The 56357-nt window shown below is 72.9% G+C and carries 48 protein-coding genes (1 of these 48 running past the window's edge); 23 read left to right on the top strand and 25 right to left on the bottom strand.

Going from position 1 to position 56357, the window contains the following annotated elements:
* From ABTW95_RS24970 to ABTW95_RS24980, 3 genes are all read left to right on the top strand, one after another.
* A partial coding sequence (locus tag ABTW95_RS24970; RefSeq protein ID WP_500227535.1) for a pectate lyase-like domain-containing protein occupies positions 1-1741 on the top strand: 1741 nt, incomplete at its 5' end.
* A gap of 88 nt (positions 1742-1829) precedes the next feature.
* Positions 1830-3146 carry a discoidin domain-containing protein gene (locus tag ABTW95_RS24975; RefSeq protein ID WP_396449157.1) on the top strand — a complete coding sequence of 439 codons (1317 nt, stop codon included), beginning with the start codon at positions 1830-1832 and terminating at the stop codon, positions 3144-3146.
* A gap of 12 nt (positions 3147-3158) precedes the next feature.
* Positions 3159-6212 (top strand): discoidin domain-containing protein, encoded by a 3054-nt coding sequence (locus ABTW95_RS24980; protein ID WP_500227536.1) that lies wholly within the window; start codon positions 3159-3161, stop codon positions 6210-6212.
* A gap of 110 nt (positions 6213-6322) precedes the next feature.
* Here the strand turns inward: ABTW95_RS24980 and ABTW95_RS24985 are convergent, their stop codons facing one another.
* Together ABTW95_RS24985 and ABTW95_RS24990 are read right to left on the bottom strand one after the other, a co-directional pair.
* Positions 6323-6811 carry a hypothetical protein gene (locus tag ABTW95_RS24985; protein WP_396449159.1) on the bottom strand — a complete coding sequence of 163 codons (489 nt, stop codon included), beginning with the start codon at positions 6809-6811 and terminating at the stop codon, positions 6323-6325.
* Between the two features lie 150 nt (positions 6812-6961).
* Positions 6962-7564: a dihydrofolate reductase family protein gene (locus ABTW95_RS24990; protein ID WP_396454868.1), complete on the bottom strand. Its 603-nt coding sequence runs from the start codon at positions 7562-7564 to the stop codon at positions 6962-6964.
* A gap of 199 nt (positions 7565-7763) precedes the next feature.
* On the opposite strand from ABTW95_RS24990, the gene ABTW95_RS24995 reads away from it, so the two are divergent.
* The 3 genes from ABTW95_RS24995 (at position 7764) to ABTW95_RS25005 (ending at position 12793) form a co-directional block, all read left to right on the top strand.
* The gene (locus ABTW95_RS24995; protein WP_500227537.1) at positions 7764-9320 is read left to right on the top strand and encodes a serine/threonine-protein kinase; all 1557 of its coding nucleotides are present in this window, start codon (positions 7764-7766) and stop codon (positions 9318-9320) included.
* A 126-nt stretch (positions 9321-9446) separates the two neighbouring features.
* Complete coding sequence (locus ABTW95_RS25000) at positions 9447-11093, top strand: alkaline phosphatase family protein (protein ID WP_500227538.1); 1647 nt, start codon at positions 9447-9449, stop codon at positions 11091-11093.
* Entirely contained in the window at positions 11093-12793 is a 1701-nt protein-coding gene (locus tag ABTW95_RS25005) for a phospholipid carrier-dependent glycosyltransferase (RefSeq protein WP_500227539.1), read from the top strand. The genes ABTW95_RS25000 and ABTW95_RS25005 overlap by 1 nt, the downstream gene beginning before the upstream one ends.
* 21 nt (positions 12794-12814) lie before the next feature.
* Here ABTW95_RS25005 and ABTW95_RS25010 read toward each other — a convergent pair whose 3' ends face one another.
* A complete protein-coding gene (locus ABTW95_RS25010; RefSeq protein ID WP_500227540.1) occupies positions 12815-13192 on the bottom strand; it encodes a hypothetical protein in 378 nt (125 codons plus the stop codon).
* Between the two features lie 278 nt (positions 13193-13470).
* Between ABTW95_RS25010 and ABTW95_RS25015 the strand changes: the two genes are divergently transcribed.
* Entirely contained in the window at positions 13471-13791 is a 321-nt protein-coding gene (locus ABTW95_RS25015; RefSeq protein WP_500227541.1) for a hypothetical protein, read from the top strand.
* 57 nt (positions 13792-13848) lie between these two features.
* On the opposite strand, the gene ABTW95_RS25020 is transcribed toward ABTW95_RS25015, so the two are convergent.
* The 3 genes from ABTW95_RS25020 to ABTW95_RS25030 form a co-directional block, all read right to left on the bottom strand.
* Positions 13849-14397, bottom strand: a complete 549-nt coding sequence (locus tag ABTW95_RS25020; protein WP_396449165.1) for a carboxymuconolactone decarboxylase family protein — start codon at positions 14395-14397, stop codon at positions 13849-13851.
* 56 nt (positions 14398-14453) lie between these two features.
* Positions 14454-15269: an SAM-dependent methyltransferase gene (locus ABTW95_RS25025; protein ID WP_396449166.1), complete on the bottom strand. Its 816-nt coding sequence runs from the start codon at positions 15267-15269 to the stop codon at positions 14454-14456.
* Between the two features lie 130 nt (positions 15270-15399).
* Complete coding sequence (locus ABTW95_RS25030) at positions 15400-15897, bottom strand: inorganic diphosphatase (RefSeq protein WP_500227542.1); 498 nt, start codon at positions 15895-15897, stop codon at positions 15400-15402.
* Between the two features lie 61 nt (positions 15898-15958).
* Here ABTW95_RS25030 and ABTW95_RS25035 point away from each other — a divergent pair, with 61 nt between their 5' ends.
* Positions 15959-17029, top strand: coding sequence for a maleylacetate reductase (locus tag ABTW95_RS25035; RefSeq protein ID WP_500227543.1), 1071 nt, complete (start codon positions 15959-15961; stop codon positions 17027-17029).
* A 12-nt stretch (positions 17030-17041) separates the two neighbouring features.
* Here ABTW95_RS25035 and polA read toward each other — a convergent pair whose 3' ends face one another.
* On the bottom strand, positions 17042-19675 hold the full coding sequence (gene polA / locus ABTW95_RS25040) for a DNA polymerase I (RefSeq protein WP_500227544.1): 2634 nt from the start codon (positions 19673-19675) through the stop codon (positions 17042-17044).
* Between the two features lie 63 nt (positions 19676-19738).
* Here polA and ABTW95_RS25045 point away from each other — a divergent pair, with 63 nt between their 5' ends.
* The gene (locus ABTW95_RS25045; protein ID WP_500227545.1) at positions 19739-20566 is read left to right on the top strand and encodes an LLM class F420-dependent oxidoreductase; all 828 of its coding nucleotides are present in this window, start codon (positions 19739-19741) and stop codon (positions 20564-20566) included.
* A 157-nt stretch (positions 20567-20723) separates the two neighbouring features.
* On the opposite strand, the gene ABTW95_RS25050 is transcribed toward ABTW95_RS25045, so the two are convergent.
* Positions 20724-22256 (bottom strand): M20/M25/M40 family metallo-hydrolase, encoded by a 1533-nt coding sequence (locus ABTW95_RS25050; RefSeq protein WP_500227546.1) that lies wholly within the window; start codon positions 22254-22256, stop codon positions 20724-20726.
* A 432-nt stretch (positions 22257-22688) separates the two neighbouring features.
* On the opposite strand from ABTW95_RS25050, the gene ABTW95_RS25055 reads away from it, so the two are divergent.
* The 4 genes from ABTW95_RS25055 to ABTW95_RS25070 are packed head-to-tail and all read left to right on the top strand — an operon-like array spanning position 22689 to position 26729.
* A complete protein-coding gene (locus ABTW95_RS25055) occupies positions 22689-25331 on the top strand; it encodes a sensor histidine kinase (RefSeq protein WP_500227547.1) in 2643 nt (880 codons plus the stop codon).
* On the top strand, positions 25328-25765 hold the full coding sequence (locus ABTW95_RS25060) for a roadblock/LC7 domain-containing protein (RefSeq protein WP_396449173.1): 438 nt from the start codon (positions 25328-25330) through the stop codon (positions 25763-25765). The genes ABTW95_RS25055 and ABTW95_RS25060 overlap by 4 nt, the downstream gene beginning before the upstream one ends.
* A 6-nt stretch (positions 25766-25771) precedes the next feature.
* Positions 25772-26149: a DUF742 domain-containing protein gene (locus tag ABTW95_RS25065; RefSeq protein WP_396449174.1), complete on the top strand. Its 378-nt coding sequence runs from the start codon at positions 25772-25774 to the stop codon at positions 26147-26149.
* A complete protein-coding gene (locus ABTW95_RS25070) occupies positions 26130-26729 on the top strand; it encodes a GTP-binding protein (protein WP_500227548.1) in 600 nt (199 codons plus the stop codon). Before ABTW95_RS25065 ends, ABTW95_RS25070 begins: the two co-directional genes overlap by 20 nt.
* Here ABTW95_RS25070 and ABTW95_RS25075 read toward each other — a convergent pair whose 3' ends face one another.
* Positions 26730-27320: a TetR/AcrR family transcriptional regulator gene (locus ABTW95_RS25075; RefSeq protein ID WP_396449176.1), complete on the bottom strand. Its 591-nt coding sequence runs from the start codon at positions 27318-27320 to the stop codon at positions 26730-26732. It lies immediately after the preceding gene.
* 72 nt (positions 27321-27392) lie between these two features.
* Here ABTW95_RS25075 and ABTW95_RS25080 point away from each other — a divergent pair, with 72 nt between their 5' ends.
* Positions 27393-28541, top strand: coding sequence for an acyl-CoA dehydrogenase family protein (locus ABTW95_RS25080; RefSeq protein WP_396449177.1), 1149 nt, complete (start codon positions 27393-27395; stop codon positions 28539-28541).
* 12 nt (positions 28542-28553) lie between these two features.
* Here the strand turns inward: ABTW95_RS25080 and boxB are convergent, their stop codons facing one another.
* From boxB to ABTW95_RS25095, 3 genes are all read right to left on the bottom strand, one after another.
* Positions 28554-29969 carry a benzoyl-CoA 2,3-epoxidase subunit BoxB gene (gene boxB / locus ABTW95_RS25085; protein WP_500227549.1) on the bottom strand — a complete coding sequence of 472 codons (1416 nt, stop codon included), beginning with the start codon at positions 29967-29969 and terminating at the stop codon, positions 28554-28556.
* A 4-nt stretch (positions 29970-29973) separates the two neighbouring features.
* Positions 29974-31614: a 2,3-epoxybenzoyl-CoA dihydrolase gene (boxC, locus tag ABTW95_RS25090; RefSeq protein ID WP_500227550.1), complete on the bottom strand. Its 1641-nt coding sequence runs from the start codon at positions 31612-31614 to the stop codon at positions 29974-29976.
* A 126-nt stretch (positions 31615-31740) separates the two neighbouring features.
* The gene (locus ABTW95_RS25095) at positions 31741-33405 is read right to left on the bottom strand and encodes a benzoate-CoA ligase family protein (RefSeq protein ID WP_500227551.1); all 1665 of its coding nucleotides are present in this window, start codon (positions 33403-33405) and stop codon (positions 31741-31743) included.
* Between the two features lie 163 nt (positions 33406-33568).
* On the opposite strand from ABTW95_RS25095, the gene ABTW95_RS25100 reads away from it, so the two are divergent.
* Positions 33569-34423: a PaaX family transcriptional regulator gene (locus ABTW95_RS25100; protein WP_396449181.1), complete on the top strand. Its 855-nt coding sequence runs from the start codon at positions 33569-33571 to the stop codon at positions 34421-34423.
* Between the two features lie 42 nt (positions 34424-34465).
* Here the strand turns inward: ABTW95_RS25100 and ABTW95_RS25105 are convergent, their stop codons facing one another.
* Positions 34466-34864, bottom strand: a complete 399-nt coding sequence (locus ABTW95_RS25105) for a PaaI family thioesterase (RefSeq protein WP_396449182.1) — start codon at positions 34862-34864, stop codon at positions 34466-34468.
* 198 nt (positions 34865-35062) lie between these two features.
* Here ABTW95_RS25105 and ABTW95_RS25110 point away from each other — a divergent pair, with 198 nt between their 5' ends.
* The 3 genes from ABTW95_RS25110 to ABTW95_RS25120 all read left to right on the top strand — a co-directional run bounded on the left by ABTW95_RS25110 (position 35063) and on the right by ABTW95_RS25120 (position 39086).
* The gene (locus ABTW95_RS25110) at positions 35063-35932 is read left to right on the top strand and encodes a 4Fe-4S dicluster domain-containing protein (protein WP_500227572.1); all 870 of its coding nucleotides are present in this window, start codon (positions 35063-35065) and stop codon (positions 35930-35932) included.
* A complete protein-coding gene (gene nrfD / locus ABTW95_RS25115; RefSeq protein ID WP_396449255.1) occupies positions 35929-37023 on the top strand; it encodes an NrfD/PsrC family molybdoenzyme membrane anchor subunit in 1095 nt (364 codons plus the stop codon). Before ABTW95_RS25110 ends, nrfD begins: the two co-directional genes overlap by 4 nt.
* A 200-nt stretch (positions 37024-37223) precedes the next feature.
* Positions 37224-39086 carry a carbohydrate-binding module family 20 domain-containing protein gene (locus ABTW95_RS25120; RefSeq protein WP_396449254.1) on the top strand — a complete coding sequence of 621 codons (1863 nt, stop codon included), beginning with the start codon at positions 37224-37226 and terminating at the stop codon, positions 39084-39086.
* A 126-nt stretch (positions 39087-39212) separates the two neighbouring features.
* Here the strand turns inward: ABTW95_RS25120 and ABTW95_RS25125 are convergent, their stop codons facing one another.
* Positions 39213-39743, bottom strand: coding sequence for a DoxX family protein (locus ABTW95_RS25125; RefSeq protein ID WP_500227552.1), 531 nt, complete (start codon positions 39741-39743; stop codon positions 39213-39215).
* A gap of 261 nt (positions 39744-40004) precedes the next feature.
* Between ABTW95_RS25125 and ABTW95_RS25130 the strand changes: the two genes are divergently transcribed.
* Positions 40005-40652 carry a hypothetical protein gene (locus ABTW95_RS25130; protein WP_500227553.1) on the top strand — a complete coding sequence of 216 codons (648 nt, stop codon included), beginning with the start codon at positions 40005-40007 and terminating at the stop codon, positions 40650-40652.
* A gap of 169 nt (positions 40653-40821) precedes the next feature.
* Positions 40822-42471: a cytochrome bc1 complex cytochrome b subunit gene (qcrB, locus tag ABTW95_RS25135; RefSeq protein ID WP_500227554.1), complete on the top strand. Its 1650-nt coding sequence runs from the start codon at positions 40822-40824 to the stop codon at positions 42469-42471.
* Here the strand turns inward: qcrB and ABTW95_RS25140 are convergent.
* Positions 42460-42936 (bottom strand): hypothetical protein, encoded by a 477-nt coding sequence (locus tag ABTW95_RS25140; protein WP_500227555.1) that lies wholly within the window; start codon positions 42934-42936, stop codon positions 42460-42462. The genes qcrB and ABTW95_RS25140 overlap by 12 nt on opposite strands.
* A gap of 240 nt (positions 42937-43176) precedes the next feature.
* A complete protein-coding gene (locus ABTW95_RS25145) occupies positions 43177-43749 on the bottom strand; it encodes a TetR/AcrR family transcriptional regulator (RefSeq protein WP_396449249.1) in 573 nt (190 codons plus the stop codon).
* A gap of 72 nt (positions 43750-43821) precedes the next feature.
* Here ABTW95_RS25145 and ABTW95_RS25150 point away from each other — a divergent pair, with 72 nt between their 5' ends.
* Positions 43822-44160, top strand: a complete 339-nt coding sequence (locus tag ABTW95_RS25150; RefSeq protein ID WP_396449248.1) for a YciI family protein — start codon at positions 43822-43824, stop codon at positions 44158-44160.
* A gap of 43 nt (positions 44161-44203) precedes the next feature.
* Here ABTW95_RS25150 and ABTW95_RS25155 read toward each other — a convergent pair whose 3' ends face one another.
* The 4 genes from ABTW95_RS25155 to ABTW95_RS25170 form a co-directional block, all read right to left on the bottom strand.
* Positions 44204-44908 carry a Crp/Fnr family transcriptional regulator gene (locus tag ABTW95_RS25155; RefSeq protein ID WP_396449247.1) on the bottom strand — a complete coding sequence of 235 codons (705 nt, stop codon included), beginning with the start codon at positions 44906-44908 and terminating at the stop codon, positions 44204-44206.
* 353 nt (positions 44909-45261) lie between these two features.
* Entirely contained in the window at positions 45262-46050 is a 789-nt protein-coding gene (locus ABTW95_RS25160) for a DUF427 domain-containing protein (RefSeq protein ID WP_500227556.1), read from the bottom strand.
* Positions 46051-46125: 75 nt separating this feature from the next.
* Positions 46126-47478 carry an erythromycin esterase family protein gene (locus ABTW95_RS25165; RefSeq protein ID WP_500227557.1) on the bottom strand — a complete coding sequence of 451 codons (1353 nt, stop codon included), beginning with the start codon at positions 47476-47478 and terminating at the stop codon, positions 46126-46128.
* Positions 47479-47765: 287 nt separating this feature from the next.
* A complete protein-coding gene (locus tag ABTW95_RS25170; protein ID WP_500227558.1) occupies positions 47766-48644 on the bottom strand; it encodes a helix-turn-helix domain-containing protein in 879 nt (292 codons plus the stop codon).
* Positions 48645-49331: 687 nt separating this feature from the next.
* Between ABTW95_RS25170 and ABTW95_RS25175 the strand changes: the two genes are divergently transcribed.
* Both ABTW95_RS25175 and ABTW95_RS25180 read left to right on the top strand, forming a co-directional pair.
* Positions 49332-50519 (top strand): DUF2637 domain-containing protein, encoded by a 1188-nt coding sequence (locus ABTW95_RS25175; protein ID WP_396449243.1) that lies wholly within the window; start codon positions 49332-49334, stop codon positions 50517-50519.
* Positions 50520-50915: 396 nt separating this feature from the next.
* Positions 50916-51929 carry a hypothetical protein gene (locus ABTW95_RS25180; RefSeq protein WP_500227559.1) on the top strand — a complete coding sequence of 338 codons (1014 nt, stop codon included), beginning with the start codon at positions 50916-50918 and terminating at the stop codon, positions 51927-51929.
* Here the strand turns inward: ABTW95_RS25180 and ABTW95_RS25185 are convergent.
* The 5 genes from ABTW95_RS25185 to ABTW95_RS25205 form a co-directional block, all read right to left on the bottom strand.
* A complete protein-coding gene (locus tag ABTW95_RS25185; RefSeq protein WP_396449241.1) occupies positions 51926-52681 on the bottom strand; it encodes an SDR family NAD(P)-dependent oxidoreductase in 756 nt (251 codons plus the stop codon). The genes ABTW95_RS25180 and ABTW95_RS25185 overlap by 4 nt on opposite strands.
* Before the next feature lie 64 nt (positions 52682-52745).
* Complete coding sequence (locus ABTW95_RS25190) at positions 52746-53618, bottom strand: ABC transporter permease (RefSeq protein WP_500227560.1); 873 nt, start codon at positions 53616-53618, stop codon at positions 52746-52748.
* A complete protein-coding gene (locus ABTW95_RS25195; RefSeq protein WP_500227561.1) occupies positions 53615-54541 on the bottom strand; it encodes an ABC transporter permease in 927 nt (308 codons plus the stop codon). The genes ABTW95_RS25190 and ABTW95_RS25195 overlap by 4 nt, the downstream gene beginning before the upstream one ends.
* Positions 54531-55748, bottom strand: coding sequence for an ABC transporter ATP-binding protein (locus ABTW95_RS25200; RefSeq protein ID WP_500227562.1), 1218 nt, complete (start codon positions 55746-55748; stop codon positions 54531-54533). Before ABTW95_RS25200 ends, ABTW95_RS25195 begins: the two co-directional genes overlap by 11 nt.
* 109 nt (positions 55749-55857) lie before the next feature.
* Positions 55858-56357, bottom strand: partial view of an extracellular solute-binding protein gene (locus tag ABTW95_RS25205; protein ID WP_396449237.1) — the 3' end only. The gene runs 721 nt beyond the window's last position; the window shows 500 of its 1221 coding nt (coding positions 722-1221); its start codon lies off the right edge, out of view; it ends in the stop codon at positions 55858-55860.

The following is a 56357-nucleotide window of genomic DNA, read 5'->3' on the forward strand; positions in this document are numbered from 1 at the left end:
CCGCTACATCCGCATGTACGGCACCGCCCGCGCCACCCAATGGGGCTACTCGCTGTGGACGTTCGGGGTGCACACGACAGGGTCGACCACGCCGCCCGGGGGCGGCGACCTCGGGCCGAACGTGATCGTGTTCGACCCGTCGATGAGCGCGTCCGACGTCCAGGCCCGGCTCGACGCGGTCTTCCGCGAGCAGGAGAGCAACCAGTTCGGGACGTCCCGGTACGCGCTGCTGTTCAAGCCCGGCAGCTACAACGTCAACGCGAACATCGGGTTCTACACCTCGATCGCCGGTCTCGGCCGCGACCCCGATGACGTCACCCTCAACGGCGTCACGGTGGACGCCGGATGGTTCGGCGGCAACGCCACGCAGAACTTCTGGCGGTCCGCGGAGAACCTGGCGGTCAGCCCGCCCGGCGGGACGAACCAGTGGGCGGTCTCCCAGGCCGCGCCGTTCCGCCGCATCCACGTCCGCGGCAACCTGAACCTCGCGCCCACCGGGTACGGCTGGGCGAGCGGCGGCTACATCGCCGACTCCAAGGTCGACGGCCAGGTGCAGCCATACTCGCAGCAGCAGTGGCTGACGCGGGACAGCCACATCGGCGGCAACCTCAACGGCGTGTGGAACATGGTGTTCTCCGGCGTCGAGGGCGCGCCCGCGCAGAGCTTCCCGAACCCGCCGTACACGACGCTCGACACCAGCCCGGTGACCCGGGAGAAGCCGTACCTGTACGTCGACTCGGGCGGCGCGTACCGGGTGTTCGTCCCGGCGCTGCGGCGGAACTCGCGCGGGACGACCTGGTCGGGCGGCTCGACGCCCGGGTCGTCGATCCCGCTGTCGCAGTTCTACGTGGCCAAGCCGGGCGACTCGGCCGCCACCATCAACGCCGCGCTGGGCCAGGGGCTCAACCTGCTGTTCACGCCCGGCGTCTACCACCTGGGCCAGACGATCAACGTGACGCGGCCGGACACCGTCGTGCTGGGCATCGGGTACCCGACGCTCATCCCCGACAACGGCGTCACCGCGATGGCGGTCGCCGACGTGAGCGGCGTCAAGCTGGCCGGGATCCTCTTCGACGCCGGGCCGGTGAACTCGCCCGTGCTGCTGCGGCTCGGGCCGGACGGCGCGGGCGCCGACCACGCGGGCGACCCGTCATCGGTGCAGGACGTCTTCTTCCGGATCGGCGGAGCCGGCGCGGGCAAGGCGTCCAAGAGCCTGGTCGTCAACAGCGACGACGTCCTGCTCGACCACATCTGGGCGTGGCGCGCCGACCACGGCTCCGGGGTCGGCTGGACGGTCAACACCGCCGACAACGGGGTGATCGTCAACGGCGACGACGTCACCGCGTACGGGCTGTTCGTCGAGCACTACCAGAAGTACCAGGTGGTGTGGAACGGCGACCGCGGCAAGACGATCTTCTTCCAGAACGAGATGCCGTACGACCCGCCGAACCAGTCGGCCTGGCGGAGCGACTCGCCGGACGGCTACGCCGCCTACAAGGTCGCCGACTCGGTCACCGCCCACGAGGGCTGGGGCCTCGGCAGCTACTGCTACTTCAACGTCGACCCGTCGATCGTGGCCGCGCGCGGCTTCGAGGTGCCGAACCGCTCCGGCGTCCGGTTCCACGACGTGCTGACGGTGTCGCTGGGCGGCAACGGCACGATCCGCCACGTCATCAACGACACCGGCCCGGAGGCGTCCGGCACGGACACCGTCCCGGCCAACGTGGTCAGCTTCCCCTGATCCGCGGCTGACCCGCCCTGCGGGCCCGCGGTCGGCGGGCCCGCGGGGCACCGTCTCCCGCCCCACCCCCTCGAACATGGAGATGTCCATGAAGCTCCCCTCGGCGATGGCCGCCCTGCTGCTCCTGCTCCCCGCGTCCCTGGCGCTGACGGCCCCGGCCGGCGCGGCGGAATGCGGTTCAGGGGACGCGGCGCTGAACCGGCCCGCGACCGCCTCCTCCACCGAGAACGGCTCCTTCCCCGCCTCCGCCGCCGTCGACGGCGACCCCGCCACCCGCTGGTCCAGCGCCTTCAGCGACCCCCAATGGCTCCAAATCGACCTCGGCTCCGACCAGGACATCTGCCAAGTCGTCCTCAACTGGGAAACCGCCTACGCCACCGCCTTCCAAATCCAGGTCTCCGACAACGCCGCCAACTGGACCACCATCTACTCCACCACCAACGCCACCGGCGGAAACCAGACCCTCAACATCACCGGCAACGGCCGCTACATCCGCATGTACGGCACCGCCCGCGCCACCCAATGGGGCTACTCGCTGTGGACGTTCGGGGTGCACACGACAGGGTCGACCACGCCGCCGACCGATGACGACTTCTGGGGCGACACGTCCGGCATCCCGCCGGCGCAGAACGTCCTCACGGTGAAGGTCCTCAACCGGACGAACGGGAAGTACCCCGACAGCCAGGTGTACTGGAGCTTCAACGGGCAGACCCACTCCATCGCCGAGCAGCCCTACCTGGACATGCCGGTCAACTCCGCGGGCCGCATGTACTTCTACCTCGGCTCGCCGAACAGCCGCTACCAGGACTTCATCGAGTTCACGGTCGGCGCCGACGCGTTCAACGGCAACACCACCAGGGTCGACGGGTTCGGCCTGAAGCTCGCCCTGCGGCTGCACGCCCACGACGGCTACGACGTGTCCGTCGGCGAGGACCGGGCCACGTTCGCCGAGGACCGCTCGGCCACCTTCCAGCGGTTCGCCGACGAGGTCCCGGCCGAGTTCGACTCCCTCGCCACCGTCGAGGCCCCGTACCGGATCCCGGCGCCCGGCAACGCGCCGGCGTTCCAGCCGGGCGGCGCGCACGCCGACTACTTCACCGGCTACGCCGCGTCCGTCGGCGTCCCGGCCACCACGCAGGAGGTCACCGGCTGCTCGGGGCCGCTCCGGGAGGACCCCGCCAGGTGCTCGGCGATCAACCGGCACGTGGCGCAGCTGCCGCAGTCGCAGTGGTCCGACCCGTCGCTGTTCTACCGGGCCGCGCCGGCGAACTACTACGCCAAGTTCTGGCACGACCACGGGATCGGGCACCGCGCCTACGGCTTCCCCTACGACGACTACGCCGACCAGTCCTCGTTCGTGTCCCACGGCGACCCGCAGTGGCTGCTCGTCGCCGTCGGCTGGTAGCCGGAGGTTCCGATGACCGCAGTGCAGCGGCTCACCAGCACCGTCGCGGTGTTAGCGGTGCTCGCCGCGCTCCTGGCCGTCCCCGCGCGGACGGCCCGCGCGGCGACGCTGCTCTCCCTGGGCCGTCCCGCGACGGCGTCGTCCACCGAGAGCGCCGCCTTCCCCGCGGCCGCGGCGGTGGACGGCGACACCGGCACCCGCTGGTCCAGCGCGTTCAGCGACCCGCAGTGGGTGCGGATCGACCTGGGCGAGAGCAAGAGCATCAGCCAGGTCGTGCTGAACTGGGAGACGGCCTACGCGACCGCCTTCCAGATCCAGGTCTCCGGCAACGGCTCGGACTGGACGACCGTCTACTCCACCACGGCCGGCACGGGCGGAACCCAGACGCTGGACGTCACCGGTAGCGGCCGCTACATCCGCATGTACGGGACGGCCCGCGCCACCGGCTACGGGTACTCCCTGTGGGAGTTCTCGGTGTACGGCGGCGACGGGACCGAGCCGCCGCCGCCCTGGGACACGCCCATCTCGGCGTTCAAGAAGGTGTCGGCCTCCTCCTGGGAGGGCGGCAACGCCCCGGCGGCGGCGCTGGACGGCCGCACCACCACCCGCTGGTCGAGCGAGTTCAGCGACGACCAATGGCTCCGGGTCGACCTCGGCGGCACCGCCGCGGTCACCGGCGTGACGCTCGTGTGGGAGGCGGCCTACGCGACCGGCTACCGCATCGAAATGTCCGACGACGGGACGTCCTGGACGACGATCTACTCCACGACCACCGGCAAGGGAGGCACGGAGAAACTCGGCATCACGGGCAGGGGACGCTACATCCGGTTCACCGGGACGAAGCGGGCGACCGGCTACGGGTACTCGATGTGGGAGTTCCAGGTCTTCGGCAGCGTCGACTCCTCGTCCAGCACTCCCCCGCTGCTGTCGCCGCCGACGAAGGCGCCGGGGACGACCGGCCAGTTCGCGCTGTCGGCGCCCGCCGACCACGCGATGGTGACGGACACGCGGCGTCCCGTGCTGTCCTGGGCGGGCGTCCCCGGCACCGCGCACTACGAGGTCTGGATCAACGTCAGCCGCACCGACTACGACTTCACCGCGCCGGGCCGGCTGCTCGACCTCTACACGAAGGTCGCCGAAACGTCCGGGACGAGCTACACGCCGTCCTGGGACATCGGCGACCGGTGGACCTACCGGTGGTTCGTCGTCGCGGTGAGCGGCTCCGGCGCGCGGACCACGTCGGACATCCGCACGTTCAGCGTCTACCTCCCCGAGATCGAGACCGTGGACGACGGCGTCAACGTGGTCGGCGGCGCCCGCGACCTCAACAAGAACGGCTCGATCGAGCCGTACGAGGACTGGCGGCGGCCCGTCGAGGACCGCGTGGCCGACCTCCTCGGCCGGATGACCACCGAGGAGAAGGCGTACCAGATGTTCTACAACGCGCAGGCGTACGCCAGGTCGGGCTGGCACTTCGGCCCGGCGCAGCCGGACGACCTGCACAACGTGCTGCGCAGCGCGGCGGGCACCCGGCTCGGGATCCCGCCGGTGTCGGCGGGCGACACGATCGCCGGATACGAGACGACCTACCCGCTGCAGAGCGCCCTGGCCGCGGCGAGGGACTATCCGCTCGACTACAAGCTGGGCGACATGCAGCGCCGCGAAGAGCTGGAGGTCGGGGCGCGCGGCGTCCTCGGGCCGCTCGCGGAGGTCGGCACCAAGGTGCTGTACCCGCGCATCCAGGAGGGCAACGGCGAGAACGCGCAGGTCGCCGCCGCTCAGGTGCGGGCGCTCGTCGCGGGGCTGCAGGGCGGGCCGGAGCTGAACCCCGGCTCGGTCCTCGCGACCGTCAAGCACTGGCCGGGTGAGGGCGCCGGCGGCGAGGCCGGCATCACCTTCGACGCCGTGACGATCAAGTACCACATGATCCCGTGGCGGGCGGCGCTCGACGCGGGCGCCGTGAACATCATGCCGGGCTACGCGGGCAGCTCGTACCTCGACCCGGGCGGGCCGGGCGCGGGCAACAGCGCGCCGATCCTGCGGTACCTGCGCGACGAGCTCGGGTACACCGGGCTGATCACGACCGACTGGCTGCCGTCGAGCGCGTGGGTGAGCGCGGCCAATGCCGGGTCGGACGTGATGGGCGGCGCCGATCCCGGCGCGGCCGGGTTCTCGATGGCCGACTTCATCGCCCAGGTGCCGATCGCGCGGATCGACGACGCGGTCACCCGCGTCCTGCGACTGAAGTTCAAGCTCGGGATCTTCGACCGGCCGTACGGCGACCCGGTGAATGGGCCGTACCGCTTCCACCAGCCGTCGTACGCGGCACTGGCGAACCAGGCGGCGCGCGAGTCGATCACCGTGCTGAAGAACGACGGCGTCCTGCCGGTTAAGCTGAAGGAGGGCGACGACATCGTGGTGGCGGGGCCGCGCGCCGCCGACGGCGCCGCGTGCTGCATCTGGACGAGCTATTTCCACGCGAACTACGGCTCGCTCACGCTGCTGGACGCGATCAAGGCGCGGGCCGCGAAGGCGGGCGTGACCGTCCACCAGGACAGCGCGCCCTCCCCCGACCTCGCCGTCGTCGCGGTCGGCGAACCGTCCTACACCCACCGGACGGCCTGGGTGAACGAGCAGCCCTACCTGCCGCCCGACCAGCTCGCGCTCATCAGGCAGTTCCATGACCAGGGCGTGCCCGTGGTCGTGGTGATGGACCTGCCGCGCCCGACCGTCATCACCGATTGGAACGGCCTCGCCGACGCCATCGTGATGACCTACCGGGGCGGCGAGGAGGTCGGCCCGGCGACGGCGAGCCTGCTGTTCGGCGACTACGCGCCGCGCGGGCGGCTGCCCTGGCAGCTTCCGCGCGGCGTCGAACAGATCCTCGAGCCGGGCGGCACCGACCGGCCCGAGGACGCCGTCGAGGACTGGAACATCCCCTACGACCTCGGCGCGACCGCCGCCGAACGCGCCGAGATCCGCGCCCGCATCGACGCGGGGCAGCCGCCGCCCACCGGCTACGGCGACCCGCTCTACCCGTACGGCGCCGGCCTGCAGGGCTGGTGAGCGGAAAGGCCCGCGCCGGCGCGTCCCGGCGCGGGCCGCCCGCGGCTCCGGCCGGCCGCCCGGGCGACTGCCCGGCCGAATGCGCGGGGCGGGCGCGCCGCCCGTCCCGCCTACGCGGGCGCCGCTGAGTCCGCCCGGCTCCGCGCGGTGCTCCGCGCGGCTTCGAGCAGCCGGGTCACCTCGTCCTCCGGGACGGGCGAGTCGTCGAGGTAGTAGTCGCCGATCGCGTCGAAATAGTGCGGGGTGAGGGGGCGCTCCACCTCGTCGGCGGCGTCGCGGAGCGCGTCGACGACCGCGGGCGCCCCGACCGGCACCGCCAGCACGACGCGCCGCGGCCCGCGTGCGCGCGCGGCCTCGCACGCCGCGCGGGCCGTCCGCCCGGTCGCCACGCCCTCGACGACGACGATGGCGGTGCGGCCGCCGAGCGGACCGGCAGGCGACCGGCCGGCCAGTTCCAGCGGCGCCTCCAGCGCCCGCGCCACCTCGTAGGCGATGGGGACGGCATCCGGCCGCGCCGCGATCACGACGACGTCCTGGACGCGGTACCGCCGCAGCCGCCGGCCGAGCCATCGTCCCGCCTCGCTCCTGTCGGAGTACATGCCGTCCTTCCTGGATGGGTCGCTCCTGCACTTCCCACCCAACGCCCCCGCCCGCCGCTCCGCTCCGGGCGACCGTCCCCGACCTGCGGGGACCTTGGTCCTGCCGCGGTGCCCGCCGCGGTCCCTGCCGGCGGTTCTCGGCGGCGGCCCCTACCGGCCGACCCGGTAGGTCACGTGCGTGACCAGGTCGGTGTGCGAGACCGCGACCGGTTCGAGCCCGGGGTCGCCGACGTCCGCGAACAGCCGCTCCCCCGCCCCGAGCACGACCGGCGCGATGTGCAGCCGGAGCTCGTCGATCAGCCCGGCCGCGAGGTACTGGTTCACGGTCTGCGCGCCGCCGGCGACCGCGACGTCCCGGTCGCCCGCCGCCTCCCGCGCCTTCGCCATCGCCGACTCGATGCCGTCCGTGACGAAGTTGAACGTGGTTCCGCCCTTCATCGGCACCGGTTCGCGCCCGTGATGGGTCAGGACGAAGACGGGCGCGTGGTAGGGCGGCTCCTCGCCCCACCAGCCCCTCCAGTCCGAGCCGCCCCAGCCGCCGCGGACCGGGCCGAACATGTTGCGGCCCATGATGAACGCGCCGGCGTCCGTGATCTTCTCGATGACCTCGGCGTTTGCGTCGGGCTGCTCGAACATCCACCGGTGCAGGCGCTCGGCCCCTTCGCCGAGCGGCTCCTCCAGCCGCTGGTTCGGCCCGGCGACGAACCCGTCCACGGAGATCCCGATGTCGCAGGTGACCTTGCCCATGTTCATACCTCTCTCCCCGGCGCCCCCTCGGCGCCGCTCACCAACAGGTCGGAGCCGCTCCCAGTTCCTCGACATCCCGGCGGGGGATTTCCCGGCGGAAAAGGTCCGATGCCACAGACTCCGGTCCGCTTAAGGACGGCGGCGGCTCTTGGACGCGCCGTCGGACGGGCTCACACTGGCCGTGAGACGGCGGGGGGTGGTTCCGGTGGACCCCACGGAACAGGCCGGCCAGCCGGCCCGGATCGGCCGGTACGAGCTGGTGAGCGAGCTCGGAAGCGGCGGGCAGGGCACCACCTACCTCGGGCGCGCCCCGGACGGCACGCAGGTCGCGGTGAAGGTGCTGCACCGGCAGTGGCTCAACGACCCCTACCAGCGGCGCAAGTTCGCCGCCGAGTTCGAGGCGGCCCGCAAGGTCGGCGACAGCCACACCGCCCAGGTGCTGGACGCCGACGTGTACGCCGACCCGCCCTACATCGTCAGCGAGTACATCGACGGCGGGACGCTGCACGCGTGGGTCCGCGACAAGGGGCCGCTGACGGCTGCCCAGCTCGAACGGCTCGCGGTTCAGCTGTCGTACGCGTTGCGGGCCATCCACCGGGAGGGGGTCGTGCACCGCGACCTCAAACCGGTGAACGTGCTGCTCGGCCGGGACGGCTGGCGGGTGATCGACTTCGGGGTGGCGCGGGCGATCGAGGAGTCGGGGCCGGAGGCGACGCGGTTCTTCCACTCGCCCGGCTACACCGCGCCGGAGCGGTACGCCGACGACCGCGGCGGCGGGCGCGCCGACATCTACAGCTGGGCCTGCACGATCGGGTACGCGGCGCTCGGCCGCTCGCCGGTCGTGCCGCCGCGGGCCACCGACGCGCAGCTGGCGGCCGCGATGGGGCCGCGGCTCGCCCGCATCGTCCGGGTGTGCCTGGCGGAGGCCCCGGAGGCGCGGCCGGACGCCGACGGGCTGGTCCGGATGGTGATGGACCTGCCGGCGCAGGGGCGGACGCCGGTCACCGTCCCGATGCCGCCCCGGCGGCCGCCCGCTCCGCCGCCCGGCCACCCGCCGCCCTCCGCCGCCCGGCCGCCCTCCGCCGGCCGGCGGCGTTCCCGCCGGGGGCTCCTCACGGGCTCGGCGGCCGTGCTGACCGCGGCCGCGGTCGTGGTGGCCGCCGCGGTGCTGCGGCCGGACCGGCCGGCCCGGACGTACGAGCCGCGGGGCCGCACGTCCACGCCGAGCACGCCGGCCGCCGCCCACCCGCCGGACCTGTCGGCATGGCCCCCGGAGAAGGTCTTCTCCCCGGACGAGGCCGTCGCCGCGGGCGCGGAGACGTTCACCAAGGCGGCGGACGGCGTGACGAACGGGGAGTGCGTCAACGCCGTCCACCGGTCGTCCGCCGCGAAGATCGGGGACGCCTGGTGCCTCAAGACGGTGCGGGCCCGCTACCTCGACGGGTTCTCCGTCCACCAGCTGACGCTCGGCATCATGGTCATGCACGACCCCGCGACCGCGGCCCGCTTCGCCGGCGGCCCGGCCGCGCCGCGGTTCGCGCCGCTCCCGTACAAGGGGGGCGGCTTCCCGCCGGCGGGCGACGCGGCGGACGCCGACGACTCCGGCGCCTCGGCCTTCCAGGTCGACGGCGCCTACATCGCGTTCGCCGTCGTCCGGTACGCCGACGGGCGCCCGTCCCCGGCCGGCGACCCGGAGCTGGCGGGGCTCGCGGACGCGGCGCTCCCGCATGTGGCGGGGCTGGTCCGGGAACACCGGCGGTGACGCTCCGCCGATCGGGACGCGGTTGAACCGGCGGGCGGCGGGCGGACGTGCTGTGGTTGTCGCGTTCGCGGCGGGGGGACCGAGCCCGGGGAGGACGAGCTGACTACCGATAGCCGCGCGGAGCGGGTGACAGACGAGGACGTGCAGGACGCCGGACCGGACGCGGGCGGCGGGCGGCGCAGGCGGATCGCGGCGCGGGCGCTGACCTGCGCGGCGTTCCTGTTCGTGCTGGCCGCGCTCATCACGCCGGACGAGTTCGCGCTGCTGACGCCGGGGGCGTTCGTCCGCATCCCGATCGAGGGCGTGCTCGGCGTCGGCCTGATCCTCGCGGTGCCGGCGAGGGCGCGGCGCTACACGGCGGGGGCGGCGGGCGCCGTCCTCGGGGTGCTGTTCGTGCTGAAGGTGATGGACATCGGGTTCGACGCGGTGCTCGTCCGGCCGTTCGACCTGGTGCTCGACTGGCCGCTGCTGCGGCCGGCCGTGGAGTTCGTGGAGGAGTCGGCCGGGGCGGCGGGGGCGATCGCCGCCGTCGTCCTCACCGCGGTGCTCGCGGTCGGGGTGATCGTGCTGATGTCGCTGTCGGCGCTGCGGCTCAGCCGCGCGGCCGTCCGGCACGACCGGGCGGCGGCGCGGGCGGCGGCGGTGCTCGGCGCGATCTGGCTCGTGTGCGCCCTGCTCGGCGCGCAGCTCGTCGACGGGGTGCCGGTCGCGTCCCGCAGCGCGGCGGCGCTCGCCTACGACCACGCGCTGGCGGTGCGGTCGAGCCTGAACGACCGGGCGGAGTTCGCGAAGGCCGCCGCGGTCGACAAGTTCCGCGACACGCCCGGCGACCGGCTGCTGACCGGGCTGCGCGGCAAGGACGTCGTACTCGCGTTCGTGGAGAGCTACGGCCGTTCCGCGGTGGAGAGCCCGCAGTTCGCGCCGCAGGTCGACGCCGTCCTCGACCGGGGGTCGCAGCGGCTGCGGGACGCCGGGTTCACCGCGCGCAGCGGATGGCTCACCTCGTCCACGGCGGGCGGCGGCAGCTGGCTCGCGCACGCGACGCTGCTGTCCGGGCTGTGGATCGACAACCAGCAGCGGTACCGGACGCTCGTGAACAGCGACCGGCTGACACTGAACGGGGCGTTCCACAAGGCGGAGTCGCGGACGGTGGCGCTCATGCCGGCGATCACGCGGGCCTGGCCGGAGGGGGAGTTCTACGGCTACGACAAGGTGTACGACGACCGTAACCTCGGGTACCGCGGGCCCCGCTTCAGCTTCGCGACCATGCCGGACCAGTACACGCTGTCGACGCTGCAGCGCACCGAGCTGGCGAAGAAGGACCGCCCGCCGGTGATGGCGGAGACGGCTCTGGTGTCCAGCCACGCGCCGTGGGCGTCCATCCCGCGGCTGGTGCCGTGGGACCAGGTCGGGGACGGCTCCATCTTCAACGGGATGGGCAAGGGCTACGACGCGCCGTGGCCGCCCGGCGGGCAGATCCGCACCGAGTACCGCAAGTCGATCGAGTACACCCTGAACACTCTCGTGTCGTACATGGAGACGTACGGGAACGACAAGACGGTGCTCATCTTCCTGGGCGACCACCAGCCCGCGCCGCTGATCACCGGCCCCGGGGCGAGCCGGGACGTGCCCATCACGATCGTCGCGAAGGACAAGGCCGTCATCGACAAGATCTCCGGCTGGAACTGGCAGGACGGGCTGCGGCCCGGGAAGGACGCACCGGTGTGGCCGATGAGCGCGTTCCGCGACCGGTTCCTCACCGCGTTCGGCTGATGACCGCGGTCGGGGAGCCCGCGGCGCCTCCGGCCGAGGCGGCGGCCGGCCGGTTCCGGGCGCTGCGCCGGCACCGGCGGTGGCTGCTCGCGGCCGTGGTCGCGGCGCTGCTGGCGCAGCCGGCGTTCGCTATGGCGTCCACGGCCGCGGCCCAGTCCCCCACCATCGACGAGCCCGTGTACATCGGCGCGGGCGTCACCTACCTGCGCGAGCACGACCTGCGGTACAACCCGGAGCACCCGCCGCTCACCAAGATCCTCATCGGGGCGGGCGCGGTGCTCGGGGGCGCCCGCCTGGACGCGTCCTACACCGGGAACCAGCAGGACGTCGGGCGGCACCTGCTGTACGAGTCGGGCAACGACGCGCAGCGGGTGCTGCTCGCCGCGCGGGTGCCGGTCATGGTCCTGACCTTGCTGTTCGGGCTGGTCGTCTTCGGGTTCGCCCGCGACCTGACCGGGGCCGCGGGAGGTGTGGCGGCGCTCGCCCTCTACGCGTTCTCCCCGGACGTGATCGCGCACGGGTCGCTGGCGACGCTCGACGTGCCCGCGGCCGGTTTCCTCCTGACGTCGGTGTGGCCGGCGTGGCGGGCCCGGCGGCGGCCGCGGCGATGCGTCCCGCTCGCGGGGGCGGCGCTGGGCGCGGCGGTGGCGACCAAGATGAGCGTGCTGCCCGCCGTGCCGGTGCTGCTGGCGCTCGTGGCGGTTTCGGTGTGGTGGTCGAGGCGCTCCCGGGGTGCCGGACGGCCCGCCGCGGCGGGGCTGCTGTCGGCGGCGGCCGCCGGCGCGGTGGCCGTCGCGGCGGTGTGGGCGGCGTACCTGGCCGTCGATCCGCGGCTGCGGTGGACGGCCCCGGACGGCGTCCCGGCGATCGGCGGGCTCCGGGGCCTCGCCACGGGACTGCTGCCGTTCCCGGAGCCGTTCCGGGACGGGCTGCGCGTCCAGTTCGGCTTCGAGGACATGCGGTGGACGGGTTTCCTGTTCGGCGACACCTACCTGGGCTCCCGCTGGTACTACCTGCCGGCGGCGCTGCTGGTGAAGACGCCGCTGGGGATGCTCGCCCTGTGGGTCGCGGGCGTCGCCGCGATGGCGGCGCTGCCCCGGCTGCGCCCGGCCGCGCCGTACGTCCTGGCGCCCCCTGCGGTTCTGCTGGCGGTGGCCATGACCGGGCACCGCGACCTCGGCGTCCGGTACGCGATCTTCGTTCCGGTGTTCCTGGCGGTGGCGGCGGCCGGGGTCACGGTCGTGCGGTGGCGGGGCGCGCGGTGGCGGGGCGTCCGGTGGCGGTGGGCGCCGGCGGCCGCCTGGGGGCTCGTGCTGTTCGTCGCGGTCAGCTCGCTGCGGGCCTACCCGTACTACCTGCCGTACTCCAACGAGGCGTTCGGCGGGCCGGCCGGGACGCACCTGTACCTGCACGACTCCAACGTCGACTGGGGCCAGGACCTCGGCCGGCTCGCCGACCGCCTCCGCGACCGCTACCCCGGCGAGGAGGTGTGGCTCGCCTACAAGGGCAGCGGCGTGCCGTCCTACTACGGCATCCGGGCGTCCGACCCGCTCGCCGTGCCGCCGGACCGGGTGCACGGCCTGCTGGTGGTGTCCGACAGCTGGATCGCCAAGGACGACCCGCGGCTGGCCCCGCTGATCGCCTCCAGCGAGCCGGTCGACGAGGTCGGCCACTCGATCACGATCTTCCGGCGGCGGTAGCTCCGCGCAGCGGACGGGCGGTCAGCGGCGGTGGGCGTGGGCGCGTGACCAGAGCCCCGGCCAGCCGCCGTGGGCGAGCCAGGACGCGGGAACGCGCAGGCCGTGCTCGGCGATCTCGTCCCAGAACACGGCGGTGTCGGCGCCGAGTTCGCGGGCGGCGGGCAGCGCCCGGGGCCAGGGGCCGTCCTCGTCGTGGAGCGTGGTGGCCGGGTAGCCGGGGACGGTGACGGTGCGCGGCGGCATCACCGCAGCGAGATCGGCGCCGGGTGCGCCGCACGCGGTGGCGACGGCGAGCGCGCAGAGCAGCGGCTCGGTCGACGGTTTCGCGAGGGCGCGCGCGATGACCGGGTCGTCGGTCAGGGCGAGCCGGCCGATCGCGCGGCGGATGCGGCGCGCCACCAGGTCGAGGGCGTACGCGTCGGCGATGGACGGGTCCTTGACGAGCCTGCGCAGCGTCTTCGGCAGCGGCGGCTCCCCGAGGAGCAGCGGGAGCCGGTCGAACCGCTCGCGCAGGGCGGGGTCGAGGGCGCCGAGCGCGGACGCGAGCGGGCGGTGCCCGGTCGCCTCCCACAGCCCGACCAGGTCGGCGGCGCCCTCGCCGAGCGCGCGGCGGACCGCCCCGGCCAGCTGCGCGGGGCCGAACAGCGCGACCAGGAAACCGGCGCGCTGCCCAGCCGGTGCGCGCCGCCGATGCCGACGACCCGCAGGGCCGCGAGGACGGCGTCGCGCTGGTCGCCGCGCGCGCCGTCCAGCCGCGCGGAGCGGAAGCCCGCGCCGAGGTCGACGCCCGCGCCGGCCGCGCCGGCCGCGGCGGCTCCGCCGGCCGCGACCAGCCGGGTCAGCTCGCGGACGGCCCGCGCGACGTCCGCGCCGGACGCGCTCGCAGGGCCGAGCGCGACGGGTGCGCCTGGCGGCGCGTCCGCCTGGTCGAGCGGCCGCACGGGCCCGGACGCCCCGGCGATCCAGGCGTGCCGCCCGGACGCCACCACGCCGCCTGAGAGCCGGATCTTCACCCGGCCATCCTCGCGGCCGGGGCGCGCCCCGGCCAACCGGTTTCAGCGCGGGCCCGCGGCGCTCCCGTAGCCGTGGGCGACGAGCCGCTCGGCCATCTGCGCGTACGCGGCGGGGTTCTCCGGTGCGCTGGTCGCCAGGCCGTCCACGTACCGGTTGTACATGCAGAACGCGGCGGCGATGAGCACGGCGTCGTGGATCTCGACGTCGGTGGCGCCGGCCTCGCGGGCGGCGGCGATGTGCGCGCCGCCGACCTCGTGGCCGCCGCGCTGTACGGCGGCGGCGATGGCGAGGAGCGCCCTGAGCTTGGCGGATACGGGCGCGGTGTCCGGATCGGCGTGCACCTGCTGGACGAGCGTCATCCCGCCGGGCAGCTGCGCGGCCGCGCACGCGCCGTGGGAGGACGCGCAGAACCGGCAGCCGTTCAGCTCCGAGACGTAGGAGGCGATCAGCTCCCGGTCCCCGCGGTCGAGCGGGCTCGGGCCGCGCAGCAGGGCCTCGGCGAGCGCGCTCAGCGGCCCCGCCGTCTCCGGCCGGAACCGCAGCAGGGACGGCAGCCCGGGGATGTTCTCGTCCAATTCGATATGCGCCAAGGACTGCCTCCGGAGGAAAGGTGCCGGTCAATGACCCGATCCTCTACCCAACGTCCTCACACTGGAAGTTTTCTCGCCACTCCACAAAAGGTCATGGTCTCCTGCGGCTCGCCCCACGGATTCGGTTCGGGACGCCACCGGGAGCACGACACGATTCCCGGCTCGACCAATTCCAGGCCGTCGAACAGCGCCTCGATCTCCGCGCTGGTCCTGGCCTTGAGCGGGTGCGGGGTGCCGCTCTCGTTCCACGCCTTGACGGCGGTGTGCGTCACGTCCACGTCCAGGCACGCGTGGGACAGGGCCACGAAACTGCCCGGCGCCAGCGCGCCCACGAGCCGGTCCAGGATGCCGCGCGCCTCGTCGTCGTCGGTGATGAGGTGCAGCAGCGCGAGCATCATCAGCCCGACCGGCCTGCTGAAGTCGAGCGTCGCCGACGCCTCTTGGAGGATGCGCTCGGGGTCGCGGACGTCGGCGTCGATGTAGCTGGTCGCGCCCTCCGGGGAGCTGGTCAGCAGCGCACGCGCGTGGGCGAGCACCAGGGGATCGTTGTCGACGTAGACGATGCGCGATTCCGGCGCCACGCGCTGGGCGATCTCGTGCGTGTTGTCGGCGGTGGGCAGCCCGGTCCCGATGTCGAGGAACTGCCGGATGCCCTCCTCGCCCGCCAGGTACCGGACGCACCGGCCGAGGAAGAGGCGGTCCGTGCGCGCGGCGGCGACGATGCCCGGGACCTGCTGCGCGACCGCCTCCCCCGCGATCCGGTCGACCTCGTAGTGGTCCTTGCCGCCGAGCCAGTAGTCCCAGACGCGCGCCGACACCGGGCGGTCGGCGCGGATCCCGTCGTCCGCGCTCCCCCTGCCGGCGGCGGTCATGCGTGCTCACCTCCGGATACCGAGCCGTATCCTCCCAGTGGATCTTGACGGTACACGCCCGGCCGCGGCCCCGGCGGGTGAGGTCCGTCACGTGGGACGCGCGCGGCGGCGCCCCGGCCGGCGCCGCCGGTCAGGCCGTCCCGGAGTGCGCCGCGCGGGCGCGCTCGGCGGCCTCGGCGATGGTCCGGTCGGCGACCTGCCGGTCCTGCCAGCCGCGGACGTCGGCCGACTTGCCCGGTTCGAGGGTCTTGTAGATGTCGAAGAAGTGCGCGATCTCGTCGAGGATGTGCTCCTGCACGTCGGCCAGGTCGTTGATCCCGGCATACCGGACGTCCCTCGACGGGACGGTCAGGATCTTGGCGTCGGGGCCCTTCTCGTCCAGCATCCAGAACACGCCGATGCTGCGGACGGTGATCTGGCAGCCGGGGAACGTGGGCTCGTCCAGCAGCACCATCGCGTCCAGAGGGTCGCCGTCCTCCGCGCAGGTGTCCGGGATGTAGCCGTAGTCGTGCGGGTACCGGGTCGCCGTGAACAGCATCCGGTCCAGCCGGATGCGGCCCAGCTTGTGGTCCATCTCGTACTTGTTGCGCGATCCGCCGGGGATCTCGACGATCATCTCGATCTCCATGAGCACCTCCCCTGCCGCGGACCCTACCCGCGCTGGGAGCGGCTGATCGTAAGGTCGGGTCATGGACGCGCTGCGATTCGCCTACAGGCCGCTTCCCGTCCGGGTCGTCTTCGGGGAGGGCGTGCTCGGGGACCTGCCCGCCGAGGTGGACGCCCTGGGCGTCTCGCGGGTGCTCGTCCTGTCGACGCCCGGGCGCCGCGCCGACGCGGAGCGCGCCGCGGCCGCGCTCGGCGCGCGGGTCGCGGGCGTGCACGCCGGGGCCGTGATGCACGTGCCGGTGGAGGCGGCGCAGGAGGCCCGCCGCGTCGCCGCGTCGGTGGGGGCGGACGCCCTGGTGCCGTTCGGCGGCGGGTCGGCGGTCGGCCTGGCCAAGGCGGTCGCCAAGGAGACGGGGCTGCCGATCGCGGCCGTCCCGACGACGTACTCCGGGTCGGAGATGACCCCGACGTGGGGCATGACGGAGGGCGGCGTCAAACGCACCGGCCGCGACGAGCGCGTCCTCGCCCGGACGGTGCTCTACGACCCGTCCCTGACGCTGGGGCTGCCGCCCGCGGTGTCGGCGGCGTCCGGGATGAACGCGATGGCGCACGCCGTCGAGGCGCTCTACGCCCCGGACGCGTCGCCGGTCGTCGCGCTGATGGCGGAGGAGGCGGTGCGGGCGCTGGCCGGGGCGCTGCCGGAGGTCGTCCGGAAGCCCGGCGGCCTGCCCGCGCGCACCCGCGCCCTGTACGGGGCGTGGCTGTGCGGGACGTGCTTGGGCGCCACCACGATGGGCCTGCACCACAAGCTGTGCCACATCCTCGGCGGGTCGCTGAACCTGCCGCACGCCGAGACGCACACCGTCCTGCTGCCGCACGCCCTCGCCTACAACGCCCCCGCCGCACCGGACGCCGCGGCGGCGCTCGGGCGGGCGCTCGGACGCGGCGACCCCGCCCGCGCCCTGTGGGACCTGGCCGGATCGCTGGGGCTGCCGCGGTCGCTCGGGGAGCTGGGCGCCGCCCCCGAGCACCTGGACGACGTCGTCGCGCGGGCCGCCGCCGGCGGCTTCGCCAACCCGCGGCCCCCGGAGGAGGCCGGTCTGCGGGCGCTGCTCCGCGACGCGTGGGAGGGGCGCCCGCCGGAGGGGCAGTGACCCGCCGGACCTTCAGTGAGCGGCGGCGTCCCAGTCGGCGCCGACGCCGATGGCGACCTCCAGGCCGACGGTGAGCGGGTAGGCGGTCGTCATCCGGTCATGGACGATCTTCTCCACCGCGTCCCGCTCGCCCGGCGCGACCTCCAGGACGATCTCGTCGTGCACCTGGAGCAGCAGCCGGCTGCGCAGCCCGGCGGCGGTGAGCGCCTCGTCCACCCGCAGCATCGCGATCTTGACGATGTCGGCGGCGGAGCCCTGGATCGGCGCGTTCAGCGCCATCCGCTCGGCGGTCTCGCGCCGCTGCCGGTTGTCGCTGGTCAGGTGGGGCAGGTAGCGGCGGCGGCCGAGGATCGTGCGGGTGTAGCCGGTGACGCGGGCCTCGGCGACCACGTGGTCCAGGTAGTCGCGGACGCCGCCGAGCCGCGCGAAGTAGGCGTCCATCAGCGGGCGGGCCTCCGCCATCGGGATGCCGAGCTGCCGGGCCAGCCCGAACGCCGACAGCCCGTAGGCGAGCCCGTACGACATCGCCTTGATCTTGCGCCGCATGTCGGGGGTGACGGCGTCCGGGGAGACCTGGAAGACCTGCGCGGCCATCGTGGCGTGCAGGTCCTCGCCCGACTCGAACGCGGCCAGCAGCGTCGGGTCCTGGGACAGGTGCGCCATGACGCGCAGTTCGAGCTGGCCGTAGTCGGCCGTCAGCAGCGACTCGTAGCCGTCGCCGGGCCGGAACGCGCGGCGGATGCGCCGCCCCTCCTCCGTCCGGACCGGGATGACCTGCAGGTTCGGCTCGGTCGAGGTGAGCCGGCCGGTCACCGCGACCGTCTGCTGGAACGTGGTGTGGATCCGGCCGTCCGCGCCGATCTCGCGGATCAGCCCCGCGACCGTGGTGCGCAGCCGCGCCTGGTCGCGGTGCCGCAGCAGCACCTGCGGGAGGCCGTTGTCGGTCTGGGCGGCGAGCCAGGTCAGCGCGTCCACGTCGGTGGAGTACCCGGATTTGATCTTCTTGGTCTTCGGCAGGTTCAGCTCGCCGAACAGCACCTCCTGGAGCTGCTTCGTCGAGCCGGGGTTGAAGCGGCGGCCGGCGATCTCGGCGGCCTCGGCGGCGGCGCGCTCCATCGCGTCGGCGAAGTGCCGCTCCAGCTCCTCCAGCAGGGCGGCGTCCACCTGGATCCCGGCGCGCTCGGCGCGGGCGAGCAGGTCCGACAGCGGCAGCTCGACGTCGCGGAGGACCTCGTCCATGCCGGTGGAGGCGAGGTCGTCCGCGAACTTCCCGGCGAGGTCGAGGACGGCGCGGGCGCTCAGCATCAGCCCCGCCGCGCCGCCGGCGGGCGGGCGGCGGCCCAGGTGGCGGCCCGCGAGATCGGCGATCCCGTAGGCGGCCAGGCCGGGAAGCAGCAGGTAGGCGGCCAGCGCCACGTCGGTCGCGACGCCGGCGAGCCGCCGGCCGCGCTCGCCGAGCACGCGCAGCAGCGACTTCACGTCGTGCAGCGCCTTCGGACGCCCGGGGTCGGCCAGCCAGCCCGCGAAGGCGCGCTCGTCGTCCGGGGCGAGGGCGGACGGGTCGAACGCGGCCGCGTGCCCGTCGCCGCCGGCCAGCGCGATCAGCGCGACGTCGCCTTCACCGCGCGCCCACGCGGCGTCGGCGGCGAGCCCGGTCGGGCCGGTCGCGTGCTCCCGGAGCCAGCCGGCGAGCTCGCCCGGCCCGAGCTCGCGGCCCCGCACCGGTTCGGGCCGTGCCGCGTCCGGGGCGCGGCCGCCGCCGGGGTCGGCGGCGAAGAGGCGCTGCCGGAGGCTGGCGTTGCGGAACTCCAGCTCGTCCAGCAGCGAAGTGAACGCGGGCAGGTCGTAGGGGCGGCGCCGCAGGTCGGCGGGCGCCACCGGCAGGTCCACGTCCCGGACGAGCTCGGTCAGCCGCCGGTTGAGCCGCACCGTGCCGAGCGCGCCGCGCAGCCTCTCCCCGGCCTTGCCCCGCACCTCCCCGGCGCGGGCGAGCAGCTCGTCGAGCGACCCGAACTCGCGCACCCACTTCGCGGCCGTCTTCTCCCCGATGCCGGGGATGCTCGGCAGGTTGTCGGACGGGTCGCCGCGCAGCGCCGCGAAGTCGGGGTACTGCGCGGGCGTCAGCCCGTACTTCTCGCGCACCGCCTCCGGCGTGTACCGGACCATCTCCGCGGCCGTCCGGTAGAAGTACAGGACGGTGACGTCGTCGCTGACGAGCTGGAGGGCGTCCCGGTCGCCGGTGACGATCAGCACGTCCATGCCGTCCGCCTCCGCCGCCGCCGCGAGGGTCGCGATCACGTCGTCGGCCTCGTAGCCGGGCGCCCGCAGCACCGGCACGCTCATCGCGGCGAGCAGCCGGTCCAGGACGGGGAGCTGCGCGCCGAACTCCGCCGGCGACCGCGACCGGTTCGCCTTGTACTCCGGGAACGCCTCGGCGCGGAACGTCCGCCGCCCCACGTCGAACGCGACGGCCGCGTGCGTCGGGCGCTCGTCCCGCAGCACGTTCGCCAGCATGTTCGCGAACCCGTACACGACGTTCGTCGGCTGCCCGGCCGTGGTGCTGAAGTTCTCCACCGGAAGGGCGTAGAACGCCCGGTAGGCCAGCGAGTGGCCGTCCAGGAGCAGCAGGCGCGGCCGGTCGGTCATGCCTCACATCCTGGCACCGGGGAAGGGGGCATGGAACGGCGGCACGAGGTGTTGGGAGACGACATGGACAAGATCGAACTGGGCCGGCTCGGCGTCTGGCGGCCGTGGAGCATGCTGGACGAGGACCTGGCGAAGGACATCGAGGACCTCGGCTACGGCGCCGTCTGGATAGGCGGGTCGCCGCGCGGCGACCTCAAGATCGCCGAGCGGCTGCTCGCGGCGACGGACCGGCTCGTGATCGCGACCGGCGTCGTGAACATGTGGGCGACGCCGGCCGAGGAGGTCGCCGCGTCCTACCACCGGCTCGGCGGCGCGTACGGCGGGCGGTTCCTGCTCGGCGCCGGGATCGGCCACCCGGAGGCGACCCGGGAGTACCGCAGCCCGTACGAGACGATCGTCCGGTACCTCGACGACCTGGACGCCGCCGGCGTCCCGGCGAGCGGGCGGGTGCTGGCGGCGCTCGGGCCGAAGGTGCTGCGGCTGGCGGCGGAGCGCACGGCGGGCGCGCACCCGTACTTCACGACGCCCGAGCACACCCGCGAGGCGCGGGAGACGCTGGGCGCGGGCCCGCTCCTGGTCCCCGAGCAGAAGGTGGTGCTCGACACCGACGCCGGCCGCGCCCGCGCGCTGGCCCGCGAGACCGCCCGCAGGTACCTCGGGCTCCGCAACTACGTGAACAACGTCAAGCGGCTCGGTTTCACCGACGAGGACGTGGCGGGCTCCGGCAGCGACGCGCTGGTGGACGCGCTGATCGCGCACGGCGACGCGGCGGCGCTGGCGGCGCGGGTGGCGGCGCACCTGGACGCGGGCGCCGACCAGGTGGCGGTCCAGGTGCTGGGCGAGGACGACCCGCGCCCGGCGCTGCGCGGGATCGCCGAGGCGCTCGCCTAGGCACTGTGCGAGGCACTGTGCCCGCTTGAGGCACTGTGCCCGCTGAAGGCGCTGCCCGCTTGAAAAGGTGAGGGACGCGCCCGGAGCGGACGCGTCCCTCTACGCGTGTGCCTCTACGCGTGTGCCTTACGCGAGTCCCTTCATGGTATGGCCGGTGTCACCGGGTCGCGTGGCCGCCGATCTCGGCCGGGGCGACGCGCTTCTTCGCCTGCGCCGGGGCGCGCCTGGCCAGCTCGTTGCCGTTGACCGTCAGCGTGCTGTGCGCGAACAGCTGGGTGACCGCGGCGGTGGCGTCGATCATCTGGTCGAAGCCCTTGAGGTTCACGTTGTCGTACCGGTCGCACACCGAGTGGTAGCAGGGGTCGTAGGCCACCCCGGCCGTGCCGCCGTAGGTCTTCGCCTGCTCGGGCGTCTTGATGCCCTCGGCGCCGGTGAACACGCCGCCGGCCGGGATGCCCGCGGTGATGAACGCGTTGTAGTCGGACCGCCCGTTGAACGGCGTCGGGTCGGTGGCGAGGCCCCGGCTCGCGAAGTAGTCGTTGAACGCCTTCTCGATCGCGCCGGACCCGGCGGGCGGCTCGACGTTGTTCTCGCCCGCGCTGTCGTCGCCGTCGTAGACGAAGTTGACGTAGTTCGGCGAGGCGAGCATGTCGAAGTCGAGCATCAGCGCGATCTTGTCGCGCCCGGCCTGCGGGAGGTTGTCGACGTAGTACTGGGAGCCGAGCAGGCCCTCCTCCTCGGCGCCCCAGAACGCGAACCGCACCTTGTTGCGGAGCTGCGGGCCGAGCTTGTTGATCTGCTTCGCCATCTCCAGCAGCGTCGCGGTGCCCGAGCCGTCGTCGTTGATGCCGGGACCCTCGGTGACGCTGTCGTTGTGGGCGCCGACCACCACGACGTTGTCGGCGCGGCCGCGCTTGGTGTCGGCGATGACGTTGGCGGTCCCGCGCTTCTCGTTGAGCGTCTCGGTCTTCACGCGCAGCGTCACGCCGCCGTTGTTCGCCTGGTCGACGAGCGCCTTCCCGATCGCGTTGGTCGGGCCGACGACCGGGATGCCGTACGGCTTGGTCAGCGTGCCCGCGACGGGGCCGGGCTGGTCGGGGAGCTGGTAGATGACCACGGCGGACGCGCCGGCGGCGATGGCGTTGTCGGTCTTCACGGAGAAGAAGCAGCCGCCGCGCTGGATCAGCGCGATGTGGCCCGCCGGGAAGCCGGTGAAGTCGTCGGCCTCGCAGCCGCTGCCGACCCCGGTGGCGTCCGTGTCGACGGGCGTGGCGGCGGCGGTGACGTCGCCGGTCCCGGAGTACTGGAAGGTCGCGAAGTCGGTGTCCGGGGCGAACGTCTTCTGCTCCGGCGCGGTCTCGGCGAAGACCGGCTCCGCGGTCTCCTGCCAGAAGTCGAACGTGAACCTCTGCACCGTGGGCTTGTAGCCGGCCCGCTTGAGCTGGTCGGCGATGTACTTGATGGTGATCTCGCTGCCGGGGAGCCCGGCGGCCCGGTTGCCGCCGTTGGCGTCCGCGATCTTCTGCAGGTTCAGCTGGTGATGGCGGACGTTCTTCAGCTTGACCAGCCGGGCCAGCTTGGAGTGGGCCGGCTTGGCGTGGGCCGGTCCGGCGGCCTGGGCCGGTACCGCGGCCACGGTCGTGGCGGCGAGCGACAGCCCGGTGAGGGCGGCGAGCGCGGCTCTGCGCATGACTAGGTCTCCGTTTGTGGGGGGACGAAGCAACCCGAAGCTTGACACGCGTCAATTCACACAACAAGACACGACTTAGCATCAAAACGGCCAATATTGGCCTCTTTTTCATCTCAGCTCACAAGATCGACATTTCGTATGCGGTCACCGTCCGTCCCGGAGCACCGCACCGCTCGTGTCGATCAACGACGGGACGGCTCGGGCGCGTTCTCCAAGGTCAACTGGGAATGGCGGCGGATTGCACCACATTGACCTGCGGAAACGCCCGCAACCGCGCGGCTGCCCCGCGGTGGCCCCCGGCCGCGCCCGCCGGCCCGCCCCGTGCTTCCCCGGATACGAGTTCCAGCAGGTGAAGCCGCTGGCAGCGGACAAAACGGCGTGAGTATGCTTCGTCACCCTTGCAGGTGGCCGCCGACGATCAGGAGTGGGCCGTTGTCGAGTCCCGAACAGGTGCGCAGATCCCACGGGCGTCCGCACACGCGTCCGATCGGGCGGAGGATCGTCCTGCTCCTGGCGGTCCCGCTCGTGTCGCTCGTGGCCCTGTGGACGTTCTCGGCCGTTCCGGCGCTGAACGAGGCGATCCAGCGGAACCAGTACGCCGGGAACCGGGAACGCGCCGGCGACCCGGCCACCCGCGCCATGCAGGCCGTCCAGGACGAGCGCGCCGCCGCGGTCACCGCGCTGGTGTCGCCGTCGCCCGCCACCACCCGGAAGTTCCGGGAGGCGACCCAGAAGACCGAGAGCGCGGTGGCCTCGTTCCGCAAGACGGCGCTCTCCCCCGAGGCCACGAAGCATCTGACCGAGAGCGAGATCCAGCGCACCCGGAACGTCGGCAACCAGCTCGACCAGCTGGCCAGCATCCGGTCGCAGATCACCGCGCAGAACGTCTCGCCGCTGGACGCCATCAACGCCTACAGCACCGCCTTCGACAACACGATCCGGCTGCTGACCACGCTGGTGACCCTCGACGACGTCAGCGTGGTCCAGCAGACCAACGGCCTGCTGTACATGTACTGGGCGCGCGACTTCATGCTGCGCGAGGACACGCTGCTGACCGCGCTCGGCGGCGGCCGCCTGAAGGCCGGAACCCGCGCCGCGTTCGCCCAGTGGGCGGGCACCCGCGCCCAGCTGGTCGACCTCGGCATGACCGGGCTCGCCGGGGACATGGCCAAGACGATGAGCCGGCTGGTGAACTCGCCCGCCTACGCCGACTTCGTCGAGCTGGAGTCCTCCGTCGTCCAGCGCGGCCGGACGCCCGACCCGCGGCGCTGGCGCGCCGTGACCGGGGCGGCCGGGCAGGTGTGGCTCGGCACCACCGCCAAGGCCGGCGAGCAGCTCCAGCACGACGAGGTCGAGCCCGCCGGCGACGCGATCATGCTGCGGGTGTACCTGGCGGGCGGGGTCGGGCTGCTCGCCGTCATCGCCTCCATCGTGCTGTCGCTGCTGTTCGCCCGCCGGCACGCCGACGAGCTGCGGCGGCTGCAGCGGTCGGCGCAGGAGCTGGCGAACGAGCGGCTGCCCCGCGTCGTCGCGCGGCTGCGGCGCGGTGAGCGGGTGGACCTGGAGGCCGAGACGCCCCGCCCCGCGGCCGGGAAGACCCGGGAGGTCGCACTGGTCAGCGAGGCGTTCGAGACCGTCCAGCGGCAGGCGATCCGCACCGCGATCGGCGAGGCGGAGCTGCGCGCCAGCATCAACCGGGTCTTCGTCAACCTTTCGTGGCGCAGCCAGTCGCTGCTGCACCGGCAGCTGCGGCTGCTGGACCAGATGGAGCGGCGCGCGTCCAGCTCCGAGGAGCTGGACGACCTGTTCCGCCTCGACCACCTCACGACCCGCATGCGGCGGCACGCCGAGGGCCTGGTCATCCTGTCCGGCTCGCCGACCGTCCGCGCGTGGGACCACCCGGTCGCCGCGGAGGACGTGGTGCGCGCCGCGATCGCCGAGGTCGAGGACTACACGCGCATCGAGGTGACCGGCGCGTCGTCGGCCGCGGTCACCGGCGACGTGGTCGCCGACGTCATCCACCTGCTCGCGGAGCTGATCGAGAACGCCACCGCCTTCTCGCCGCCGACCACCGAGGTCACCGTCAAGGTCGAGACCGTCGCCAACGGGCTCGCGGTGGAGGTCGTCGACCGCGGCATCGGCCTGCACCCCGACGAGATGAACGCGCTCAACCAGCGGCTCGCCAGCGCCGTGGAGTTCGACCTCGTCGACACCGAGCGGCTCGGCCTGTTCGTCGTCGCGCGGCTGGCGGCCCGGCACGACATCAAGGTCTCGCTGCAGCCGTCGGCGTACGGGGGGACGACCGCGATCGTGCTGATCCCGCACTCCCTCGTGGTCATGGACGACCAGTGGCAGGCGATCGGCGACGCCGGCGTGACGCAGCCCGTCGCGTCCGGTGCGGGCGCGCCGCGGCTCGGCCGCCCGATCCGCCCCGCGCTGCCCGGCCCGCCGGCGCGCCCGCCGCGGCACGGCCCGCCGGACGCGCCGCCACCGGTGTCCTTCAACGGCCCGCCCGACGCGTACGAGCCGCCGGGCTCCGCCCGCGAGGCTCCGGACGCCTACGACGCGCCCGCCTATGATGCGCCGGTCTACGATGCGCCCGCCTTCGACGCCTCCGGGTCCTTCGACGCCTTCACGGCGCCCGGCGCCTTCGAGGCGCCGGGTTCCCCCGACGCGTCCGGCTCCTTCGAACCGCCGGTCGCCTTCGACGCGTCGGGTTCCCGCGACGCACCCGCCTCGTACGATCCGCCGGTCTCGTTCGAGCCGTCCGGACGCGCCAATGGCCGGACCCGGCCGCCGGCGGCGGATCCGGAACCGGCCGAGGTGGAGGACAGCGAGGTCACCGGCCGCCTCCCGCGCCGGGTGCGGCAGCGCAACCTCGCCCCTCAGCTGCGCAAACGCCTGGCGGCCGCGCGGCCGGAGGAGGCCGACCGGGCGGAGGAGGACTTCGATGAGCCGAGTCCGGAGCTCAGCCGCGATCTGATGGCCTCGCTACAGTCTGGTTGGCTGCGCGGCAGGACCGCCGACGACGAACCGGGCGATCTCGATCCACGTGACGAATGGGGGGAATCATGACACGGCAGGGCCACGCCACCGGCGAGCTCGACTGGCTGCTCGAGGATCTGGTGCAACGGGTCGGCGAGGTCCGCCAGGCCGTCCTGCTGTCCCGCGACGGCCTGGTCATGGGGGCCTCGGGGGACGTCACCCGCAAGGACGCCGAGTTCCTCGCGGCGCTGTCGTCGGGCTTCCACAGCCTCGCCAACGGCGCCCGCGAGCACTTCCAGGCCAAGCAGGTCCGGCAGACCGTGGTGGAGCTGGACGACAAGCTGTTCTTCGTCATGCCGGCCGGCAACGGGAGCTGCCTGGCGGTGCTCAGCGACGCCGGCGGCAACGCCGGGCTCGTCGCCTACGAGACCACGATGCTGATCAAGCGGGTGCGGCGGGCGCTGTCGGCGGCGCCGCGCGCCGAGTCCGGGAGCGCGCCGCTGCAGCCGGGTGCCTCGGGCTGACCGACCGTGGAGATTCCGAGAGAGCGCTGGATCGGGCGGGACGCCGGCCCGGTCGTGCGGCCGTACGCGATGACCCGCGGGCGCACCCGCCCCCGCGGGCTCGTCGTCGACCTGGTGACGATCCTGGTCGCGACCGGCCGCACCCCGGGCGACCGGGTGTGGCTGTCGCGCGAGCAGCGGCGGCTGCTGGAGCTGTGCCGGCAGCCGTCGACCCCGGCCGACCTGGCCTCGGAGACCGACCTGCCGTTCCGGGTGGTGCAGATCCTGCTGGAGGACCTGCACCAGTACGGCCTGATCGAAGAGGTCCACCAGGCGGCCGAGCCGTCCGACCGTCCCGACCCCCGCATCCTGATGAGAGTGCTCGATGAACTTCGCCGCCTCTAACCCGTCCGTGACGTACGCGCCGGACGACGACGTCCCCCTGCACACGCTCAAGGTGCTGGTGGCCGGCGGATTCGGCGTGGGCAAGACGACCCTCGTCGGCGCGGTGAGCGAGATCCGCCCGCTGCGCACCGAGGAGACCCTCACCGACGCCTCCGTCGGGGTGGACGACCTCGGCGGCGTGGAGAACAAGACGACCACGACCGTCGCGATGGACTTCGGGCGGCTGACGTTCTCCGGCGGCGTCCGGCTGTACCTGTTCGGGACGCCCGGCCAGGAGCGGTTCTGGTTCATGTGGGACCAGATCGCCTACGGCGCGGTCGGCGCGATCGTGCTGGTCGACACCCGCCGGCTCAGCACGAGCTTCGCGTCCATCGACTTCTTCGAGCAGCGGGAGATCCCGTTCGTCGTCGCCGCGAACCAGTTCGACGGCGCCCGCCGCTACAGCATCGAGGAGATCCGCGACGCGCTCGACGTCGACCGGGACGTGCCCGTCCTGCTGTGCGACGTGCGGAGCCGGGAGATGGCGCGGGGCGTGCTGATCGCGCTGGTCGAGCACGCCCTCCAGGCGGCGCGGAGCTGACTACCCGGCGGCCATCCGGGCGACGATGAGGGAGGCCAGCGCGGCGTAGGCGGCCGAGTCGTCCATCCCCGTCTGCGCCTTGATCTCGCCGCGGTGGATGGACTCCATCACCTGCCCGGCGACCGCGCCGACGAACGCGGCGTCCGCGTCCTCGGCGGCCTCCCGGACCAGGCCCTGCACGCGCCGCACGGCGAACCGCGTGTTCTGCTTGTAGATCTCGCGGGCCGGGGCGAACGCGTCCAGGTCGGCGAAGAACGCGGGCGACGCCGGCGCCAGCTCCTCGGAGATCGCGCGCAGGTACACGCCCACCCGCTCGCGCGGATCGCCGCCGGCGTCGAGGGCGGCCTCGACGCGCTCGGCCGCCCGCCGGAAGAACGCGCGCACGACCGCCACGATGATCTGCTCCCGGCTCGCCGCGACCGAGTACAGCGTGCTCTTCGAGCAGCGCAGCAGCGCGGCCAGGTCGGCGACGCTCAGCTCGGCGAACCCGCGGTCGAGGAAGACGTCCATGAGCCGCCCGATCAGCGCCTCCCGGCGCCGCGCCGCCCGCGTGACGCGCTCGTCCGCGGCCCTCCCAACCACCGGGGTCATGCGCCGACAGTACCAAAGAAGGTTCTCCGGTACCGGCTTTGGTACCGTTGGAGGGCCGAAAGGAGCCCGCCCATGCCCGCCACCCGGCACCTGCCGACCCCGGAGTCCGAGGACCTGATCGCGCTCACCCGCGACATCGCGGCCAAGGAGCTGGCGCCGCGCGTCGCCGGCGACGAGCGCGCCGGCGCCTTCCCCCGCGACGTGTTCACGACGCTGGGCCGGGCCGGGCTGCTGACGCTCCCCTACCCGGAGGAGTTCGGCGGCGGCGACCAGCCGTACGAGGTCTACCTCCAGGTCCTGGAGGAGATCGGCGCCGTCTGGGCCAGCGTCGGCGTCGGCGTCAGCGTGCACGCGCTGTCCTGCTTCCCCCTGTTCGCCTACGGCACCGACGAGCAGCGCGCGGAGTGGCTCCCCGGCATGCTGTCCGGCGAGCAGCTGGGCGCGTACTGCCTCTCCGAGGCCCACGCGGGCTCCGACCCGGCTGCGATGCGGGCCAGGGCCGTCCGCGACGGCGACTCCTACGTCCTCAACGGCGCCAAGGCGTGGACGACCCACGGCGGCGAGGCCGACTTCTACACCGTCATGGCCCGCACGTCCGACGACGGGGCGCGCGGCATCTCCTGCTTCCACGTCCCCGCGGGCACCCCCGGCCTGGAGTTCGACCCGCCGGAGGACAAGATGGGCCTGATGGGCTCCACCACGGCCACCGTCCGCCTGGAGGACGCCCGCGTCCCCGCCGCCAACCTGATCGGCGCCGAGGGCCAGGGCCTGTCCATCGCCCTCGCCGGCCTCGACGCCGGCCGCCTCGGCATCGCGGCCGTCGCCACCGGCCTCGCCCAGGGCGCGCTCGACCACGCCGTCGCCTACGCCAAGCACCGCGAGGCGTTCGGCAAGGCGATCATCGACCACCAGGGCCTGGCGTTCGTCCTCGCCGACATGGCGGCCGCGATCGAGTCGTCCCGCGCGACCTACCTGTCCGCCGCCCGCCTGAAGGACGCGGGCCGCCCCTACGGCCGCGAGGCGTCCATCGCCAAGCTGATCGCCACCGACAACGCCATGAAGGTCACCACCGACGCCGTCCAGGTCCTCGGCGGGGCCGGGTACACCCGCGACTTCCCCGTGGAGCGCTTCATGCGCGAGGCGAAGGTCATGCAGATCTTCGAAGGCACCAACCAGATCCAGCGCCTGGTGATCTCCCGCCACCTCGCCCGGGCCCGTTGACCGCCGGCCCGGTCAGAGGCGGACGTACTCGTAGTCGAACGGCTTCCCGTTGATGCCGTTGCGGGGCGGGGCGATCCAGGCGGCGATCTTGCCGCGCTCGTGGACGGGGCGCATCAGCGAGCGGACGTGGGTCTTGTCGACCTCGGTCGGCAGCCAGGCGCCCTTGCGCTCCTCCCATTCGGCGGCGGAGAGGATCTCGCCGTCCGGGGTGGCCTCGACGCCGGCGAACGCGCCGACCTTGCGGTTGAAGGCGACGCTCGGCAGGTAGAGGCGCTGCGGGAGGCCCGCGTCGGCGAGGATCCGGTTCCACCGGTTGACGCCGCTCTGGCAGTCGGAGATGTACTCGCGGCGCAGGTCGGTGTTCAGGCCGGTGAGCGCGGCGACCTCCTTCTGGCCGACGGCGCCGTCGACGAGGGCGTCCACCATGATGGCGTCGTCGGTGAGGCGGTGGTCGTCCTTGCGGCGGCCCTCCATCCAGCGGCCCTTGAGCCCGGCCGTGTAGTAGTTGGCGACGTTGCTGGACGTCTCGGAGCCGAACAGGTCGAGCGACACCGAGTAGTGGAAGTTCAGGTACTTCTGGATGACGTCCAGGGAGATGCCGCCGTGCGGGGCGACGTCGTCGGTGTCGTGCTGCTTCATCAGCTCGACGGTCCGCTCCACGACCCGGTCGATGCCCGTGGTGCCGACCATCATGTGGTGGGCCTCTTCCTTGAGCATGAACTCGCAGGTCCGGGACAGCGGGTCGAAGCCGGACTCCTTCAGCGTGCCGAGCTGGTACTTGCCGTCCCGGTCGGTGAAGTAGGTGAACATGAAGAACGACAGCCAGTCGGGCGTCTCCTCGTTGAAGGCGCCCAGGATGCGGGGCGACTCCTCGCTGCCGGAGTTGCGGTGCAGGAGCTCTTCGGCCTCTTCGCGGCCCTCGCGTCCGAAGTAGGCGTGCAGGAGGTAGACCATCGCCCACAGGTGGCGTCCTTCTTCCACGTTCACCTGGAAGAGGTTGCGCAGGTCGTAGAGGCTGGGCGCGGTCGCGCCGAGGTTGCGCTGCTGCTCGACGGACGCCGGCTCGGTGTCGCCCTGGATGACGATGAGGCGCTGCAGGTCGGCGCGGTACTCGCCCGGCACCTTCTGCCAGGCGGGCTCGCCCTTGTGCTCGCCGAAGCCGATGCGCCGGTCGCCGTCGCGTTCGGCGAGGAAGATGCCCCACCGGTAGTCCTTCATCGCGACGTGCCCGAAGTGCGCCCAGCCCTCGCGGCCGACGTTGACGGCGGTGCGCAGGTAGACGTCCCTGGTGGGCAGGGACGGGCCCATCGACTCCCACCAGTTCAGGAAGTTCGGCTGCCAGGACTCCAGCGCCCGCTGGAGGCGCCTGTCCTCGTGCAGGTCGACGTTGTTCGGGATCTTCTCCGTGTAGTCGGCCGTGGTGGGCATGGGGTCAGACTCGCTTTCGGTCGAAGTCGGGGCGCTGGCCGGTGCCGTAGCGGCGCAGCGCGCCGTCGGGGCCGGACGCGTTCGGGCGGGTGAAGATCCAGTTCTGCCAGGCGGTGAGCCGTCCGAAGATCTTGGTCTCCATGGTCTCCGGGCCGGGGAAGCGGTAGTTGGCCTCCAGCCCGGTCAGCGCGTCGGGGCTGAAGCTGGCCCGCTCCTCGATCGCGATGCGGACCTCCTCGTCCCAGTCGATGTCGTCGGGCGCGAAGGTGATCAGGCCGAGGCGCTCGGCGTCCGCGGCCTCCAGCGGCTTGCCGGCCGCGTCGCGGACGGCGGCGAGGGCCTCGTCGTCGCCGAGGAAGCGGGTCGCGAGGCGGGTGAGGCCGTTGCCCATCGGGAGCGGGCCGAGGTTCATGGCGTCCACGGTGATCGTCGCGGGGTCGGCGTCCGGGTCGACGTCCTCGAAGACGCCGTCGAGCTGGTAGGTGCGGTCGGCGGCGAGCGCGACCTCCAGGAGGGAGCCGGCGAAGCAGGAGCCCGGTTCGATCAGGGCGATGAGGCTGCGGCTGGTCACGTCCAGGCGCTTCAGGGTCCGCTTCAGGTAGTGAATGATCTCGTTGGCGAGCCAGTCGCCCGCGTTGTCGAGCAGCAGCCGGTCATGGGCGAGGACGTGCTCGGCCCTGCCGGTGGTGCGGAACACCCAGGTGCCGAGCTCCAGCTCGTTGGTGCGCAGGTCGAGGATCAGGTCGTCCAGCTCCCGCGTCATGGCCAGCGTCCAGAACTCCTCGCGGTGGAAGTCCTCCGGGGGCGCGTCCGGGCCGGCGATCGTGATCTCGGCGGCGCCCGCGTCGCGGTCCAGCCGGGCCGACACGTGCCGGTAGGCGATGGACTCGCCGGTGCGCTCCTTGGCGAGCGGGGTCAGCGGGACGCCCTCGGCGCCGGCCGGGCGGGACGAGCGGGCCGCCAGCTCCCTGGCGCGTTCCGCGACGGTCGCGTCCCAGGCCGTGCGGGGCACCGCCTCGTCGACCAGCCGCCACGCGACGGCCTTCTTGCCGCCGAGCCCCTCCGCCTTGGTGGAGAAGTAGTCGGCGCGGTCGCGGCGGACGCGCCGCTTGTCCGACACGCGGGTGAGGCCGCCGGTGCCGGGCAGGACGCCGAGCAGCGGCAGCTCCGGCAGCGACACCGCCGACGACCGGTCGTCCACGAGCATGATGTGCTCGCAGGCGAGGGCCAGCTCGTAGCCGCCGCCGGACGCGGTGCCGTTGACGGCCGCCAGGTACGTCTGGCCCGAGTTCGCCGTCGCGTCCTCGATGCCGTTGCGGGTCTCGTTGGTGAACTTGCAGAAGTTCACCTTCCAGGCGTGCGGGGACGCGGCGAGCATCCGGATGTTGGCGCCCGCGCAGAAGATCTTCTCCTTGCCGCTGGTGATCACGACCGTGCGGACGCCGGGATGCTCGAAGCGGAGCCGCTGGACGGCGTCGTACAGCTCGATGTCCACGCCGAGGTCGTAGGAGTTGAGCTTCAGCTCGTAGCCGGGGACCAGGCCGCCCTGCTCGTCCACGGCCATCGTGAGGGTGGCGACGGGCCCGTCGACGTCCAGGCGCCAGTGCCGGTAGCGGGCCGGGTCCGTCCGGAACTCGACGTGCATGGGTGCTCCTCCGCTCTGTCCGTACCCTCATGCTCCACAGAACTCAGTCACCACGTCAAGAGTTTGTAGCATGTTGACCCGCGAGCCGCCCCTGGCGGGAGCGGCCGGGCGCCGCCGGATGCCCGCTCAGCGCGCGTTCAGCAAGGTCGCGGCCATCTCGCGGACGGCGAAGCGGCGCAGCTTGCCGGTGGGCGTCGTCGGGAGCTTGTCCACGATCAGCACCTCGCGGGGCCGCTTGAACGACGCGAGCCCGGCCCGGCAGAAGTCGATCAGCTCCGCCGGCTCGGCGGCGGCGCCCTCCTTGAGGACGACGGCGGCGACCGGCTTGTCCAGCCCGTCGGCGTCCGGCAGCCCGACCACCGCGACCATCGCGACCGCCGGATGCTCCAGCAGCCGCCCCTCCACCTCGGCCGGCGACACCCAGATCCCGCCGGCCTTGAGCATGTCGCCGGTCCGGCCGAGGCAGGTGTAGTAGCCGTCCGCGTCCCGCACGTAGGTGTCGCCGGTGCGCAGCCACTCCCCCTGGAACACCTTCCGGGTGGTGTCGGTGCGGCACCAGTAGCCCGTCGCGATCGACTCGCCCTTCACCAGCAGCGAGCCCGGCGTGCCCGGCGCGACCTCGTTCCCGTCGGCGTCCACGATCCGCAGCTCGTAGCCGGGGACCGCGGTGCCCGTCGTCCCCGGGCGGACCTCGCCCGGGCGGTTCGACAGGAAGATGTGCAGGCACTCCGTCGAGCCGATCCCGTCGATGATCTCCACGCCGTACCGCTCGGTGAAGCGGCGGCACAGCTCGGCGGGCAGCGGCTCGCCCGCCGACACCGCCAGCCGGACGGACGCGAACGCCTCGACCGGCACGCCGGCGTTCAGGATCGCCGCGTAGAAGGTGGGGACGGCGAAGAACAGCGTCGGGCGGTACTCGGCCAGCCGCTCCGCCACCGACGCGGGCGTCGGCGGGCCGGGGTCCAGGATCGAGGTCGCGCCCGCGGAGAGCGGGAAGAACAGCGAGTTGCCGATCCCGTAGGCGAAGAACAGCTTGGCCACCGAGTAGCAGCGGTCGTCGGGCCTGATGCCGAGGACCTGGCGGCCGTAGGTCTCCACGACGTGCCGGATGTTGGCGTGCCGGTGCATCGCGCCCTTCGGCTTGCCGGTCGTCCCGGACGTGTAGAGCCACAGCGCGCTGGAGTCGTCCGAGGTCAGGTAGGGGTCGGCCAGTTCCCCGCCGCGCTCGCGGCCCGCAGCGACCAGGTCCTCGAAGGGGCTCACCTCCACGCCGGACGGCGCCTGCAGACCCGTGCCCCCCTCACCCGCGCCCCCCTCACCCGTGCCCCCCTCGCCCGCGCCGGCCTCGACCGCGACGCGCCGGACGCCCGGCGCGTGCGCGAGCGCCGCCTCGGCCGCGACCGCGAACCGGTCGCTGACCAGCAGCACCCTGGCCCGCGCGTCGTTGAGCAGCGCGGCCAGCTCGGTGCCGGTCAGCATCGTCGACACCGGCACCGGGACGGCGCCGAGCCGCATCGCGCCGAGGATCGCGGCGGCCATGTACGGCCCGTCGGCCATGAACAGGACCACCCGCTCCTCGGCCCGCATGCCCCACGCCTCCAGGCCCGCCGCGACCTGCCCGGCGAGCTCCGCGAGCTCGGCGTAACTGAGGTCGCCGCCCGGCCCGGTGAGGGCCGTCCGGCCGGCGCCGCCGGGCCGGGAGGCCGCCTGGAGCAGGTACTCGGAAGCGTTGAACGTGGCGGGCGCGGCCGGGGCGGTCGCGGTTTCGGCGGGCGCCGTTTCAGCGGTCATCGGGGGTCTCCAGTCGCCGGGAACCGTGGCACTTATGCTCTACATGGACGAAACGCCAGTCAATAGACTTGTCGAATGATGGTCTGCGGAAAGGGGACGGGCGCGATACTGGACAGCGTTCCATGGACGGCCGCGCCCCTGAAGGGCTGAGAAGGAGAAGCAGATGGCCCGATCCGGCGGGGACGCGGCGCGGCCCCAGTTCCGGCGCCGCCGCGAGCTGGGCGCGGCGAGCGCCAGGTCGCTGCTGCTGACCGTGCTCGGCGAGTTCGTCCTGCCCGGCGGCGAACCGGTGTGGACGGCGGCGTTCCTGCGGGCGCTGGGGCTGCTCGGCGTGGAGGAGAAGGCCGTCCGGCAGGCGCTCGCGCGCAGCGCCGCCGAGGGCTGGCTCGCCGGGGAGCGGCGCGGCCGGCGCACCGCCTGGCGGCTCACCCCGGCCGGCGAGCGGCTGCTCACCGACGGCACCGAGCGGATCTACGGCTTCGGCGAGCCGGTCGGCGAGTGGGACGGGCGGTGGCTGCTGGTCCTCGCGACCGTCCCGGAGACCAGCCGCAGGCTCCGCCACCTGCTGCGGACGCGGCTCGCGTGGAGCGGGCTCGGCAACCTCTCCCCCGGCGTGTGGGTGAGCCCGCATCCCGAACGCGAGCCCGAGGTGCGGGACGTGCTGGCGGAGATCGGCGTCGCCGACACCTCCACGCTGTTCACCGGGCGGCTCGGCGACCTGGCGGAGGCGCGGCGCGTGGCCCGGCAGGCGTGGGACCTGGACGAGATCGAGCTCGCCTACGAGGACTTCCTGGACGCCGTCCGCAGCCTGCGCCCCGCCGACGATCCGGGCACGTTCGCGGCGCACACGCGGCTCGTGCAGGAATGGCGCCGGTTCCCGTTCCTCGACCCCGGCCTGCCGGCGGAGCTGCTGCCGGACGACTGGAGCGGCTCGCAGGCGTACACGCTGTTCCACGAGCGCCACGACACCTGGCGGCCCGTCGCCGACCGCCAGTGGAAGGCGATGAGCGGCGACTGACCCCTGCCCGGTCCCCGAGCGGGGCCGGACCTGCGGCGGGAACTAGACCTGCGGGGAGAGTCTCAGCAGGTTGACGGTGCCCTCGGCGACGACGCGGTCCTTCTCATCGGTGATCGTCGACTGCCAGGTCACGTGGTCGTCCACCCGGTCGACCGGGCGGGCGCGGGCCACCAGGCGGCCGCCGCGCACGGCGCGGATGAACCGCGTGTGGTTGCTGATCCCGACGACCTGGTTGTCGAGGCCGACGGTGAGGGCCGCGCCCATGCTGCACACCGTCTCGGTGATCGCGCAGTACACGCCGCCGTGCACGATCCCGTACGCCTGCATGAGCTTGTCGGTGACCTCCAGCTCGGCCACGACCTCCTGGTCGGACGCCTCGGTCACGACCAGGCCGAGCGTCTGGTCCAGGGGGCCCGCGTAACCGGTGCGATCAACCGTCATCCCCCGAAGCTAACCGGCCCGCGAAATCCGCGTCAACGGAGGAGGGAACGTGTAGGAGCCGCGTCGCAGGGAAGTCGGAGGGCGTCGGCGCGGCGCATTGGAGGTCCTGGGATGAGCAGCTTGGTCGGACGGAACCTGCTCGCCGGAGCCGAAACGGACGTCGCCGCCGACGCCGGCTATACCGACCATCCGCCCAGGATGGGGTTCTTCACCGACACGTCGGTGTGCATCGGCTGCAAGGCGTGCGAGGTGGCGTGCAAGGAGTGGAACGCCATCCCCGAGGACGGCCTGAACTTCACCGGCATGTCCTACGACAACACGCAGGGCCTCGGCGCCGACACCTGGCGGCACGTCGCGTTCATCGAGCAGAACAAGCCGATGGGGCGCGCGGAGCCCGGCGTCGACCACGGCGGCTCCCCCGGCGCGGCGCCCGGCGGCGCTCCCCCCGGCGCTCCCGACGGCGCTTCCGGAGAGGGCGGCGGGACGGACTTCCGCTGGCTGATGGCGTCCGACGTCTGCAAGCACTGCACGCACGCCGCCTGCCTGGACGTCTGCCCGACCGGCTCGCTGTTCCGCACCGAGTTCGGCACGGTCGTCGTCCAGGAGGACATCTGCAACGGCTGCGGCTACTGCGTGCCCGCCTGCCCGTACGGGGTCATCGACCAGCGCAAGGAGGACGGCCGGGTCTGGAAGTGCACGCTGTGCTACGACCGGCTCGGGGAGGGCCTGGAACCGGCCTGCGCGAAGGCGTGCCCGACCGACTCGATCCAGTACGGGCCGCTGGACGAGCTGCGGGAGCGGGCCGCGGCCCGCGTCGAGCAGCTCCACGGCATCGGCGTCGAGGACGCCCGCCTCTACGGCCACGACCCGGAGGACGGCGTCGGCGGCGACGGCGCGTTCTTCCTGCTGCTGGACGAACCCGAGGTCTACGGCCTGCCGCCGGACCCGGTCGTCACCACGCGCGACCTGCCGTCGATGTGGAAGCACGCGGGCGTGGCCGCGGCCGCCCTGGTCGGCGGGCTCGCGGCCGTCTTCGCCGTCCACGGCCGCACGGGAGGGGCACGATGAAGGACTCGGGCGTCAGCAAGGAGCGCGTGTACGGCGCGCGGCCCGGCCGGGAGGCGGAGGTCGGCGGGGGCCTGCGGCCCCGCGACGGCGGGCGGCGCGGGGACCGGCGCGATGGCCGGCACGGTGGCCGGCAGGGTGGCCGGCAGGGGCGCCGGCGCGGTGGGCGCGGTGAGAAGGCGATGGTGCCGGAGGCCGAGTTCACCTCCTACTACGGCCTGCCCGTCCTGAACCCGCCGGTCTGGAAGGCCGCCGACGTCGCCGCGTACCTCTTCCTCGGCGGCCTGGCCGGCGCCGGGTCGACGATGGCCGCGGGCGCGCAGCTCACCGGGCGGCCCGCCGCCGCGCGGGCGCTGAAGATCTCCTCGCTGGCCGCCATCGCCGGATCGACGGCCGCGCTGATCCACGACCTCGGACGTCCCGCGCGGTTCTACAACATGCTGCGGGTGATGAAGCCGACCTCGCCGATGAGCATGGGATCGTGGATCCTGGCCGCCTACGGGCCGGCCGCGGGCGGCGCCGCCGTCCTGGACGCCGCGGGCCGCTTCCCGCACCTGGGCGGGGCCGCGACCGCCGTCGCCGCCGCGCTCGGCCCCGCCGTCACCGTCTACACCGCCGTGCTGATCGCCGACACCGCGGTGCCCGCCTGGCATGAGGGGCGGGGCGAGCTGCCGTTCGTCTTCGCCGGTTCGGCGACGGCCGCCGCGGCCGGGATGGCGCTGGTCGCCGCGCCCGTCCGCGAGACGGGCCCGATGCGCACCGCGGCCGTGTCCGGCGCCGCCCTGGAGCTGGCGGCGGCCCGGCTGCTGGAGCGCCGAGCCGGCCTGGCCGCCGAGCCGTACAAGAAGGGGAAGGCCGGCCGGTTCATGCGCGCGGGCGAGATCCTGTCGGCCGCGGGCACCGCCGGGAGCGTGCTGCTCGCGGGGCGCGGCCGCGCGGCGGCGGCGCTCAGCGGAGCGGCGCTCCTGGCGGGCTCGGCCTGCACGCGTTTCGGCATCTTCTACGCCGGGATCCAGTCGGCCGAGGACCCCAAGTACACCGTCGTCCCCCAGCGGGAACGCGTCGACGCGGGCGGCGCCAGGGCCACGACCTGAGCCCGCTCGCCGCCTCCGCCCCTCTTTCCTCGGCTTTCCGCTGTCACCATTCCGCAAGTCACCTTTCTGCAAGTTGATTGAAATCTTGCGCAAGCTCTTGACGGAACTGCAAGAAGAGAGCATTCTCACGGTGCTCGCGGACGGCCGTCCCCCACCCCCTCCAGGCGCCCGCCAAGCGCCTCGTGTCAGGAGTTCGCCGCATGCAACGCGTTAGAAAGCCCCGCGCAAGGGTCCTCCGCCGCCGGTCCGTGCTCGCCGCCGCCGCGCTCGTCCTCGTCGGGCCGGCGCCCGCCGCCGCCCTGCTCCCCGACTCCTCCGCCCGCGCCGCCGTTTCCCTCAACGCCGGCGACGTCACCGCCAACCTGTGGGAATGGAACTGGCCGTCGGTCGCGGCGGCCTGCACCGACCACCTCGGGCCCGCGGGGTACGGGGCCGTCCAGGTCGCGCCGCCCGCCGAGTCGGTCAGCCTCGCCTCGACGAGCGACGGCGCGCACCCGTGGTGGGAGGTGTACCAGCCCGTCTCCTACGGCCTGACCAGCCGGCTCGGCACCCGCGCCCAGTTCGCCTCCATGGTCGCCGCCTGCCACGAGGCCGGGGTCCGCGTCTACGTGGACGCTGTCATCAACCACATGGCGGGCCACAACAACACGCTCAACACCACCTACGGCGGGTCGGCGTTCGATCCCGCCGGGTTCTCCTACCCCGCCGTCCCGTACGGCTACGGCGACTTCCACCACGCCGGCGACGGGTACTGCAACGACGACGACGCGGCCATTGACGACTGGAACAACACCTCCGAGGTGCAGAACTGCGAACTGGTGTCGCTGTCCGACCTCAAGACCCAGTCGAGCTACGTCCGAGGGAAGATCGCCGGATACCTCAACGACCTGCTCGGGCTCGGCGTGGACGGCTTCCGGATCGACGCCGCCAAGCACATCGCGCAAAGCGACTTCGCCGCCATCAAGGGCATGCTCCGCACCACGACCGCCGAAGGGAAGGCCCCCTACATCGCGCAGGAGGTCGTCCCGGGGGCGAGCACCGCCGAACTGAAGCCGTCGGCGTTCACCGGGAACGGCGACGTGCTCGGCTTCTCCTACGCGCAGGGCCTGAAGACGCAGTTCCAGAACGGCACGCTGTCGAACCTGTCGGGGATCCCGTCGTGGTCGCTGGACGCGGACGGCGCCCACACCTTCGCCATGATCACCAACCACGACACCGAGCGCGACGGGTCGACGCTCAGCTACAAGAACGGCGCCGACTACGTGCTGGCCAATTACTTCATGCTGGCCTACCCGTACGGCAGGCCGTCGGTGTTCGACGGCTTCACGTGGTCGTCCGCCGGGCAGTCGCCGCCCGCCGGCTCCGGCGGCCTCGTCACGGACGCGAACTGCTCGGCCGGCTGGCAGTGCGTCACCCAGTCGACCGGGATGAAGGGCATGGTCGGCTGGCACAACGCCACCGCGTCCGCCACGACGGTGTCCGACTTCACCGCCACGGCGAGCGGCGTCATCGGGTTCCACCGGGGCTCGAAGGGCTGGATCGGGCTCAACGACTCGTCCAGCGCGTCGACCGCGACCTACCGGACGGGACTCTCGGACGGCGTCTACTGCGACGTCATCACCGGCGGCCTCGGGGCGAGCGGATGCGCGGGCACCTCGGTGTCGGTGTCCGGCGGCAACGCGACCGTGACGATCCCCGCGCACGGCGCGGTCGCGATCCACGTGAACGCCCGGTCGGGCGCGACACCGACCTCGACGCCCACCTCGACCCCCACCACCGTCTCCGACACGTTCAACGTCTACGCCACCACGACCTGGGGGACGAGCGTCTACATCGTCGGCGACATCCCGGCGCTCGGCTCTTGGGATACGTCCAAGGCGATCAAGCTCTCCCCCGACCGCTACCCGACCTGGAGCGGGACGGTGACGCTGCCGGCCGGAACCAGGATCGAGTACAAGTACATCAAGAAGACCGACGCGGGTGCCGTGACATGGGAGAACGGCGCCAACCGCACCTACACCACGGGGACGTCCGGCCACACCGCGAACGACACCTGGAGATAGCCGCTCCCGATGAAGCAGGGCCGGCCTCACCGTGTGCGGAGGCCGGCCCTGCCATCAGCCCCTGCCATCAGGCCCTGCCATCAGGCCCTGCCATCAGGCCCTGCCATCAGGCCCTGCCCGCTCGCGCTACTCGTCGGCGGTCTGCTTCGCCGGGCGCCAGAACACCGCCAGCAGCAGAGCGGCGCCGAGACCGCCGGCCGGCGCGGTGATCGCGAGGCCCGCCCAGCCGGACAGCTCGTCGGAGATCCCGAGCGCGCGGTCGAGCGACACGGCCCCGCCGCCCAGGGCGCCGAGCGCGCACGCCACCATGATGATCATCAGGACGTACTCGTAGCCCTGCCCCGGCCGGAAGATGAAGAAGCCGTTGCGCAGGTGCGCGGTGACGAACGCGACCGCCATCGTGCCGACCGCGCCGGCGGCGGCCAGCGGGGTGACCAGGCCGAGCAGCAGCAGGACGCCGGCGCCCAGTTCGGTGCCGGTCGCCATCAGCGCGTGCAGGCGGCCGGGCCGCAGCCCCATCGACTCGAACCAGGCCGCGGTCCCCGGGATCCGGCCGCCGCCCCACGCGTGGTTCCAGCCGTGCGCGAGCAGCGTGCCGCCGACCGACAACCGCAGCACCAGTGACGCGATATCGACGCCCACCGCCTCAACAGCCATTCACGCACCCTTTTCTGACGGACGTCCCGTTCCTGACGGGCGTCCCGCCAACGTACAAGGAAGGCCCGCCCGGGATCTCCAGCCGATCCGGTTTGCACCGACCTGACGGCTCCCTGGCCCACCGCCCCCGCCAGCCCGCCATCGCATGAATCGTCCGGCGTGGGGCACGTCACAGTCGTCAGGCTCCAGATCGCGTCACGCTGAGAGGCGCCCTGAGCGTCTACTTCATGGCGGCACCGGCGCGGAGGTCGAGGAGGCGGCATGGAAAGCGTGGCCAGACAGTACAACCTGACGATGCTGCACGCCGCGTACCAGGCGTTCCGCCGCGACGCGGCCCGGCTGGAGGCCGCGACCGGGCCCGAGGGGGCGGCGGTCGCGAACACCTGGTCCCTCTTCACCTCCTACTGGCGTATCCAGGACAACGCCGAGAAGCGCGCCCTGTGGACGGTGATGTACGCCAAGGACGCCGACGAGCAGGCGCCCGACCGCGATCTCGGCCGCGTCGGCGTCGTCCTCGACGCCCTCGCGGTGCGGACGCTGCGGGTCATCCCGCTGATCGACGGCGTGGACGCCGCCCTGGAGCATCGCGACCGCCGCTTGTTCTCCCGGTACGCGCGTGAGCTGCGCGCATCGCTGAACGCCCTCCTGGACTTCAAGGAGTCGAACGTCCTGCCGCTGATCCAGGAGACCCTGACGCCCTTCGAATGGGGCACCTTCGACGTGGAGTTCCGCCGCGAGCTGGGGTTCCGGGGGCTCGGCACCTTCCTGCCCTGGCTGCTCGACGGCGCCTCCGACTCCATCCGCCGCGCGGTGCTGCGGCTGATGCCGCCGCCGATCCGGCTCTGCTACCGGGTCACCTGGCGGCCGCGCTACCAGCGCCGCAGCCGCCTGGCCGCATCCGCCTGCTGAGCCCGGAGCACGGCCCGTCCGTGTGAGAGGCCCGTGCGACAGGCCCGTGTGACAGGCCGTGCGACAGGCCCGCGCGTCAGGCCGTGTGACAGGGCGCACATCTCCAAGTGTCACATTCGCCCGTCCTTTGCCGTCTTATGCGCAGAAGTACGACGGAGGGATGGTGACGATGGCGGGGACGATGCCGCGGACGCGAGGCGGGGCGGTCGACGCCACGGCGCGGGCGCTGGACGATCGGTTCGGCACCGCCGGTTTCGCCCGCAAGGCGCTGCGCAAGGCATTCCCGGACCAGTGGACCTTCCTGCTCGGCGAGATCGCGATGTACTCGTTCGTGATCATCCTGCTGACCGGGGTGTACCTGACGCTGTTCTTCAAGCCGAGCATGCAGGAGGTCGTCTACAACGGCTCCTACACGAAGCTGAAGGGCGTCGAGATGAGCGAGGCGTACGCCTCCACGCTCAAGATCAGCTTCGATGTGCGGGGCGGGCTGCTGATCCGGCAGATGCACCACTGGGCGACGCTGATCTTCATGGCGGCGATCCTCGTGCACATGCTGCGGAACTTCTTCAGCGGGGCGTTCCGCAAGCCGCGCGAGCTGAACTGGCTGATCGGCGTCGCAATGCTCGTGCTCGTCATGCTGAACGGGCTGTTCGGCTACTCGCTGCCGGACGACCTGCTGTCGGGCACGGGCATCCGCATCCTGGAGGGCGCCCTCGCGGCGATCCCGCTGGTCGGCTCGTACGCGGTGATGTTCCTGTTCGGCGGGGAGTATCCGGGGACCGACATCATTCCGCGCCTGTACGTCATCCACGTGCTGCTGATCCCCGGGATCCTCGCGGCGCTCATCCCGCTGCACGCGATCGTGCTGACCTGGCGGCAGACGCACACCCAGTTCCCCGGCAAGGGCAGCACCAACACGACGGTCCGCGGCTACCCGTTCTTCCCGGTGTTCATCGCCAAGACCACGGCGTTCTTCCTGTGGCTGCTGGGCGTCACCACGCTGCTGGCCGCGTTCGTCCAGATCAACCCGGTGTGGCTGTTCGGCCCCTACGACCCGGGCGCGATCAGCTCCGGCTCGCAGCCCGACTGGTACATGGGCTGGCTGGAGGGCGCGCTGCGGATCATGCCCGCCTGGGAGATCAACGCGTGGGGCCACACGGTGGCGCTCAGCGTGCTCATCCCGGCGCTCGTGGTGCCCGGCCTGCTGTTCACCGGCCTCGCCGCCTACCCGTTCCTGGAACGCTGGGTGACCGGCGACGACCGCGTCCACCACCTGCTGGACCGGCCCCGCGACGTGCCCGCGCGGACCGGCATCGGCTTCGCCGGCATCGTCTTCTACGGGACGCTGTGGCTCGCGGGCGGCAACGACGTCCTCGCCGACCGGTTCCACATCTCGCTGTTCTGGACGACCTGGTTCTTCCGCTTCCTGATCATCCTCGGGCCGGTGATCGCCTACAGCGTCGCCTACCGGATCTGCGTCGGCCTGCAGCGCCGCGACCTGGGCCTTGCCACGCACGGGCTGGAGACCGGCATCATCCGGCAGTCGCCGGACGGCGGTTTCAGCGAAGTCGAGCGGCCGCTGCCGGACGAGGCGATCGCCGCGATCACCGATCCGCGCCCGGCGCCGGCCGTCGACCTGGACGTCCCGCCGCCCATCGACGGCATCGAGAGCCCGCGCGCCCGCAGCGCGTCCGGCCGGCTGCGCGCCGCGCTCAACCGCCGCTTCCGGGCCGACCTGGCCGTCGTCCCCGAGCGGCCGCCGCTGGACGCCGGCGGCGACCGCCCAGCCCTTGAGGAGAAGTCCTCATCATCCGGCTGACCCCGGAAGCAGGGTGGCGCGCATGACGCCGGCCAGCCAGTCGCGGAACTCGGGCTCGGGCCATCCGGACTCGTGGACGAGCGCGCCGTAGTGGGCGGGGTCGTTGAACGTCCACAGGACGTCGGCGGCCCGCTCCACGCCGAGGCCGGGGCGCAGCGGGCCGAGCGCCACCAGGTGGTCGACGACCATCCGGGCGCCGGCCCGCCGGTTGGCGCGGACCGTCCGCCACAGCTCGGCCGTCTCCGGCGCGGCGTCCGCCGCACCGTCTCGAAGATCCGCGCCGCGCGCGCCGATCAGCATGCAGACGTCCGCGTAGGCGTCGAGCGTCGCGGCGGGCGTCGCGGCGTCCCAGACCGGTCGGAACCACGGGCGGTCGGCGACCGGCACGGGCTCGTCGTCCCCGGCGAGAGCCTGGTCGAGGACCTGCTTGAGCAGCGCGGGCTTGGAGCCGGACGCGGCGGTCACCGTGGGCCGGGCGACTCCGGCTGACGACCCCCGGCGGGTTCGAGCACTTCGCCGCCGAGGCGGGCGAGCCGGCGGCGGAGCGGCGCCTGCCCGACCCGGGGCCGAGCGATCCCGGCGCGCTGGGCCATGTCGCGGCGCGGCACGGGATCGAACTGCTCGGGCCGCCGCCGACCGCGTGAGGGGCGGCGGTCAGGGCTTGGAGGTCGGGCAGGTCGGGGCTGGCAGGTCAGGGCTGGCAGGTCAGGGCTTGAAGAGGTGCCCGATCACGGGGGCGGCGGCGGCCACGGGGTCGTCGCCCAGGTCGGGCGGCAGCGCGCCGCTCAGCCACAGGTGCGCGAAGCCGTGCACGATCGACCAGGCGGCGAGACCGCGCGTGCGGGCGTCCTCCGGGCGGCCCGGTGACACGTCCCGGACGCCCTCGGCGAGGACGCGGCCGGCGCGGGCGCGGGCGGCCACCAGCCCGGGGTCGTCCGCGCGGTAGAGGCCGGGGCTGAACATCACCTCGAAGTGCGCCCGGTGCTCCACGGCGAACCGGACGTAGGCGAGGCCGACCGCGTGCAGGTCGTCGCCCGCGGCTTCGAGGGCGTCCGCGAACAGGCCGTACCCCTCGGCGGCGACGGCGGTCAGCAGGCCCGCCTTGTCGCCGAAGTGGTGCGCGGGCGCGGCGTGCGACACGCCCGCGCGGCGGGCCAGCTCGCGCAGGCTCCACCCGGCCGGGCCCGACTCGGCGATCGCCGCGACCGCGGCCGCCATGATGGTCCGCCGCAGGTCGCCGTGGTGGTAGCCGTCGCCGCTCGTTCCCGCACCGCTCACCCGGGAAATCCTATGTGCGGGGTGTCGGATCCGCCGCGCCGCCGTTCGTCTTCAGGGCAGGAGGTGAGGCGCATGAGGTATGTGCTGATGTTCGTCGACAACGCGCGCTACGCGGAGGACTGGGAGGCGAGGTCCGAGGACGAGAAGCAGGACCTGTACGCCAGGGTCGAGAAGTGGCTGGACGAGCACGCCGACCGGATCGTCCACAAGACCCGGCTGCAGGGCGGCGAGACGGCGACCACCGTCCGGCTCGGCGGGGGCGAACCGCTCGTGACCGACGGGCCGTTCGTGGAGGGCAAGGAGGTCGTCAGCGGCTACGTGGAGGTCGAGGTCGGCGGCCTGGACGAGGCGGTCGCGATGGCGAAGACCTGGCCGTCGTGCCCGACGGTCGAGATCCGCCCCGTGATGTAGCCGCGCGGCCGCGCCATGCGGCCGCGCCATAGGGGCGGGCCCGTCAGTCGTTCTCCTTGGAGAACTCGCGGAGCCGGGGCAGGTCCATCACGATGATCTTGCGCCAGCCGGTGCGGATCAGCCCTTCGCGGCGCAGGCCGTTGAGGGCGCGCGCGACGGTCTCCCGGGACGCGTCCATCCAGCTGCCCAGCTCCTCCTGGGACAGCGGCGGGCCGATCTCGATCGACCCGTCGGGCGCGGGCGGCGCGTGCTGGGCGGACAGCTCGGCGAGGTCCGCCAGCAGCTGCGCGAGGCGCTGCGGGCCGCGGCTCGTCACGTTCGCGGTGACCCGGCGGCCGGATTCGTCCATGCGCTCGACGAACGTGCCGGTGACGAGCATCCACACGTCCTGATGCGCGTCCAGGAACCCGGTGAAGCGGGCCGCGGGCACGACGAGCGCGCGGATCGGCGACAGCGCGGTGACGGTCGCGGCGCGCGGCCGCCCGCCGAGCACCGCGCTCTCGGCGATCAGGTCGCCGGGGCCGCGGACGGCCAGGACCACGTCGTGGCCGTCCGCGGTGGACGAGGTGACCTTCGCCCAGCCGCGCTCGATGATGATCACGTGGTCGGACTCGTCGCCCTGGTAGACGAGGGGCGCCTTCACCGGGAACTGCCGGGGGCGCGCCACGTCGCGCAGCGCGGACTGCTGCGCGGGGTCGAGCGCGGCCCAGAACGCCGGCCGCGGGGAGGACGCCGCGTACGCTGCCAACAGCCCGTCTCCTTCGCCCCGCCGTCGCGCTTCCCACGGTCACCGCCGACGGCCCTGCTCGCCCGTTACTGCCTGCTGTTACTGCCTGCCGTTACTGCTCGCGGTCCCTGCTTACCGCTCTGGCTACTGCTCTGCCTACCGCTCTGCTCGCCGCCTCCGCGTATCGCCTCTGATTGGCGCCTCTGCTCGCCCTCCGTGCTCGCCCTCCGTGCTCACCGTCAATTGAACTGTAAACCGGAGAGCCTCTCCTTGGGCACCGCGAGAACCCCGTGGCGGGGGTCACACGTAGGCGCCCGGCGGAGGTCCGCCGGGTAGAGGGCGGGACTGGCCGGCCTTCCCTTATGCGCCGGCCCCTATGCACTGGGCGGCCGCTGCGACTCGATGGTCAGCGCCTCGTGGTCGAAGCACAGGTAGCCCGCGATCTTGGTCGCGTCCTCCAGCGGCTCCTCGTAGGACCAGGCGGCGTCCTCGGCGCCCTCCAGCGACCAGTACGACGCCTCCCCCTTGTACGGGCAGAACGTGCGCTTCCGGCTCCGGGTCAGCAGCTCGCGGCGGACGTCCTCGGCCGGGATGTAGTACCGGTTGGGCAGCCCGGTCTCCGACAGCACGAGCGGATGCTCGGTCTCCGCGACGACCTCCCCGTCCCGCAGCACCCGGACGTGCCGGCGGGCGCGGCGCGCGTCGACGCGGTGGAACGGGTCGCGCAGGTGCCCGTGGACCTCCTCGTCCTCGTCGTACCAGGCGTCCAGCGGCTTCCAGTAGAACGCCATGTAGCCGCGCAGCCACGCCGCCTCGGGCTTCGGCTCCGGATACGCCCACACCGCGTTCTCCGCCTCGCGGTCGCCGACCCGGATCGTCCAGTAGGCGGCGTCGCCCTTGAAGGGGCAGTGCGTCGTGTGGTCGGTCCTCACCAGCAGGTCGGTCCGCACGTCCTCCTCCGGGACGTACAGGACGGGCAGCAGGCCCGTCTCATGCAGGAGCTGCCCGCGCTCGGTGTCGAAGACGATCTCCTCCGCGAACCAGGCGTGCACCCGCCGCGGGAACTCGTGCATGAACAGCCGGTGCTTCGGCCCGTCGATCGTGAAGTTGACCTGGTCGCCGGGCGAGCCCGCGAGCGGCCCCGGCCGCATGGTCAAGGACATGGGGACTCCTCACACTCGGGTCATCGCGCCCGGAGGGCCGTCGCACGCCGGACGACCCGCGATCCCGGACGGCCCTCAGACTCCAGACGGCATCGTCTCAAGTTCACCACGGCGGGCCGCCTCCAGGTGGAGCGGAATGAGCGCGGATGTGGCCCGGAACCAGCACAGCGCGTCGTACCGGTCGGCGAGCCTGGTCGGCACGTAGTGGCGCGGGTCCCGGTCCGGGTCGTAGACGACGCCGATCGCGCGGTGCCCGAGCGTCCGGGTGAAGAACCCGGGCTTGTCCGGTTCGGGCGGCACGATGAACATCCCGCGGTCGAGCTCCGACTCCGCCAGCACCGCCTCCAGCGACCCGTGGGCCGGCGGCGGGACCTGCATGATCTCCATCTGGCCGCCCCAGCGCGGCGCGGCGACGACCTCGCCGGGTCCGCCCGCGAACCCGACCACGACGACCCGGTCGCGGCCGTGCCGCTCCCGCGCCAGCTGACCGAGGTTGATCATGCCGGCGGCGGCCATGTCGGTCGCCCGCGCGTCGCCGACGTGGGTGTTGTGCGCCCAGACCACCGCGCGGCCCTCTCCCCGGCCGTCTCCCCGGCTCTCGCTCCGCTGCTCCCGGTGGAACTCCATGAGCCGGTCGAGGGTGTCGGCCATGTGGACGTCCCGGACGTTCCACGACTCCGGCCCGCCGCCGATCATGGCGCGGTAGTACCGCTCGGCGTTCGCCGCCACCTCGGCGTTCTGCCGAGCGTCGAACTCCTCCGCCGGGTCGCGGGGCTCCGCCGGCGGGACGGGCCGGCGCAGCCTGGTCAGCAGCGCCAGCACCTCATCGGCGCACCCGTCCGGGACCAGCGCGGCGTTCCACCCGTAAGCCTGCGGGTCCTCGCCGTGGGGTTCGAAGCAGCGGTATGCCTCCAGCGCCGTGTCCAGGTACTCGGGGCGGTGCTCCGCCAGATGGTCCACGACGGCGCGGAGCGACTCCCACAGGCTGTAGACGTCCAGGCCGTAGAAGCCGGCGCGCTCGGCGGGCGGCAGGCCGGCGTTGTGATCGCGCAGCCAGCGGCAGAACCGGACGGTCTCCTCGTTGGCCCACATCCACGTCGGCCAGCGCTCGTAGGCGTCCAGGACGTCCCCCGGGTCCGCGGGCGCTCCCGGCGCCAGCGTCACCGAGCGGCCGACCCGGCGGCAGTCCGGGTAGTCGCCCTCTACCGCGACGAACGCGAAGCCGCGCTCGGCGATCAGCCGGCGGGTCAGCGCGGCGCGCCACGCGTAGTACTCGTGCGTGCCGTGGCTGGCCTCGCCGATCAGCACGCAGCGGGCGTCCCCGATCCGGTCCATGAGCGGATCGAGGTCCGCCTCGTACTCGAGCGGCAGCGCCGCCCCCTGCACGTCGTCGGTATCGGGCCCGTCATGGCTCAGCCCATGGCTCATTGCGATCCCTCCGCTCCCCCTTCGGCCCCTCGGTGCGTCCCTGGGTGCGCCCCTGGGTGCGCCGGGGCCCGCGGTTCGTCCAGTTATGGATCTGCGTTCGCCCGCTCGCCGGCCTCCCCACCGCCGGCGACCACCTCGTCCCGCAGCCGCTTTCCGGTCCACGCGCGCTCGGTGTCGTACCTGCGGTTTCCCGGCCGTGGCATGGCGATGTCCCCCGTTTTCCTTGTCTTCTCCGCGTTCCCCCGATCCCAGCATCGATGCAGGGCAAACCCGGCATTTACCTCGGACTAGACGTCCCGGTGCGGGCCGGTCGCGCGGGCGCGGTAGGCGGTGGGGGTCTGCCCGTACGCGGCGCGGAAGGCCCGGCTGAACGCGGCGGCGTCCGGAAGGCCCCAGCGGGCGGCGATCGCGCCGATCCGCCGGGCGCCGAGGAACGGGTCGCCCAGCTCGCGGCGGCAGTTCTCCAGCCGCCGCGCGCGGACGTACCGGGCGACCGTCGTCCCGGCCGGCCGGAACACCCGGTACAGCTGCCGGACGGAGATGTGGTGCGCCGCGGCGATCGCGGCGGGGCTCAGCACCGGGTCGTGCAGCCGCTCCTCGATCCACTCCTGGATCGCGCGCAGCATCTCCGCGCTCTCCGCGGACGGGGCGGGCGGCTCGCCCGGCCTGTCGCCTGCCGCACCGGTCACCGGCTCGACCGCGCCGCCGAGGTTGCGCGCGTGGGATCCCTCGACCGCGCGGCCGCCGCCGGCCCTGGGATCGGACGCCGCCGTGCCGCCAACGGTGTTCTCTGTGACGTTCTCTGCGATGTTCTCCACCGGCGCGCGTAGAAGGAACGAGCCGTAGAACACCACGTTCCCGACCCCGGCCTCGGTGCGGCGGCCGTTCTGCCACAGCACGCACGAGCCGCGCAGAACGAGGGCGAGCCTGCGGCACTCGCGGGTGTCGCGGGCGATCCGCCGGGCGATGCGCCGCACCGCGTGCGCGGGCGCCCCCACGTCGCCGGCCTCGACCGGGCCGAGCCTGCGGGCGGACAACCGGGCGGCGGACCCGCCGGGCCGCCGCGGCCGAACATGGAGCGGCCCGAACGCCGAGGTGATCAGGTACCGCCGGTAGTCGGCCTGGTCCCGGGCAGGGTGGTCCGAGGTGTCAACGAGCGTGGGCATGACGCTCCTCAAGTCGGCGGGCGGGTCTCGGACGCCACCGCCAGGCTTCTACGGCCCGTCAAGAAGGTCAATGAGCGAGTCAGCACGACGGTCCGGGCGGGCTTTGGCACTCGCCGCCGAAGGCGCGGCGGGCAGGGGCAGGACCGCGCGGCCCCGCTGCCCCCGACACCGACACCGACACCGACACCGACACCGACACCGACACCGAGGATCGTCTACTCCCTGTCGCGTCACCCGGCGAGCCGCGCACGCTCGACTTCCGCCAGTCCGACTATTGCGGCAGATACGACAATTACGGATATACATTGCGCAGACCTCAATACATGGACACAGCAGGACGATTCAGTCTGACAACGGTCGCGCCCGGCCTCTACCCGGGCCGCACCCGAACGGCGGGAAAGCGGCGGCGTTCGGCTTCGTCCTGCGGGTGCCGCAGCAGGTCCGAAGCGGGATTCCGCCGCCGCTCCCGCCGAATCCACGGTCCCGCCGGGGTACCGGTGGGCTCCGGCGGGGACGGCGCGCATACCCCTGCGTCTCGGTCCCGTGCTCCGTTTGTCTCGTTCGCCCGAGTCCACCCAGAAATGCGACCGACACGTAATGTGAATCGGCCACGGAACGTCAAAGGAATGGATAGTCTCCCACCGACTCACTCTTGGTCGGCTAAAGAAAACTGGGAGCACACGCCGCATGAGCGCTGCCAACCGGGCACAGGTCATCACACGGTGGGGGGCCATCGCCTTCATGGCGGCCGCGGTCCTGACCGCCACCGCCGGCGGTTTCGCCCAATCGTACGCCGGTCTCTACCACTGGGCCCTCGAACACGGCCTGCGCGGCTGGAAGGCCGAATCCTTCCCCCTGCTCGTCGACCTGTTCATCATCGTCGGCGAGCTCGGCCTGTTCCTGCTCGCGATCGACGCCTTCGTCATCAAGCGCAAGGCCCTGATGAGCTGGCTCGACTTCTGCCTGCCGCTGATCATCGCGCTCGCGGGCTGGACGGCCAGCCTCATCTTCAACGTCGGTCACGTCGGGCACAAGACGTTCTCCTACCAGGCCACCGCCGCCGTCCCGCCGATCGTGTCGATGCTCGGCCTGTTCGTCCTGCTACGGACCCTGCACCGGTACGTCTCGCAGAAGACGGAGGAGGAACAGGCCAAGGAGCAGGAGCAGCAGACCCGCGCCATCGCCGGGCCCGTCACGCTCAACCAGATCACGCTGATGCCGTTCCGCAACACCGGTCCGCTCCCGCAGATCCAGGTCCCCGGTCACTCCGGCAAGGCGATCGAGTCCGGCGCGGACGCGCAGCGGACGGCCGCGCAGCAGACGGCGGAGTCCGGCGCGGCGCAGAAGACCGGCCCCGCCCCCAAGGCCGCGCCGAGCGCCCCCGCCCAGGCCGCCGCCTCGACCCAGGCTCCGACTCCGGCTCCGGCCCCCGCCCCGGCGCCCGAGCCCGAGCCCGAACTCGCCGTCGTCAGCGCCGCCGCCGCGGCCGCGAGCCCCAACGGCCGCAGCTCCTACGGCACCACCACCGAGTCCTACAGCGCCGAGTCCTATGGCGCCGGCTCCTACGGCACCGGCGCCGAGGCGCCCGTGTCCGCGCCCGCCCCCGAGAACCTGCGCGGCCTCGTCATCGACATCCTCGAACGGCGGCACGGGGACGTCGCCGCGACGCTCGCCGAGGTCAGGGCCGAGGGCTACGACTGCGACGAGGCCGAGATCCAGCGGATCAGCGACAACCACTGGTTCCCGTACGCGGTGTACCGGCTGCTCGCCAAGCACCACGGCGACGGCGACCTGGTCGCCCAGGAGCTGACCTCGCAGGGGATCGTCTACGACAAGGCCACGCTGGACGCGCTCGTCCAGTCCTGGCGTGTCTGACCCCGCCGTCAGTCAACCGAGCCGCGAAGTCATCCCGAGCCGCAACCCGGCCATCGCGATCTAGGGGCTCGTTCCGGACCGGCCGCCCGCGCCATTGCGGGCGGCCGTCTCCGTCTGTCCCCATGCGGGGGCCACTTTCCCTACCGGGCGTTGCTCCCCTCGGCGGTCTCATCCCTATACCAGGCTCGGTCCCAACCGGTCTCGGCCCTTACCGGTCTCGGCCCTTACCGGTCTCGGCCTTACCAGTTTCGCCCCTACCAGTTTCGCCCCTACCAGTTTCGCCCCTACCGGTTTCGTCTCTTACCGGTCTCAGCCCCCTTACCGGCCTCGGCCGTATTGGCACGATCACGCTCCGTTCGTGCGACGCTGGGCGCACCAGCGACGCGGGGAGAGCCGATGAAGTCGATGCGCACCCACCTCGCCGCGGTGGCCGCCGCGGCCGCCCTCGGCGGAGCCGTCACCGGATACCTGATCGCCCCGTCACCCGGGGGCGCGTCCGCCCGTCCCGCCGCCGCCCTCGCGACGGGCACGCTGCATCTCGCGCTGAACATGCCGGCCGGTGACCGCGCCGCGGCGGCGGCGCTCGGCTACGACCTGTTCGACGTCGACCCGGACGAGGACGACATCGCGTCGCTCCCGGCGGGCGGCCGGGCGCTGCTGTGGGTCGGCAACACCACCTGCGGCGGCTTCCAGCAGGAGAGCACGTCCGCGTTCACCGCCACGGTGAAGCGGTTCGCGGGCAACGACCGCGTGTACGGGTGGTACCTGTCCGACGAGCCGAACCCGGACGAATGCCCCGACATCGCCGGCAAGATCCGGAAGCGGGCCGACATCGTCCACCGGTACGCGCCGGGGCAGAAGGCGTTCGCGTCGCTGACCGACTGGCCGATGCGGCCGCTCAAGCCGTCCGAGACGCACCTCGACCTCATCGGCCTCGACCCTTACCCCTGCCGGACGGGCCGCAAGACCTGCGACCTCGGCGCGATCGACACGATGGTCGGGCAGGCCGACCGCGCCGGATTCCCCCGCCGCATGATCGTCCCGGTGTTCCAGACGTTCGGGCAGTCCTGCAACGACGGGGAGCGGAACTGGCGGCTGCCGGGCGAGGGGCAGCTCCGGTCGATCCTGCGCCGCTGGGACCGGCTCGTCCCGCGGCCCGCGTTCGACATCAGCTACTCGTGGGGACGGCAGGACGCCTGGGCGTGCCCGGCGCTGTCCGACGCCGACGGCGGGGGCGGCCTTCCCGACCTCCAGTCGGTGATGAAGGCGCACAACACGCGCCGCACCGGCCCCGGGCTGCCCGCCCGGAAGCCCGGACAGACGCCGGCGCCGGCGGCATCCGAGAAACCGCCGGCGCCGGCGGGACCGTGCCCCGCGCCGTCCGGACGCGCGGACCCGTCCGGACGCTAGGGTTCGCGCTGCTGCTCCTGCGTGGGATCGGTGCGCAGACGGGCGTGCAGGCCGCCGTCCACGCGCAGGACGTGCCCGTTGAGCTGCGCCGCCGCCGGGGACGCCAGGTACAGCGCCGCGTCCGCGACCTCCTCCGGCGCGGTGGTGCGGCCCGCCGGGATGTCGGTGGCGGGCCGGATCTCCCCGACGACGCTGGCGGGGGCGATGCAGTTCGCGCGGATGCCGAGGCCGCCGAGCTCCACGGCGATCGCCCGGCTCAGCGCCTCGATGCCCGCCTTCGTGACGTCGTAGGCGCTCTGGTCGTCGTGGGCGCGGGAGCCGCCCGGCGACGACATGCTGACGATCGTGCCGCCGCGCCCCGCGTCCCGCCAGTGCCGGACGGCCCGCACCGACAGCAGGTACGCCGAGCGCAGGTTCGCGGCGATCACCGCGTCCCAGACGTCGGCGTCGATGTCGATGAACGGGGTGCGCAGCTCCGTCATCGCGGCGTTGTTGACCAGCACGTCCAGGCCGCCGTCCCGGACGAGCCGCGCGAACACGGCGTCGGCGACGTCCTCGCGGGACAGGTCACCGGTCATGGTCGCCACCCGCGGGACGGCGTCGAAGACCTTGAGCCCGTCGGCGTCCACGTCCACGGCGAGCACGTCGGCGCCCGCGTCCGCGAAGCGGTGCACCAGCGCGCGGCCGATCAGCCCCGCGGCGCCGGTCACCAGCACCCGCTCCCCCGTGTAGTCGAACGTGACAGCGCTCACCTGACACCCCTCACTGCACACCCCTCACTGGACACCCCTCCGGACACCCCTCACTGGACAGCTCTCATTCGGCCGGAGTCTCCCTCACCTGGGCGACGATCTGCGTCGGGTTCACGAACATCAGCGCGATGATCAGCAGCACCGCCGACAGCGCCATGTAGATCACCGCCATCGCGTCGATGGCCTGCGCCGCGCGGATCCCCGGAGTGAACGCGGCACTGTACAGCGCGACGATCAGGGTCTGGCTGTCGGCGTCCGCCACCAGGAACGTCAGCTCGAACATGGCGACGGTGCGGACCAGCACCAGGATTCCGGCGGCGAGGATGCCGGGCAGCAGCAGCGGCACCAGCACCCGGGTGAAGACCTGCCGGGTGCGGGCGCCGCACATCCGCGCCGCCGACTCCACGTTGGTGTCGATCTGCTCCACGAACGGCGTCATCACCAGGATGACGAACGGCAGCGCCGGGACGAGGTTCGCCGCGACGACACCCGTCATCGTCCCCGCCAGATGCACCTTGTAGAGGACCGTCGCGAGCGGGATCCCGTAGGTGATCGGCGGCAGCAGCACCGGCAGGAGCAGCAGGAACATCACGATCCGCTTGCCGGGGAAGTCGCGCCGCGCGAGCGCGTACCCGGCCGGGACGCCGATCAGCAGCGCGAGCGCGACCACCACCAGCGTGATCTCCAGGGTGACCGTGAGGACCTCGCCGAGCGCGAACTCGTCCCACGCGTCGGAGTACCACGTGCTGGTGAAGCCCTGCGGCAGCCAGCCGGCGAACCACTTCGTCCCGAACGAGTTGACGACCACCGACAGGATCAGCGCGAACAGGTTGACCAGGAAGAACGCGACGCAGGCCCAGACGAGCCAGGTGCCCGGCCGGCCCCTCGGCAGGCCGCGCTTCGGCAGCCCGGCCGGGCGCGTGACGGCGGTCGTCATGATCCCTTACCTCCCATCGCGGGCCCGGTGTAGAGGCGGCCGCGCAGCAGCAGCGTCACCGAGATGACGAGCAGCTCGAACACGCCCATCAGCACGGCGATGGTCGAGGCCATCGAGTAGTCGTACTTCTCGAACGCCGCCTGGTACGCCGCGATCGCCATCACCCGCGTCTCCCCGGCCGGTTCGCCGACGAGGTTCGCGGACGGGAACACCGAGAACGCCAGCACGAACGCCAGCACGAACGTGGTGGCGAGGCCCGGCGCGAGCAGCGGCAGGACGACACGCCGCATCCGCTGCCAGGGGCCGGCGCCGAGCGTGGCCGCGGCCCGCTCCAGCGTCGGGTCGATCCCCGACATGTAGGACAGCACCAGCAGGAACGCGAACGGGAACCCGGTGATGAGCAGCGAGAACAGCACGCCCCAGTAGTTGTAGATCAGCCGGACGGGCTCGTCCACGATGTGCAGGTCGAGCAGGATCCGGTTGAACCAGCCCTTGGGGCCGAGGTAGCGCAGCAGCCCGTCCGCGACGAGGACCGTGCCGAGCGTCACCGGCAGGACGAGCAGCGCCGTCAGCACCCGCCGCCCCCGGAACCGGCCGCGCAGCCGGTACGCGATCGGCACCGACGCGCCGACGTTGATCAGCGCGGCGGGCAGCGCCAGCTTCAGCGTCTTCCACACGGTGCCGCGCTGGTAGGAGTCGGTGAAGAAGTCGGCGTAGTTGCCGAGCGGCCCGCCGCCGTTCTTCGGCTGCAGCGACAGCCCCACCCCGTAGATCATCGGGTAGAGGAACAGCAGCCCGATGATGAGCACGGCGGGCAGCAGCAGGAGCAGCACCCGGTCGACGCCGCGTTCGGCGAGCCGGTGCCGGAGGCCGCCGCGCCCGGGCGCCGGCGCCTCCGGCCGGGGAGGAGCCTCAACCGCCATCCGGCGCCCCCGTCCCGGCGGGCCCGTCGAACGCCCGCCCGCTGAGGCCCTGCCCGCCAAGGTTCTGCCCGCCGAGGTCCTCTCCGTCGAGGGCCCGGGCGGCCTCCCGCACGCTCTCCCGGAAGACGAGCACGCGCTCGGGCTGGACGGTCAGCGCCACCCTCTCCCCCGGCGCGATCCGCTCCGGGGACTTGAAGTGGACGACGCGCCCGTCATCGGTGACGCCCTCGGCGGCGACCTCGCGCCCGTGGAACTCCGACACCTCGACCCGGAGGGTCATGCGGTTCTCCGCCTCCCCGGCGCCGGCGACCCGGAAGTCCTCGGGCCGGACGGCCGCGACCGCCCGCCCACCGGTGATCGGCTCCTGCCCGATCCCGGTGAGCGTGAGCCCGCCGGTCTCCCCGAGCGTCACCCTGCCGTCGTCCACCGACAGGACGGGCAGCTCCAGCAGGTTCCGGTAGCCCATGAACCCGGCGATGTAGGTGCTGGCCGGGTACGTGTAGACCTCCTCCGGTGTCCCGATCTGCTCGACCTTCCCGGACCGCAGCACCACCACCCGGTCGGCGAGCGCGAGCGCCTCCTCCTGGTCGTGCGTGACGTACACGGTGGTCAGGCCGAGCGTCTGGTGGATGCGGCGGATCTCGGTGCGCATCTGCACGCGCAGCTTGGCGTCCAGGTTCGACAGCGGCTCGTCCATCAGCACGAGCTTCGGCCGCAGCACGATCGCGCGGGCGATCGCGACGCGCTGCTGCTGGCCGCCGGACAGCTGGCCGGGCAGCTTGTCGGCGTGCTCGGTCAGCTCGACCGTGCGCAGCGCCTCGTCCACCCGGCGCGCCGTCTCCGCCTTCCCGACCCGCCGGACCGACAGCCCGAACGCGACGTTCTTGCGGACCGACAGGTGCGGGAACAGCGCGTAGTTCTGGAACACCATGCCGAACCCGCGCTTCTCCGGCGGCAGTGTGTCGATGCGCTCCTCGTCCAGCCAGATCGCGCCGTCCGACAGCGGCAGCAGCCCGGCCAGGCAGTTCAGCGCGGTCGACTTGCCGCAGCCGGACGGGCCGAGCAGCGCGATGAACTCGCCGCCCTCGATCCGCAGGTCGAAGCCGCTGAGCGCCGTCTGCTTCCCGAACCGCCGCGTGACCCCGTCCAGGCGCAACCGCCCGAACGCGGCCTGCGTGCCCTTCTCCACTGCGGTCTCCACCGTCATGACGTCCCTGCCGCGGACACGGAACCCGCCGAGCGGCCTCGCGCCCCGCCGCCGGGCGCCTGCACCGAACCGGCGCTGTGCGGGCTCATGACTTCTTGGCTGTGCGGGCTCATGACTTCTTGACTTTCTGGCCGCCGATCTCGCGGTCCCAGCGGTCGAACGCGGTGACGAGGGCCTTGGCGTCCAGCGGCGGGGCCTTGGGGTTGTCGGCGATGAGCTTGTCGTACTCGGGGCGGCCGTACTCCTGGATGGCCTGCCGGCTCTCGGCCGGAGCCATGTCGAGGGTCACGCCCTTCACGGCGGGACCGGGGTAGAAGTAGCCCTTGTCGAAGGTGATCGCCTGCTGCTGCGGCTGGAGCGAGTACTTCATCATGTCGAGCAGGACGGCGAGCTTCTCGCCGGAGACGCCCTTGGGGACGACCATGTAGTGGGCGTCGGTGACCCAGGTGAACCCGTCGAGCGCCTGGATCTTGACGTCCTTCGGCACCTGCCCGAGGACGCGCGGGTTGATGTCCCAGCCGGTGGTGCTGAGGATGATGTCGCGGGTGCCCTCGCCGAGCTCCTTCATCGTCTGCGTGGTGCCGGTCGGGTAGTACTCGATGTACTGGT

This window comes from Spirillospora sp. NPDC127506, assembly GCF_040302145.1.
Classification (GTDB): domain Bacteria; phylum Actinomycetota; class Actinomycetes; order Streptosporangiales; family Streptosporangiaceae; genus Spirillospora.

What these genes read in the sequence shown, in the direction of transcription:
- ABTW95_RS24975 (WP_396449157.1), top strand. Translation starts at nt 1,830, where the DNA reads ATGAAGCTCCCCTCGGCGATGGCCGCCCTGCTGCTCCTGCTCCCCGCG.
- ABTW95_RS24980 (WP_500227536.1), top strand. Translation starts at nt 3,159, where the DNA reads ATGACCGCAGTGCAGCGGCTCACCAGCACCGTCGCGGTGTTAGCGGTG.
- ABTW95_RS24985 (WP_396449159.1), bottom strand. Translation starts at nt 6,811, where the DNA reads ATGTACTCCGACAGGAGCGAGGCGGGACGATGGCTCGGCCGGCGGCTG.
- ABTW95_RS24990 (WP_396454868.1), bottom strand. Translation starts at nt 7,564, where the DNA reads ATGAACATGGGCAAGGTCACCTGCGACATCGGGATCTCCGTGGACGGG.
- ABTW95_RS25005 (WP_500227539.1), top strand. Translation starts at nt 11,093, where the DNA reads ATGACCGCGGTCGGGGAGCCCGCGGCGCCTCCGGCCGAGGCGGCGGCC.
- ABTW95_RS25025 (WP_396449166.1), bottom strand. Translation starts at nt 15,269, where the DNA reads ATGACCGCCGCCGGCAGGGGGAGCGCGGACGACGGGATCCGCGCCGAC.
- ABTW95_RS25030 (WP_500227542.1), bottom strand. Translation starts at nt 15,897, where the DNA reads ATGGAGATCGAGATGATCGTCGAGATCCCCGGCGGATCGCGCAACAAG.
- ABTW95_RS25035 (WP_500227543.1), top strand. Translation starts at nt 15,959, where the DNA reads ATGGACGCGCTGCGATTCGCCTACAGGCCGCTTCCCGTCCGGGTCGTC.
- polA (WP_500227544.1), bottom strand. Translation starts at nt 19,675, where the DNA reads ATGACCGACCGGCCGCGCCTGCTGCTCCTGGACGGCCACTCGCTGGCC.
- ABTW95_RS25045 (WP_500227545.1), top strand. Translation starts at nt 19,739, where the DNA reads ATGGACAAGATCGAACTGGGCCGGCTCGGCGTCTGGCGGCCGTGGAGC.
- ABTW95_RS25050 (WP_500227546.1), bottom strand. Translation starts at nt 22,256, where the DNA reads ATGCGCAGAGCCGCGCTCGCCGCCCTCACCGGGCTGTCGCTCGCCGCC.
- ABTW95_RS25060 (WP_396449173.1), top strand. Translation starts at nt 25,328, where the DNA reads ATGACACGGCAGGGCCACGCCACCGGCGAGCTCGACTGGCTGCTCGAG.
- ABTW95_RS25070 (WP_500227548.1), top strand. Translation starts at nt 26,130, where the DNA reads ATGAACTTCGCCGCCTCTAACCCGTCCGTGACGTACGCGCCGGACGAC.
- ABTW95_RS25075 (WP_396449176.1), bottom strand. Translation starts at nt 27,320, where the DNA reads ATGACCCCGGTGGTTGGGAGGGCCGCGGACGAGCGCGTCACGCGGGCG.
- ABTW95_RS25080 (WP_396449177.1), top strand. Translation starts at nt 27,393, where the DNA reads ATGCCCGCCACCCGGCACCTGCCGACCCCGGAGTCCGAGGACCTGATC.
- boxB (WP_500227549.1), bottom strand. Translation starts at nt 29,969, where the DNA reads ATGCCCACCACGGCCGACTACACGGAGAAGATCCCGAACAACGTCGAC.
- boxC (WP_500227550.1), bottom strand. Translation starts at nt 31,614, where the DNA reads ATGCACGTCGAGTTCCGGACGGACCCGGCCCGCTACCGGCACTGGCGC.
- ABTW95_RS25095 (WP_500227551.1), bottom strand. Translation starts at nt 33,405, where the DNA reads ATGACCGCTGAAACGGCGCCCGCCGAAACCGCGACCGCCCCGGCCGCG.
- ABTW95_RS25100 (WP_396449181.1), top strand. Translation starts at nt 33,569, where the DNA reads ATGGCCCGATCCGGCGGGGACGCGGCGCGGCCCCAGTTCCGGCGCCGC.
- ABTW95_RS25105 (WP_396449182.1), bottom strand. Translation starts at nt 34,864, where the DNA reads ATGACGGTTGATCGCACCGGTTACGCGGGCCCCCTGGACCAGACGCTC.
- ABTW95_RS25110 (WP_500227572.1), top strand. Translation starts at nt 35,063, where the DNA reads ATGGGGTTCTTCACCGACACGTCGGTGTGCATCGGCTGCAAGGCGTGC.
- nrfD (WP_396449255.1), top strand. Translation starts at nt 35,929, where the DNA reads ATGAAGGACTCGGGCGTCAGCAAGGAGCGCGTGTACGGCGCGCGGCCC.
- ABTW95_RS25120 (WP_396449254.1), top strand. Translation starts at nt 37,224, where the DNA reads ATGCAACGCGTTAGAAAGCCCCGCGCAAGGGTCCTCCGCCGCCGGTCC.
- ABTW95_RS25125 (WP_500227552.1), bottom strand. Translation starts at nt 39,743, where the DNA reads ATGGCTGTTGAGGCGGTGGGCGTCGATATCGCGTCACTGGTGCTGCGG.
- ABTW95_RS25130 (WP_500227553.1), top strand. Translation starts at nt 40,005, where the DNA reads ATGGAAAGCGTGGCCAGACAGTACAACCTGACGATGCTGCACGCCGCG.
- qcrB (WP_500227554.1), top strand. Translation starts at nt 40,822, where the DNA reads ATGGCGGGGACGATGCCGCGGACGCGAGGCGGGGCGGTCGACGCCACG.
- ABTW95_RS25150 (WP_396449248.1), top strand. Translation starts at nt 43,822, where the DNA reads ATGAGGTATGTGCTGATGTTCGTCGACAACGCGCGCTACGCGGAGGAC.
- ABTW95_RS25160 (WP_500227556.1), bottom strand. Translation starts at nt 46,050, where the DNA reads ATGTCCTTGACCATGCGGCCGGGGCCGCTCGCGGGCTCGCCCGGCGAC.
- ABTW95_RS25165 (WP_500227557.1), bottom strand. Translation starts at nt 47,478, where the DNA reads ATGAGCCATGGGCTGAGCCATGACGGGCCCGATACCGACGACGTGCAG.
- ABTW95_RS25170 (WP_500227558.1), bottom strand. Translation starts at nt 48,644, where the DNA reads ATGCCCACGCTCGTTGACACCTCGGACCACCCTGCCCGGGACCAGGCC.
- ABTW95_RS25175 (WP_396449243.1), top strand. Translation starts at nt 49,332, where the DNA reads ATGAGCGCTGCCAACCGGGCACAGGTCATCACACGGTGGGGGGCCATC.
- ABTW95_RS25180 (WP_500227559.1), top strand. Translation starts at nt 50,916, where the DNA reads ATGAAGTCGATGCGCACCCACCTCGCCGCGGTGGCCGCCGCGGCCGCC.
- ABTW95_RS25190 (WP_500227560.1), bottom strand. Translation starts at nt 53,618, where the DNA reads ATGACGACCGCCGTCACGCGCCCGGCCGGGCTGCCGAAGCGCGGCCTG.
- ABTW95_RS25195 (WP_500227561.1), bottom strand. Translation starts at nt 54,541, where the DNA reads ATGGCGGTTGAGGCTCCTCCCCGGCCGGAGGCGCCGGCGCCCGGGCGC.
- ABTW95_RS25200 (WP_500227562.1), bottom strand. Translation starts at nt 55,748, where the DNA reads ATGACGGTGGAGACCGCAGTGGAGAAGGGCACGCAGGCCGCGTTCGGG.